General features: G+C 34.3%; 47 protein-coding genes and 1 other RNA gene (1 of these 48 running past the window's edge). 29 read left to right on the top strand and 19 right to left on the bottom strand.

What is annotated here, in order from left to right:
• Nucleotides 1–185, bottom strand: partial view of an MJ1255/VC2487 family glycosyltransferase gene (locus tag A9G11_RS11285; RefSeq protein ID WP_065619714.1) — the start only. It extends 880 nt beyond the left edge of the window; 185 of the gene's 1,065 nt are visible here — the first part of the coding sequence; its start codon is at nucleotides 183–185; the stop codon falls past the left edge of the window.
• Nucleotides 186–658: 473 nt separating this feature from the next.
• Here A9G11_RS11285 and A9G11_RS11280 point away from each other — a divergent pair, with 473 nt between their 5' ends.
• From A9G11_RS11280 to mutT, 6 genes are all read left to right on the top strand, one after another.
• The gene (locus A9G11_RS11280; protein ID WP_065619713.1) at nucleotides 659–1,906 is read left to right on the top strand and encodes a type VI immunity family protein; all 1,248 of its coding nucleotides are present in this window, start codon (nucleotides 659–661) and stop codon (nucleotides 1,904–1,906) included.
• A 275-nt stretch (nucleotides 1,907–2,181) separates the two neighbouring features.
• Nucleotides 2,182–2,697 carry a hypothetical protein gene (locus tag A9G11_RS11275; RefSeq protein WP_065619712.1) on the top strand — a complete coding sequence of 172 codons (516 nt, stop codon included), beginning with the start codon at nucleotides 2,182–2,184 and terminating at the stop codon, nucleotides 2,695–2,697.
• A gap of 717 nt (nucleotides 2,698–3,414) precedes the next feature.
• The gene (locus tag A9G11_RS11270; protein ID WP_065619711.1) at nucleotides 3,415–4,959 is read left to right on the top strand and encodes a multicopper oxidase family protein; all 1,545 of its coding nucleotides are present in this window, start codon (nucleotides 3,415–3,417) and stop codon (nucleotides 4,957–4,959) included.
• Nucleotides 4,960–5,102: 143 nt separating this feature from the next.
• Nucleotides 5,103–5,447, top strand: coding sequence for a hypothetical protein (locus tag A9G11_RS11265; protein ID WP_065619710.1), 345 nt, complete (start codon nucleotides 5,103–5,105; stop codon nucleotides 5,445–5,447).
• A gap of 82 nt (nucleotides 5,448–5,529) precedes the next feature.
• Nucleotides 5,530–8,259, top strand: a complete 2,730-nt coding sequence (gene secA, locus A9G11_RS11260; RefSeq protein WP_065619709.1) for a preprotein translocase subunit SecA — start codon at nucleotides 5,530–5,532, stop codon at nucleotides 8,257–8,259.
• A gap of 115 nt (nucleotides 8,260–8,374) precedes the next feature.
• On the top strand, nucleotides 8,375–8,779 hold the full coding sequence (gene mutT, locus A9G11_RS11255; RefSeq protein WP_065619708.1) for an 8-oxo-dGTP diphosphatase MutT: 405 nt from the start codon (nucleotides 8,375–8,377) through the stop codon (nucleotides 8,777–8,779).
• Between the two features lie 34 nt (nucleotides 8,780–8,813).
• Here mutT and A9G11_RS11250 read toward each other — a convergent pair whose 3' ends face one another.
• Genes A9G11_RS11250 through A9G11_RS11230 form a run of 5 tightly spaced genes read right to left on the bottom strand, consistent with a single transcriptional unit; the run spans nucleotide 8,814 to nucleotide 10,716 of the window.
• A complete protein-coding gene (locus A9G11_RS11250) occupies nucleotides 8,814–9,212 on the bottom strand; it encodes a DMT family transporter (RefSeq protein WP_065619707.1) in 399 nt (132 codons plus the stop codon).
• Entirely contained in the window at nucleotides 9,212–9,568 is a 357-nt protein-coding gene (locus tag A9G11_RS14260) for an EamA family transporter (protein ID WP_065619706.1), read from the bottom strand. Before A9G11_RS14260 ends, A9G11_RS11250 begins: the two co-directional genes overlap by 1 nt.
• Nucleotides 9,556–9,990: a zinc uptake transcriptional repressor Zur gene (gene zur, locus A9G11_RS14255; protein ID WP_065619705.1), complete on the bottom strand. Its 435-nt coding sequence runs from the start codon at nucleotides 9,988–9,990 to the stop codon at nucleotides 9,556–9,558. The genes A9G11_RS14260 and zur overlap by 13 nt, the downstream gene beginning before the upstream one ends.
• Before the next feature lie 23 nt (nucleotides 9,991–10,013).
• The gene (locus A9G11_RS11235; protein ID WP_081298546.1) at nucleotides 10,014–10,286 is read right to left on the bottom strand and encodes an RnfH family protein; all 273 of its coding nucleotides are present in this window, start codon (nucleotides 10,284–10,286) and stop codon (nucleotides 10,014–10,016) included.
• Nucleotide 10,287: 1 nt separating this feature from the next.
• Nucleotides 10,288–10,716, bottom strand: a complete 429-nt coding sequence (locus tag A9G11_RS11230; protein ID WP_065619703.1) for a type II toxin-antitoxin system RatA family toxin — start codon at nucleotides 10,714–10,716, stop codon at nucleotides 10,288–10,290.
• Between the two features lie 67 nt (nucleotides 10,717–10,783).
• On the opposite strand from A9G11_RS11230, the gene smpB reads away from it, so the two are divergent.
• Nucleotides 10,784–11,269: an SsrA-binding protein SmpB gene (gene smpB, locus A9G11_RS11225; RefSeq protein ID WP_065619702.1), complete on the top strand. Its 486-nt coding sequence runs from the start codon at nucleotides 10,784–10,786 to the stop codon at nucleotides 11,267–11,269.
• A gap of 24 nt (nucleotides 11,270–11,293) precedes the next feature.
• Here smpB and A9G11_RS11220 read toward each other — a convergent pair whose 3' ends face one another.
• The 8 genes from A9G11_RS11220 to uxaC form a co-directional block, all read right to left on the bottom strand.
• Entirely contained in the window at nucleotides 11,294–12,292 is a 999-nt protein-coding gene (locus tag A9G11_RS11220; protein WP_065619701.1) for a LacI family DNA-binding transcriptional regulator, read from the bottom strand.
• 15 nt (nucleotides 12,293–12,307) lie between these two features.
• On the bottom strand, nucleotides 12,308–13,426 hold the full coding sequence (locus tag A9G11_RS11215; protein ID WP_065619700.1) for a glycoside hydrolase family 172 protein: 1,119 nt from the start codon (nucleotides 13,424–13,426) through the stop codon (nucleotides 12,308–12,310).
• A 29-nt stretch (nucleotides 13,427–13,455) separates the two neighbouring features.
• On the bottom strand, nucleotides 13,456–14,712 hold the full coding sequence (locus A9G11_RS11210) for an oligosaccharide MFS transporter (protein WP_065619699.1): 1,257 nt from the start codon (nucleotides 14,710–14,712) through the stop codon (nucleotides 13,456–13,458).
• Nucleotides 14,713–15,420: 708 nt separating this feature from the next.
• On the bottom strand, nucleotides 15,421–16,746 hold the full coding sequence (locus tag A9G11_RS11205; RefSeq protein ID WP_065619698.1) for a glycoside hydrolase family 28 protein: 1,326 nt from the start codon (nucleotides 16,744–16,746) through the stop codon (nucleotides 15,421–15,423).
• Between the two features lie 111 nt (nucleotides 16,747–16,857).
• A complete protein-coding gene (locus A9G11_RS11200) occupies nucleotides 16,858–18,378 on the bottom strand; it encodes an MFS transporter (RefSeq protein WP_065619697.1) in 1,521 nt (506 codons plus the stop codon).
• 97 nt (nucleotides 18,379–18,475) lie between these two features.
• Nucleotides 18,476–19,975: a UxaA family hydrolase gene (locus A9G11_RS11195; RefSeq protein WP_065619696.1), complete on the bottom strand. Its 1,500-nt coding sequence runs from the start codon at nucleotides 19,973–19,975 to the stop codon at nucleotides 18,476–18,478.
• A gap of 13 nt (nucleotides 19,976–19,988) precedes the next feature.
• Entirely contained in the window at nucleotides 19,989–21,452 is a 1,464-nt protein-coding gene (locus A9G11_RS11190) for a tagaturonate reductase (protein ID WP_065619695.1), read from the bottom strand.
• A gap of 50 nt (nucleotides 21,453–21,502) precedes the next feature.
• Nucleotides 21,503–22,915 carry a glucuronate isomerase gene (gene uxaC / locus A9G11_RS11185; protein WP_065619694.1) on the bottom strand — a complete coding sequence of 471 codons (1,413 nt, stop codon included), beginning with the start codon at nucleotides 22,913–22,915 and terminating at the stop codon, nucleotides 21,503–21,505.
• A gap of 274 nt (nucleotides 22,916–23,189) precedes the next feature.
• Between uxaC and exuR the strand changes: the two genes are divergently transcribed.
• From exuR to A9G11_RS11140, 9 genes are all read left to right on the top strand, one after another.
• Nucleotides 23,190–23,990: a transcriptional regulator ExuR gene (gene exuR / locus A9G11_RS11180; protein WP_218056134.1), complete on the top strand. Its 801-nt coding sequence runs from the start codon at nucleotides 23,190–23,192 to the stop codon at nucleotides 23,988–23,990.
• Between the two features lie 541 nt (nucleotides 23,991–24,531).
• A complete protein-coding gene (locus tag A9G11_RS11175; RefSeq protein WP_065619693.1) occupies nucleotides 24,532–25,566 on the top strand; it encodes a substrate-binding domain-containing protein in 1,035 nt (344 codons plus the stop codon).
• A gap of 553 nt (nucleotides 25,567–26,119) precedes the next feature.
• Complete coding sequence (locus tag A9G11_RS11170; protein WP_065619692.1) at nucleotides 26,120–27,073, top strand: phosphoglycerate dehydrogenase; 954 nt, start codon at nucleotides 26,120–26,122, stop codon at nucleotides 27,071–27,073.
• An 87-nt stretch (nucleotides 27,074–27,160) separates the two neighbouring features.
• Nucleotides 27,161–27,808, top strand: a complete 648-nt coding sequence (locus A9G11_RS11165) for a bifunctional 4-hydroxy-2-oxoglutarate aldolase/2-dehydro-3-deoxy-phosphogluconate aldolase (RefSeq protein ID WP_065619691.1) — start codon at nucleotides 27,161–27,163, stop codon at nucleotides 27,806–27,808.
• 100 nt (nucleotides 27,809–27,908) lie between these two features.
• Nucleotides 27,909–28,742 (top strand): PTS mannose/fructose/sorbose/N-acetylgalactosamine transporter subunit IIC, encoded by an 834-nt coding sequence (locus tag A9G11_RS11160; RefSeq protein WP_065619690.1) that lies wholly within the window; start codon nucleotides 27,909–27,911, stop codon nucleotides 28,740–28,742.
• A 41-nt stretch (nucleotides 28,743–28,783) separates the two neighbouring features.
• Nucleotides 28,784–29,644, top strand: coding sequence for a PTS system mannose/fructose/sorbose family transporter subunit IID (locus A9G11_RS11155; protein ID WP_065619689.1), 861 nt, complete (start codon nucleotides 28,784–28,786; stop codon nucleotides 29,642–29,644).
• A gap of 33 nt (nucleotides 29,645–29,677) precedes the next feature.
• Nucleotides 29,678–30,175, top strand: coding sequence for a PTS system mannose/fructose/N-acetylgalactosamine-transporter subunit IIB (locus A9G11_RS11150; protein ID WP_065619688.1), 498 nt, complete (start codon nucleotides 29,678–29,680; stop codon nucleotides 30,173–30,175).
• Nucleotides 30,176–30,191: 16 nt separating this feature from the next.
• Nucleotides 30,192–30,635 (top strand): PTS sugar transporter subunit IIA, encoded by a 444-nt coding sequence (locus A9G11_RS11145; protein ID WP_065619687.1) that lies wholly within the window; start codon nucleotides 30,192–30,194, stop codon nucleotides 30,633–30,635.
• 114 nt (nucleotides 30,636–30,749) lie between these two features.
• On the top strand, nucleotides 30,750–31,706 hold the full coding sequence (locus A9G11_RS11140) for a hypothetical protein (protein ID WP_065619686.1): 957 nt from the start codon (nucleotides 30,750–30,752) through the stop codon (nucleotides 31,704–31,706).
• Nucleotides 31,707–31,762: 56 nt separating this feature from the next.
• On the opposite strand, the gene lolA is transcribed toward A9G11_RS11140, so the two are convergent.
• Nucleotides 31,763–32,356 carry an outer membrane lipoprotein chaperone LolA gene (gene lolA / locus A9G11_RS11135; protein WP_065619685.1) on the bottom strand — a complete coding sequence of 198 codons (594 nt, stop codon included), beginning with the start codon at nucleotides 32,354–32,356 and terminating at the stop codon, nucleotides 31,763–31,765.
• 180 nt (nucleotides 32,357–32,536) lie between these two features.
• On the opposite strand from lolA, the gene A9G11_RS11130 reads away from it, so the two are divergent.
• The 6 genes from A9G11_RS11130 (at nucleotide 32,537) to A9G11_RS11105 (ending at nucleotide 43,556) form a co-directional block, all read left to right on the top strand.
• Nucleotides 32,537–33,874: a replication-associated recombination protein A gene (locus A9G11_RS11130; protein ID WP_065619684.1), complete on the top strand. Its 1,338-nt coding sequence runs from the start codon at nucleotides 32,537–32,539 to the stop codon at nucleotides 33,872–33,874.
• A gap of 659 nt (nucleotides 33,875–34,533) precedes the next feature.
• The gene (locus A9G11_RS11125; protein WP_065619683.1) at nucleotides 34,534–35,922 is read left to right on the top strand and encodes a hypothetical protein; all 1,389 of its coding nucleotides are present in this window, start codon (nucleotides 34,534–34,536) and stop codon (nucleotides 35,920–35,922) included.
• A 290-nt stretch (nucleotides 35,923–36,212) separates the two neighbouring features.
• Nucleotides 36,213–38,498, top strand: a complete 2,286-nt coding sequence (gene nrdA, locus A9G11_RS11120; protein WP_065619682.1) for a class 1a ribonucleoside-diphosphate reductase subunit alpha — start codon at nucleotides 36,213–36,215, stop codon at nucleotides 38,496–38,498.
• Between the two features lie 147 nt (nucleotides 38,499–38,645).
• A complete protein-coding gene (nrdB, locus tag A9G11_RS11115) occupies nucleotides 38,646–39,776 on the top strand; it encodes a class Ia ribonucleoside-diphosphate reductase subunit beta (RefSeq protein ID WP_065619731.1) in 1,131 nt (376 codons plus the stop codon).
• A 177-nt stretch (nucleotides 39,777–39,953) separates the two neighbouring features.
• Nucleotides 39,954–42,608, top strand: coding sequence for a bifunctional uridylyltransferase/uridylyl-removing protein GlnD (gene glnD, locus A9G11_RS11110; RefSeq protein ID WP_065619681.1), 2,655 nt, complete (start codon nucleotides 39,954–39,956; stop codon nucleotides 42,606–42,608).
• 24 nt (nucleotides 42,609–42,632) lie between these two features.
• Entirely contained in the window at nucleotides 42,633–43,556 is a 924-nt protein-coding gene (locus tag A9G11_RS11105; protein ID WP_065619680.1) for an AEC family transporter, read from the top strand.
• Between the two features lie 43 nt (nucleotides 43,557–43,599).
• On the opposite strand, the gene A9G11_RS11100 is transcribed toward A9G11_RS11105, so the two are convergent.
• Nucleotides 43,600–44,442, bottom strand: coding sequence for an aldo/keto reductase (locus tag A9G11_RS11100; RefSeq protein ID WP_065619679.1), 843 nt, complete (start codon nucleotides 44,440–44,442; stop codon nucleotides 43,600–43,602).
• A 72-nt stretch (nucleotides 44,443–44,514) separates the two neighbouring features.
• Complete coding sequence (locus tag A9G11_RS11095; protein WP_081298545.1) at nucleotides 44,515–45,201, bottom strand: HD domain-containing protein; 687 nt, start codon at nucleotides 45,199–45,201, stop codon at nucleotides 44,515–44,517.
• A 441-nt stretch (nucleotides 45,202–45,642) separates the two neighbouring features.
• On the opposite strand from A9G11_RS11095, the gene mprF reads away from it, so the two are divergent.
• Together mprF and A9G11_RS11085 are read left to right on the top strand one after the other, a co-directional pair.
• Complete coding sequence (gene mprF / locus A9G11_RS11090) at nucleotides 45,643–48,246, top strand: bifunctional lysylphosphatidylglycerol flippase/synthetase MprF (RefSeq protein WP_065619678.1); 2,604 nt, start codon at nucleotides 45,643–45,645, stop codon at nucleotides 48,244–48,246.
• A 1-nt stretch (nucleotide 48,247) separates the two neighbouring features.
• Entirely contained in the window at nucleotides 48,248–49,525 is a 1,278-nt protein-coding gene (locus A9G11_RS11085) for a virulence factor family protein (protein WP_065619677.1), read from the top strand.
• A 79-nt stretch (nucleotides 49,526–49,604) separates the two neighbouring features.
• Here the strand turns inward: A9G11_RS11085 and A9G11_RS11080 are convergent, their stop codons facing one another.
• Nucleotides 49,605–50,501: a DMT family transporter gene (locus tag A9G11_RS11080; RefSeq protein ID WP_065619676.1), complete on the bottom strand. Its 897-nt coding sequence runs from the start codon at nucleotides 50,499–50,501 to the stop codon at nucleotides 49,605–49,607.
• Nucleotides 50,502–51,486: 985 nt separating this feature from the next.
• Between A9G11_RS11080 and A9G11_RS11075 the strand changes: the two genes are divergently transcribed.
• Both A9G11_RS11075 and ssrA read left to right on the top strand, forming a co-directional pair.
• Nucleotides 51,487–52,467, top strand: a complete 981-nt coding sequence (locus A9G11_RS11075) for a 2-hydroxyacid dehydrogenase (protein WP_065619675.1) — start codon at nucleotides 51,487–51,489, stop codon at nucleotides 52,465–52,467.
• Nucleotides 52,468–52,531: 64 nt separating this feature from the next.
• Nucleotides 52,532–52,896: a transfer-messenger RNA gene (gene ssrA, locus A9G11_RS11070) on the top strand.
• A gap of 294 nt (nucleotides 52,897–53,190) precedes the next feature.
• Here ssrA and A9G11_RS11065 read toward each other — a convergent pair.
• A complete protein-coding gene (locus A9G11_RS11065) occupies nucleotides 53,191–54,087 on the bottom strand; it encodes a LysR family transcriptional regulator (protein ID WP_065619674.1) in 897 nt (298 codons plus the stop codon).
• A gap of 131 nt (nucleotides 54,088–54,218) precedes the next feature.
• Here A9G11_RS11065 and A9G11_RS11060 point away from each other — a divergent pair, with 131 nt between their 5' ends.
• The 3 genes from A9G11_RS11060 (at nucleotide 54,219) to A9G11_RS11050 (ending at nucleotide 56,996) form a co-directional block, all read left to right on the top strand.
• A complete protein-coding gene (locus A9G11_RS11060; protein WP_065619673.1) occupies nucleotides 54,219–55,427 on the top strand; it encodes an MFS transporter in 1,209 nt (402 codons plus the stop codon).
• Between the two features lie 75 nt (nucleotides 55,428–55,502).
• Nucleotides 55,503–56,525 (top strand): alpha/beta hydrolase, encoded by a 1,023-nt coding sequence (locus A9G11_RS11055; protein ID WP_065619729.1) that lies wholly within the window; start codon nucleotides 55,503–55,505, stop codon nucleotides 56,523–56,525.
• Between the two features lie 81 nt (nucleotides 56,526–56,606).
• The gene (locus tag A9G11_RS11050) at nucleotides 56,607–56,996 is read left to right on the top strand and encodes a cyclophilin-like fold protein (RefSeq protein WP_081298542.1); all 390 of its coding nucleotides are present in this window, start codon (nucleotides 56,607–56,609) and stop codon (nucleotides 56,994–56,996) included.
• Nucleotides 56,997–57,671 lie beyond the last annotated feature (675 nt).

Here is a 57,671-nt window from a genome sequence, read left to right as displayed (position 1 = left end):
GCAAATGTTACACCACGATAGGTCTTATAATTCCCAAAAGCTTCCATATCAAAATAGTCTTTAGGATCACGACCACTTAAAATATAATCGACATCAGCTCCAGCCTTTTTCAACGCTTTGGCTAATGTTCTACAACGACTGACATGACCATTTCCGGTACCTTGCACGCCAAAAAGAATTTTCATATCGTTATTATTCGCAAATTTAATTATGTAAATATCATACCAGAAGCATTGATAATTATCTTAACTATTTTAAGTAGATAAAATAAAAAATCACCTTAACTTGTTATCAAGTCAAATTTACAGCTTTTTATAATTGTTCACTATTCTTACTTATTTAAGCTTATATAACATATAAAAAAACCTCCTTAAAATTTTTGTTTATTCACCTTTAAAAGGTAAAATAAAAATTTTTAAAATATTGCAACATGATTAAAAAACAATTATTTTACATACACTATTTAATGAAATTTTCTTCAATACTTACATAAAATCAATAATAATTTGGAAGTAAGGAACTATTTATGGCCTCAATGGATAAAGTTGTTAATAGTATATCTTCAATAATTGGCAATATTAAGTTTAGTGATGAGCCAACCAAATAAAAAACATAACATCGTTATTAACCGTGTACGGTAATTAATAAAGGGTAAATTATGAACGAAAAACTACAGCAGCTTTTAGATGAATATGAGGAAAATTATAACGAATTTACTTATTTACACTATTTAGATAAAGATAATCAATTTGCCTTGAAAACAGGCTTGGTTGGCTGTTTTTATCTAAATCAAGCCTACCTACCGGAAAAACGTCAAGCGCTTGGAAAAGTATTAGCGTTATATGATAAATATTGGGGAAATAAATTACATTACGGATTTTCAGATGGAGATCCTAATCAGATAATTCCATATGAAAAAATGAATATTGTTGAAAAACAAAATGAAATTATCTCAAATGGTTATGATTCTTTAAATTTTTATTGGAGTAATGTTAATAATTTAGATTTTACTCCTGCTTATATGATAAAAACGATGTCATTTGCTGATTGGCATGAAGAAGTACACAGAGGTATAAGTTATTTACAGTTTTATTTACCAATAAGTGAGCTGGCAACGCTAGGGTGTAAGAAGATGATTGAACTGATTAAAGAGATGAGTCAACTCTTACAACCAATGCATGGATTTTTTGGTTTAGGCGTGCAGCATAGCCATGAATTCTATGGTTATCAACATTTGGAATATGAAATAGCACATAAGTATTTCGGATTAGATATTTCAAATACTGAAAGTGATTTACGCTTTCGGAAAGGCTTTAAATGCATTAACTGGTTAACGATATTAGGTGATGAGTTGATAAACGCTAAACTTGGTAGTATTACTGAATTAAAAAACAACAATCATGATGAAGCAATTGAGTTTTATCCTTATCATGGAGGTATAATTGTTCGGGCAGGAGAAGTACCAGAATTGGCAAAAGTCGAACATAAACCCTATCCAAAGCATTATGTAAATGTAAATGCGCTGTTAAAACCGGCACGAGCACCTGATATTGGTTCATTAGGTTTTGGCTCTATAAATGGTGTAATACGTTTTAATAATCGAACCTCTAAAATCTGGCAGGCTCGATTTGATGATATAATACCCAGTGATATTCCGGCTGAATCTGTCAACAATATTGATGCAACCACTGAAAAACAACGTGTCCGTATTCAAGTAAAAAGTGGAGAATTATGCCGCTATAGTGGTCTTTATTCCGCTTCTATCGACGGTAAAATTGAGCATAGAGAGCTTTCATTAGGTCATATAGTTGCCCCATTTAGAAATAGTGAAACTGGGAAAATTTATGATGATGTTATCTGGCATCTACTTCGTCGAGATGATGGTGGAGAAGTGTATTTAAAATAAGCTTTGAACAAAAAGTTTAACTTGTGACTAAACTCAATTTAAAACATTAATCTAAGCCAAAAACCATTTAAAACTGGTTTTGGCATATTCTATATAATTATAAATATTTCACTGATATTTCTTAATCAGTATTGTTTCAAGTAGCAAACGAAAAATACTTTAATATATTAATTGTATTGTGAATAATCAGTGATAGTTGCTATTTAACATGTATTCATGCTTTAAATAGTAATTGGACATCACACTTAAAGATAAGGATATTAACGGGAAATGGAATGATTAGTAAAAAACTCTATTATTATGCGGTAATGATTTTTTTTATTAGTTTCACTGTTAAAGCTGAAATAATGGACAGAAAACATATAGCTACTATTTATCTAAATAAATTGGTATATGACCCTTTTTTTGAAACAACAGTACTTAAAATCACACCTAATTCAATTATAAAATATCCTGATTATCCTGAATGGATTTGTAGTCAAGAAGAACTGAAAGCAACTTATTGTTTAAATAATAGGGAAGAAGCTGAATATGAAGGACATCATGATTTTTTTGATTTGGTTCCAACAACTTTTTTATCAGGTTCTTCTTTTTTTGATCCAAGGAAACATGATGGTTCTGGATATAAAATAGCAATCTGTTTTACTGAAGGTCATTGCAATTTATGGAACTTTGATTCATCTGATAGCGAAGATAAAGAGGTTATGATATTTGAGGATAAACTCTTTCAAATATTAGCAGGTAAAAGTGAATACGAATTTAAGCCGATACTTGCCAATAAGACTCAATAAAAAGGTAATAATATAAAGTTATATATTTCTGGTAACACTTTACACTGTTATCTAGTTAATGATAGATTGGAAAAAATTCACATTTAGCTATAAACAACTTAATTACAAATAATTTCAGTTATCAAAAGAATATTGATTCGTTTAAATATAATTAAGATAGCATAATCATTTATACTTTATTTTTTATATATTTGTAACAAATATATCATTCAATGATACTTTTCTCGGTGAATAGGTTTAAAAAATATATTATTTTTCTCTTTTTTTCAGTAGAATGGAGCAACTATTTGTCGGATTGATAATGATTTATCAATATGGCATCTATCCGAACTAATTACTTCGCTTTTTGAGTTGCGATTTAGTACATCGCTTCATCTAAAGGCTTTTAAACTAGCACTCATAGTCTCAAAATCGATTTATTTTCATTTAAATCAACTACCGTATCAATTTGTGTTCCAATTAATCAATGTGTTGGATTTAGAACAAAGAGTATCAAATAAAAAGGTGAATGTTTTTGTGCAATTCACCACAAACTGTATCTACCTATAGAATTTATTCCTGCGTTAAAACAACTAGAATTGCTTTATTAATTAGTCTAAACAATAGAAATAAGTAAGAACAGTCAATAACACAATAATGATTATCTTTCGTTATTGGTTTTATCATTCATGATTAAAACAGTTATTGTTTAACTTAATAATTGATTATAGGAATATTATGAAACGTCGAACTTTTTTGATGAATATTACCGCTGCATTAGGGGGCATTGTAACAACTAAAGCTATCGCTAAAATGAATCACTCAACTATGTCAGGCATGGTTTGTGATGTTAATTCCAACAATTGTGAAACAGGAGATATGGAAAATATGAATAATATGCACATGAAAATGGGTAACGAAAAATCGCAAAAATTGTTACCAACTTCAGCTCTACCACAAGGCCATGAATTACCAACATTAAACCTATTAAAAAATACCAGTCATCAACAAGATGTTTTTGAAGCTACGATTGAGGCAAAACCCGTCAAAATTAGTTTGACACCCGAAATTACCACCGAATTTTGGGCGTATAACAATACAATACCCGGCCCTGTTATTGAAGTATTTGAGGGCGACAAAGTTAAAATCAACGTTAAAAATAGCCTTTCTCAACCAACTACAGTGCATTGGCATGGCTTGCTTGTGCCTTCAAATCAAGATGGTAATCCTCAAGATGAGATCCCTGCTAATAGTAGCCGTCTCTATGAGTTTACTATTCCAGAAGGTACGGCTGGTACATATTGGTATCATCCCCACGGACATAATACAGTAGCCGAACAAGTAGCTAAAGGATTAGCTGGATTATTTATTGTGCGTAGTAAACACGATCCCCTATCCTCGTTGCCCGAATTAAATTGGTTTTTCTCTGATTTAAAGTTAACTGAAAAAGGTGAAATTGCCGATAATTCAATGGTAGATTGGATGAATGGTCGTGAAGGACAATTTGTGTTAATAAATGGCGCTTACCGTCCGAAAATAAATATCCAAACGGCTACCCGAGTAAGAGTATGGAATGCTTGTTCTGGTCGTTATTTAAATTTATCAGTACCAAACTGCGATGTCTATTTAGTTGCCACTGATGGTGGATTAATTGCTCAACCTTATTTACTAGATAAACCATTACTACTTACACCAGCAGAACGCGCAGAAATAGTAATAATTCCAAAAAAATCAGGCTCTACTTTTTTGCAATCATTAGCTTATGATCGAAGTAAAATGGGAAATGTACCAGCAGATCATGATATGATACTGGCTGAACTGGAACTTCATAAAACAGATTCAATCAACTTTCCTGAAAAGTTACGCCAATTACCAACATTAGGACAACCAGTTGCATACAAATCACTTGAATATACCGAAGTAATGGATATGAAAGAGCCTCGCGGTGGAATGTTGTTTTTAATAAATGGCAAGCGTCATGATATGGATAGAATCGATCTAGAAAGTAAAATTCATGACGTTGAAGAATGGACAATTTTTAACAACTCACACATGGATCATAATTTTCATATACACGGCACACAATTTATGGTGATATCTCACGAATTAAACGGAGTTAAAAAATCGCCTGAATATAAAGCGTTAAAAGATACGATTAATTTGCGACCTAAAGAAAAAATCACCGTGAGACTACAACAGAATCTACCCGGTATTCGTATGTATCACTGCCATATAATTGAACATGAAACACTCGGTATGATGGGGCAACTTCTAGTCAAATAATGTCTCAACTTCATATTTATCCTATCAATCTTACTATTTGATAGGATAGATTTTTATAATATCAACAATTTCTTCGACATAATATTTAGCCAGAAGCAATAATTGTTTTTCATTTTGGCAAAAAATGCTAACATAACGCTATTATGACTGTTATTGATTATTGGCAAAAACTCAGCAAACGCTTGATTATTAAAACTGCATTATCGCACTTATTATTAGGTGTGATTGCTACTGGGTTTAGTTTATGTCAGCAAAACGCGCTACCCTCTGAATCTTCTGTATCACAGGTCGGTATCATTGCCATTACAGCAATTGTTCAAGAAAATCAAACTGCAACCAAAACTGAATCGCCAACATTAGCCTATTCACAAAAACAGCACTCTGCAGTTGAAATTATTTCATTAAATTATGGTGAAACAACACCAAGCAAAGTCGTCCGCTTATCACCCAATAATGGCATAAGAGCCGGCCCTAAAGTCACTGCCTAAAGAGTTTATTACTCTGTTAAATTAATTTGTTATATAAGGCATTGGCCTTGCAATCCCTATTGAAAAAAATAAGAGAAAAACTATGTTATTAAAACTATTAACTAAAGTATTTGGTAGCCGTAATGAACGCGTTTTAAAAATGATGCGCAAACGTGTAGAAAAAATCAATGCACTTGAACCAGCAATGGAAGCGTTGACCGATGACCAATTAAAAGCCAAAACAGTAGAATTTAAAGAAAAATTAGCATCAGGTACTAAATTAGACAATATCTTAGAAGAAGCTTTTGCTGTTGTACGTGAAGCAAGTAAACGTGTATTTGGCATGCGCCATTTTGATGTGCAATTAATCGGTGGTATGGTATTAAATGAACGCTGTATTGCAGAAATGCGTACTGGTGAAGGTAAAACATTAACTGCAACATTACCTGCCTATTTAAATGCTTTAACAGGTAAAGGCGTTCACGTGGTTACTGTTAATGATTACTTAGCACAACGTGACGCTGAAAATAACCGTCCATTATTCGAATTTCTTGGGCTATCTGTTGGTGTAAATTTACCGAATATGCCACCAGAAATGAAACGTGATGCTTATAATGCCGATATAACTTATGGTACAAATAATGAATATGGCTTTGATTATTTGCGTGATAATATGGTCTTTAATAAAGAATCTCGCGTACAACGCCCCCTTCACTATGCCTTAGTCGATGAAGTTGACTCTATCTTAATTGATGAAGCTAGAACACCTTTGATTATATCCGGACAAGCAGAAGATAGTTCAGACCGTTATATTAGTGTCGATAAAATTATCCCATATTTAGTACGTCAAGAAAAAGAAGATTCAGACCAATTTCAAGGAGACGGCGACTTCTCTGTGGATGAAAAATCACGTCAAGTCAACCTAACTGAACGTGGCTTAGTTAAAGTGGAAGAGTTGCTAATAAAACAAGGTATTATGAAAGGTGACGAATCACTCTATGCCCCGAGTAATATTGTATTAATGCATCATGTTAATGCTGCATTGCGCGCTCATCACCTATTCCATAAAGACGTTGACTATATCGTTAAAGATAACGAAGTTATCATTGTTGATGAACATACCGGACGAACTATGGAAGGGCGTCGTTGGTCAGACGGTTTACACCAAGCGGTTGAAGCGAAAGAACATGTTAAGATTCAAAATGAGAATCAAACATTAGCATCAATTACTTTCCAAAACTATTTCCGCTTATATGAAAAATTAGCAGGTATGACTGGTACTGCTGATACTGAAGCATTCGAATTTAACCAAATTTATAGTTTAGATACTATTGTTATCCCAACTAATCGTCCAATGATTCGTAAAGATAATGCAGATCTGGTCTATATGACAGAGAAAGAAAAAATTAATGCCATTGTTGCTGATGTACAAGAATGTTTAAAACGAGGTCAACCAGTATTAGTCGGTACGGCTTCTATTGAAAAATCAGAACTGGTTTCAAATGCATTTAAAAAAGTCGGTATAAAACATAATGTATTGAATGCTAAATTCCATGCGCAAGAAGCAGAAATAATTGCTAATGCCGGTAGTAAAGGTGCCGTAACTATCGCCACCAATATGGCTGGTCGTGGTACGGATATTATGCTTGGTGGTAACTGGCAAAGTGATATTGCAAAACTGGAAAATCCAACTCCGGAAGATATCGAAAAGGCTAAGCAAGCATGGCAAGTTAAACATGAAGAAGTGATTGCTCTTGGTGGACTTTATATTTTAGGTACAGAGCGACACGAATCACGCCGTATTGATAACCAGTTACGTGGCCGTGCAGGACGCCAAGGTGACCCAGGCGCATCGCGTTTTTATCTATCACTGGAAGATCCTCTGATGCGAATTTTTGCATCAGAACGTGTCGGTGTCATGATGCGTAAATTAGGTATGAAAGAAGGTGAAGCGATTGAACATCCATGGGTATCAAGAGCAATTGCTAATGCCCAAAAGAAAGTAGAGAGTCGAAACTTTGATATTCGTAAACAATTACTTGAATTTGACGATGTCGCCAACGACCAACGTAAAGCCATTTATCGTCAAAGAAATGAGCTGTTAGATAATTCCGATATTAAAGAAACGATTGATTCTATCCGCGGTGATGTCTTTAATGCGTTAATAGATCAATATATTCCACCACAGTCAATTGAAGAAATGTGGGATGTTCCGGGATTAGAGACAGCGTTAAAAACTGATTTTGATTTAGACTTACCAATAGCCAAATGGTTAGATGAAGAACAAAACCTACATGAAGAAACGCTGCGTGAACGTATTTTACAAATTGCGCAAGACAGCTATCAAGAAAAAGAAAATACCGCCGGATCAGAGGCATTTAGGCACTTTGAAAAAACGGTAATGCTACAAACACTTGATAGTTTATGGAAAGAGCATTTAGCTGCTATGGATTATTTACGTCAAGGCATTCACTTACGTGGCTACGCCCAAAAAGATCCAAAACAGGAATATAAACGTGAATCATTTGATATGTTTGCTCGCATGTTAGAATCACTAAAATATGATGTAATTGGTATTCTTAGTCGAGTCAGAATTCGTTCACAAGAAGAGGTAGATGAAGCTGAACGTCAACGTAAAGCCGAAATGGAGAAATTATTAGCTAAACAACAAACTAATCATGAATCTATGGCAGGTATGAATGGAGAAAGCAATGAACAAGCTTCAGGACCAGCACAACCGATAGTTAGAACCCAAGCTAAAGTCGGACGTAATGATCCATGCCCATGTGGTTCTGGTAAAAAGTACAAACATTGTCATGGTGCTGTTCACTAAACAAAAAATTTAGTATCATCAATAGTGTTGATAGACAACAACGCCGACTAAATCGTCGGCGTAAAAAATGTAAGGGAAAATAACTATTTTTTAAGTAAAACAAACAGACAGGATCATGAAAAAACATACTGAAATTGCTGTAGGTATTATTCGTTCACAAGATTGTAAAATCTTTATCACCCAACGAGGAGAGGATTCTCATCTTGCTGGTTTTTGGGAGTTCCCTGGTGGGAAAATCGAAGCGGGAGAAACTCCTTTTCAAACGTTACAAAGAGAAATTGCTGAAGAAGTCGATATTCACATCCATGAAGCCCAATTTTTAAAAATAGTTAAACATAGTTACGATGATCGCGATATCACTATCCATGCTTATTTAGTGGAAGAATGGGATGGCGTTCCTTTTGCAAAAGAAGGACAACCGAGTCGCTGGGTAGATCAAGAAGATCTTAACGCTGACGAATTTCCTGATGCTAATCGTCCGATTATTGAAATGCTAAAAAATCTGGATAAACAAATTTAATCATCAATTATTGTCAAGATGTTTCAGGTTAACACTATGTCTTAGTATAAAGATTTTTTTTATGCAATCTTTGTTCAGCTAATGCGAGGAAAATAATTCCAATAATAATAAATAGCGCCCCAAATATACGTGTCCATGTTAAGTGTTCATTAAAAACAATAACTGAAACTAACATTACCGTCACTACTTGTAAATGAGAAGCGGCAAAAGCTGGGCCAATTGGCGCGTTCTTGAGTAAAACCATCCAAGTTATAAATGCACCTGAGTAGCCAAGGATCACCACATAAGCCCAATAATGGCTAAATATACGAATTATCCAATCAATATTAAATTCAAATGGTAATGCAGATAAAGCGGTTAATTTAAAACTTGTCTGACCAAAGGTATCAAAAAACAGTAAAAAGATAAAACCAAGTAAATAATATTTTTTCATTACGCAAGCCCTACCAAAACAACACCTGTAGTAATAAATAAAATGCCAATAAGACGAAACGGGGTGATCTGTTCTTTAAAAAGAATTCGTCCAGCAAGCATGACCGTTATCATATTAAAAGAGCCTAATAAAATACCCTGCGATAAAGGTACCTGACTTAAAAAAGCTAACCAAAAAATAAACCCTAAAACATAGGTTCCAAAACCCAACCATAGCCAAAGATTACCAAACAACTTACGCCAATAATGCATACCTTGGTTATGTTTAGAAGTAATCGCAGCATACTTAAAGGCAATCTGCCCTACCGTATCGCAAGCAAGATTAATTATCCAAAGTATAATAATTAAGGCTGACACTGCTGACAAAATCCATGAATTTCAAGCACACTATGCTTTATTGAAAACACATTTTGCTGTGCTAATTGTTTTAGTTGCTTTTCAATATCTTCTGAATGTTTTTCAATAATCTGTTGACACTTATCACAAATAAACAGGATTGAAATATGTTCAGGATTATGAAAATGAGGACAAATAATATAACTATTGGAAGATTCAACTTTATGAATAAAACCTTGTTCAAGTAAAAATTCAAGCGCACGATAAATTGTAGGGGGCTTAGCTTGAGGTTCGCTAATTTTTAACAGATCCAAAAGATCATATGCACTCATTGCTTTGTTTGCTTTCAACATAATATCCAAGACAGTTCGACGCTGAGTTGTTAATTTGATATTCCGTTTTTTGCATAGAGTTTCAATCTTTTCAATTAGCAGAGTGTGCATTCTATTTCCTTTGCTTTTAGTCGTTATGTTTTTCGAGCTGCTTTTCTTCGTCTAATCTCTTTAGGATCATTAATTAAAGGTCGATAAAGTTCAATACGATCACCGTTTTTAACCAAATCATTTAGATCACAACGTTTACCATATATACCGACCAAATGATTATCTAACTTGATCTGACATATTGATAAGATATTGGATTTTGTAATTGCTTGCAAGACATTAGTTTGCTCATCAACTTCACAACTAATTATCGTTGGATTATTAGGTAATGCATAAACAACTTGAATATTTATCATTTTAGTATATCTGCCTTGCTCGCTGTGAAAATGCATTAACCATATTTGCCATTACTTCCTTAAATACAGGCGTAAAAGCGAGATCTAACAACTTATTTTTAAATTCAAAATCTAAACTTAAGCTAATTTTACTCTTGTTTTCATCCAGAGCAATAAAGCACCATTTACCCGACAAATGTTTAAATGGACCTTCGAGTAACTTCATATCAATAGAATTTGGCTGATTAATTTGATTTAGCGTGGTGAAAGATTTCTTAAATCCTAATTTTTCAACTTCAATAAAAGCAGCAACAATATTATCTTGTTTGCTAATAATGCCAGTTGCGATACAATCAGGAACGAATTCGGGGTAACGAGCAATATCATTCACCAACTCAAACATTTGTTGGATAGAATAAGGTTCAATCACTTCGTGAAAAACATGCGCCATAACAATATAAATTAAAAAATAAAATTAGTAGCATATAGTATCACGTAACTCTATAATAACGCACATTATGACTAAGAAAAAATCACACAAGCCGGGTTCGGCAACAATTGCATTAAATAAACGCGCACGCCATGAGTACTTTATTGAAGAGGAAATTGAGGCGGGATTATCCCTGCAAGGCTGGGAAGTTAAATCACTGCGCGCAGGCAAAGCTAATATTAGTGACAGCTATGTATTACTTAAAAATGGTGAGGCATGGCTTTTTGGTGCCACAATTACACCTCTCAATGTAGCCTCAACACATGTAGTATGTGAACCTATGCGCACGCGTAAATTACTTTTAAGTCAGCGCGAATTGAACTCATTATTTGGACAGATCAATCGTCAAGGTTATACCGTAGTTGCACTTTCATTATATTGGAAAAATGCATGGGCAAAAGTTAAAATCGGCGTTGCTAAAGGTAAAAAAGAGTTTGACAAACGTACTGACATTAAAGAACGTCAATGGCAAGTCGATAAAGCTCGTATCATGAAAAATGCTAATCGTGGCTAATTTTACCGCTTACCGGTAATTTATTTACCGGTGACGTATTATCTGTGGTTCAATTAAAAATGCATTACTTTTTAATTCTTTGAAATTCAGTAAATTATTAATCACTTCGACACACGTATGCGCCATACTTTGATGATCTTGAGCGATTGCATCAATGGGATAATACGAATAATCAAGGTAAATATTATAATCATAAGAACATAAACAAATAGATTTTGGATCGACTTTAACTTCAACTAAATAACAAAGTACTTCTTGTAATAAATTACCTGAAGGGGTAAAAATGGCTTTGGGTAATCGACCTAATTTTTCGTGTAGATCTTTAAGCAAATAATAGCCTTTATTTGGACTATAATCATCTGTGACTAACCATTCAGGTTTAAAGGTCATACCAACATTAGCTAAACCCTGTTTAAAACCTTCTAACCTAGCTCCAATCGATGTTAATTGAAGATCACAACCAATAAAATAAAACTCATCTAACTGCTTGGCATAAGGTTTAATTAAGTTTGCGACAGAACTTGTAGATTCACTGGTTATAAATGGTAATACTGTATCTTTTAAATAACGATCAAAAAATAGAACTGGTGTATGTTGATTAATGCCAACATAAAACTGATCACTATCTAAAGAAGTAACAACTATCATCGCATCAACTTTACGCTCTACAAGATTTTGCGCGACTTTAATTTCCACCTCTTTATTATAATGACTACAGGTAATTAAAAGTTGGATATTTTTTTGTCGAAACGAAGCTTCTAAATGATGTAAGAATATTGAAAAAAACGTATTTGACATATCCGGTACAATCACACCAATAGTGTTAGTACTGTTTGCCTTGATAATATATTGACGGACATGGGGTTGATCACTGTATTGTTGAGCAATTGCCAACACTCTTTGTCGGGTTTGAGGTGAAATCCGATATTTTTTATCACGTTTATTAAAGATATGACTGACGGTCGTTGCCGACACGCCAGCCAAACGAGCAATATCATTAATTTTCAGTTTATTACTCGCCATAAATAATACCTTTTGTTAACGCGGAGTTCGTTGTTGTTTATTAGGAAACGGTGGATAATGATTTACTGTTGGATTCTGATACCAATATGCAACACTCGCAATATCATCACAACGTTCATATAATCTTATATCATCATTACCAATTTGTTGAAATGCAAGTTTAATATTTTGATGAAATGCAATCGGATCAGGCAAATGCCAACGATATAAACCATGCATCGGTAACGCATCATCACCAAAACCATGAACAGGGTTAGCATCCCCAGTTTGGAAAAAGTCACGTGTATGATCTCGTTTAGTTTGATAAGGATATCCCATAAATAAAGTCTGGAAACATTTAGCAGACGGACGTCCTTGACTATCACGATTATGAAAAGCCCATGCGCCACCAAAATAGTCTTCAGATCCTGTCGAATGTTGGGTTGGATAATCACTATCGCCATCAAGATAGAACTTAAATTCACCTTCTCCCCACCAATAACGCTCTAATGCAGTAAGAGCCAGGTAAGTACCGACATAATAACCAAAACCTTCAACGTTATCTAACAACACATAATCTTGCGCAATATTAGTAACCCGTTGTCTACGCCATTGTGCATGGAAATAGAGCGGATTAGCAAATGGCTTAGGCATTAAAGCATAATTAATAGTAAAGAAGAAATGTTGTAAATCGGCTTCATGCTCATTGGTGATCTCAATTCTCGCTTTCTTATTGAATGGCATTTTAAAATAACAGTTAAACCCACCTGTTGGATTAACTACAATCGGCATTGAATTAATATCGCATCTTGCACCAAAACCATTACAAAAAAAGTCACCAATCGGGCTTTCAACTGACGGGGTTTCTTCATCATCCCAATAGATACGTAACACAACATCCCTCAACACAAAGCTACCTCGATGCGTTCTATCAGTTAATGTAAACCACATATGACGAATTTCAGCAGGACCTGTAATTTCAGCTATTGTTACCTTTTCCCCTGCAGGTATAGAAATAAACCCCTGCCCTTTTCTACTTGGACCTAGTACACTTGCCTTCATACAAGATTTACCTTTTTCACCAGTCATATTTTCTGGTGAAATAGTCCTTGTTTGTTCAAAATGAAACTCAGTAACAGAATTAAAAATACTCATACTCAATCCTTAATATTAATTGTTTAAACTTAATTTGTTATCTCTTGCTTAATTTCAACTTGTTTTGTAGATTTCCTATCACGACTTAAGAAAATAATCGCAAAAATCATAAATCCTAATACGACAAGACCTAAGTTATTAAATGTTGTCGCCGGACCGTCGGTATCGTAAATCTGACCTACATATGTTGAGAACAAAATAACACCAACAGAACCCGCCACTTGATAACCAATTAAAAATACAGTTGCTGATAAACGTGCATTGAAATTAATATCGATATATTTAAAGACAGACACCAAAATAGTGGAGATCTCCAAGCAGTGCATTAATTTAATAACAGAAATAATTGCAATACTATTAACATGTCCGGTTAAGAAAATACGTGAAGCAGAAATAAAGGCGGCAAAAATCAACGCATTTTTAGCACCCACGCGATTAACTACGAATGGGACACAAAACATGACTGCTGCTTCTAAAAATACTTGAAATGAATTTAAAATACCGTATAGACGATAACCATCATTAACGTCTGCAAATTGTTGAGTGAAATAAACTGGGAATAACTGCTGATCATAAATATTGTAAAGACTATAAGTACCTAATACATAAATAACAAAAATCCAAAACTTTTTGAGTGTAAACACCATCAAAATCTCATTAAAACTAAGTTTATCTTTTTTCTGAAAAATAACATCTGATGATTGACTTAAATCGGGTTTGAAATTCAGATTGAGGATCATAAAACAGATACCAACAATCGACGCGGCCCAAAAGTTAAGATGCGGGTTAAGACTGATCAGAATACCGGCAATAAAGGTACCAACCGCATAAGCAATACATCCCCAAGTCCGACATTGTCCAAACTCAAAACCAAAAGCTCGACTAATTTTTTCACAATAAGAATCAATTAAGCCCATTCCAGCAACCCAACCAAAACCTAAAAAGAAACTACCAAAAATCACACCAAAATAGAAATTATGTCGCAATAATGGTTCATAAACATAAATCAAAGCTGGTGCAGCTAACGTAATGATAATACTTTGAAACCAAATAAGATGCTTTTTAAGAACCAACTTGTCTTGATAAACACCATAAATGATCATAATGATAAGTGAGATAAAATAATTGAAAGAATAAATAATACCTGTCTGTTTTGCGGTTAAACCAATCTCCTTACTAAGCCAAATTGCATAAAAAGAAAAAACAAAACTACCTGCTGCATAATACATAAAACTATAACAGGAAGCGAACCAGTAAGTTGGTTTTTTATAAAATGTTGTAGTCATAATTTATCCTATATAGAGTGAAGCACAAAACGAGTATGAATAGCTAAAAATTTAGCTTTAAAAGGTTTATTGGATAAATGTGATCAACATCAAAATTATTTTTTACCAAGAAGCGGTAACACACCTTTAAATATGTAAAACTTATAAAAAAGACAGAAAAATTATCCCTACCACAACTAAACAGACCATTACTTATTTAAATAGCTTTTTCTCCATCATCAATGTGGCCTTATTAGCAAAATGGAAATGACTTATTCTTTAGCAACTTTTTGTTAACAACAAGTAAGATAATAAGAAACCACAGCTCGGTAGAATTACTGTGAAATGGTTTTCGAATAAAAAAAAGATGAGTAACAACACAATGAGATAATAGCTATGATTTGAAATTGTGCTAGCAATGCCTATTTATGGCATGGATTAGCGCTTTTCATGGGAAAAGTATGTTGTATTGTTTATTTATGGTGTATTACTTGTTTGGGAGGGTAATAAATTGCGCAATTGAATTATCTTTAATAGGGTGTAGCAGAATAACTTTTTTGATAAAAGCGGTATAAATTACTTTAACCTATAGCAACACTAGACCAATAAAACTAATTACCCATTTAATCTAAAACCAATTATTGAAAATAAACACTAGTTAGGATAAAGCGCTTTTAAATTGAAACGATACAAAAAATAACCGCTCAATAGCGGTTATTTCTAGCATAATTAATCAACCATAAGACTGAATAACTTACCATTTTGTTTTACAAATGACTGAGTAACATGCACATCCGTACTATTTTTAATACACAATGGATCACTCACTACATTATCCACAATCACATTATTAAATAAAATGCTGTTTGCATTCTCGATAAAAAATCCTTTACCTGCTTCTGGCTCGACACCTTTAAACATGTCTACTTCACCAGCTTGTGCATTAAGTTGCATTGATACACGAATATTATCAAAAGTAATATTGGAAATAGGTGATTCAGGTAATCCATATAAAAAGCCTGCATAAGCACGAACATTTTTAGCAATAATATTTGAGAAACTAATATTATGACATGCTGGCGTTGCATCATTTACCGGTAATGGATCTTTATTCCAAACAATTGGATCGTTACCTTTAGGGCCACAGTAATAGTAATAGTTCATAACAAATGCAGATAGCACTTCATCCATGACGATATTACTAAAAGTAATATCAGAAATGGTTCCCCCCCTTCCGCGACGAGTTTTGAATCTAACGCCTCGATCGGTTTTTTGGAAAACACAGTTAGTAATAGTTACATTGCGAATACAACCGCTCATTTCACTACCCAGAACCACCGCGCCATGACCATGAATCATATTACAATTAGTAATTAGGATATTTTCACATGGACTTTTTTCAGCGGTTTCTTCTGTACCAGCTTTTATCGCAATACAATCATCACCTACATCGATATAACAATTTGAGATCCGCACATTACGGCATGATTCTGGATTAATGCCGTCGGTATTAGGTGAATCAGCAGGATTAAGAATTGACACATTATCAACAACAACATTATTAGATTCCATTGGGTGAACCGTCCAACTCGGTGACTGAGTTAAAAATACCCGTTCAATCGTCACACGTTCACAAAAATCAAAACCAATAAGATAAGGTCTTGGGTACTTAAGATTACTACGATCATTACGGAATATATGCCACCATTTTTGACCGTTACCATCAATTTTACCACCACCTGTAATGGTTACATTTTCAATGTTCTGCCCGTAAAGACATGGCATATACACATCTTGCTTTACCCCTTCCCAACGAGAATTTACAATTGGATAATCTTTGGCATCGTCAGAAAATAATAATGTCGCGCCTGACTCAATAATCATGGTTAAATGGCTACATAATTTAATTGCACCGGTATAATAAGTACCAACTGGAACAACAACGGTTCCGCCACCTAATTTTTCAATATGTTGTATCGCTTTTTCAAATGCTAATGTATTAATAGATTTTCCGTCACCTATTGCGCCAAAATCTACTACTGATACAGTATTCATTATTCTGTCCTTCAAATTTAATTACGCGAACTATATCGTATTTGATATAGCTCGCTACTTACTTTACTAATAACAGGATTTAGTTTTTACTTATCCTGATAAATAACTCAATTATTTTGGTTCTGTTGCAGAACTTTTTGCTTTGAAACCTATATTGTTATTACCGAAACATTTTTCATAAGCAATACCGGATAGCTCTTCCACAATTTTTTTCGTTTCAGGTGTGACATCTTCCATTTTCCCACCTTCACGAATTCGTGCGACTTCATTAATAATCACAGAATGCGTAGAATGATCGAGTTTCATTCGCCATGCAAAGAAAGCGCCAATAAGAGCCATACCAACAACACCATAAAGAATAATGCCATTTATTGCATTTACCGCACTTTGTGGTTGAACATGGGATTTTGACTCAAAACCGTAAGCACTTAGAATCATACCAAGAACAAACACAATAGAAGCTCGAACTAATTTACCTGCCATAGTCATTGCTCCGGCATAAACACCTTCACGACGCCTGTTGGTAACAACTTCATCCACATCAGCAAGGAAAACGTAGACACTCCATGGAATATAATAAACACCACCTGTTCCTAAACCGAACCAGATAGTTATACCAATGACAATCCAAGTAATATGAGGAAGATTTAAGTAGTAAATACCAACATAACCAATCATCGAAGAGATAACGATTAACAGTGCAATAATAAATGGCTTTTTGAAGCCTTTTTTCGCACAGTACATCATGAAAAAGGCTGTTGAAACTAACTGACAAATACTGCTAAGTGAATTCATTTCAGCAACGAAAGATCGTGGTTCACCCAAACTAAATACTATGAAATAAGTGAAAACAGCCGTAAATAACCATTCCGCACCAAAACCAAATAGATACATGCCTAAATGGGTTCTGAACGTTTTAATACGAAATGTTGATAAAATATCAATAAACAGTTTTTGCAAAGCTTCCCAAAAGCTATGCACAGATTCATCTTTAACTTCTTCTCTTGGTTTTTCCCAGCTATTACAATAAAGTAAAATTAACGCTAACATCATAATAGATGCGTAAGTAATACCGGTTAACAGGAATGGAGTAGCTGATTCTTTACTATAAAAATAGAAGAACAAACCAGGAATGGCCGCACCTAAAAAATTAGCAACTTTACCAAACATTGCTTTTGAACCAGTCAAATAAGTACGTTGTGAAAAGTTAGAGGTCATCTCGACAGGTAACGTATTAAAAGGGATCATAATACTGGTATAGATGATTTCAAATAAAATATATGTGATCAGGTAGTACCAAAATCCCATGCCATTAATCCAAAGCATCGGATAAATAATCATTAATGGAATACCTATAAGAATGAAAAATCGGCGTCTCCCAAAACGTCTACCTATCTTAGTTTGATAGAAATTATCAGTAATAAATCCCATTAATGGATTAAGAATCACATCTAAATATGTAGCGATTGAAAAAATTAACGCTGCTTGTACAACCGACAACCCACAAAAAGTAGTATAAAAATAGAGTAACCATGCACCACTAATTGCTAATGCACCACTACCAATTAAATTACCACTCCCATATGAGAATCTTACTAACCATGTAATTTTTCTCTCTTTATTTTCGTTCATAAATATTACCTATATTATTTGTAAAAAAAACGATCCCCTATGCATTAAGCCCAAAGGACTTAATGACATGATTAACTAATGAATAATTAATTTATTCTTAGAGGGTTACGCCACTTTTTAAAATGGCTAAATTCTTGAAATTATTTTTTTCATTGCATGTTTTCATTCCGTTAGCAATAAGAACAATTTGGGAAATAAATTCGGTCAATAATGATTGCATTGACACACCTTGGATAAGTTTGCCAGCATTAAAATCAATCCAATTAATTTTTTTCTCGGCTAATTGCGTATTGGTCGCAATTTTAACTGTAGGAACAATACCACCATACGGCGTCCCTCTTCCTGTTGTAAATAACACCATATGGCAACCGGCAGCGGATAAAGCGCCGGTTGCAACTGCATCATTACCTGGTGCGCTCAGTAGATTAAGCCCAGGAGTAGTTAACCTTTGACCGTACTTAAGTACATCGACAACTTCGCTTCCACCTGCTTTTTGAGTACAACCCAATGACTTTTCTTCTAGTGTAGTAATACCACCCGCTTTATTACCCGGTGAGGGATTTTCATAAATTGGTTGATTATTTGAAATGAAGTATTGTTTAAAATCATTAATCATATGCACCGTTTTATCGAAAGTTGATTCATCAACACAGTGCGACATTAAAATATTCTCTGCGCCAAACATTTCGGGTACTTCAGTTAAAACACTGGTACCACCATGTGAAATAACATAATCGGAAAATAGCCCTAACATTGGGTTAGCGGTTATGCCAGAAAAACCGTCAGAACCACCACACTCAAGACCAAATTTCAATTCACTTAAGTGACCAAGTTCGCGTTTATCTTGTTTCATAATAGCGTAGAGTTCTCTTAAATGAACTAACGCTGATTCAACCTCATCGGTTTCTTGTTGAGCGACAATAAATCTAACTCTGGATTCGTCATATTCACCTAAGTCTTCTTTAAATTCTGAAACTTGGTTATTTTCGCAACCTAGACCAATAACTAGCACAGCACCTGCATTAGGATGTTTAACTAAATCTTGTAGTATCACTTTAGTATTTTTATGATCTTGTCCTAATTGAGAACACCCATAAGGATGTTCTAATACGGTAATGCCATCAATATCTAATTGATTATTCAGTTCCTGACAAAACTGCTTAACAATCTGCTGAGCAATACCATTTATACAAGTAACGGTAGGTATTATCCAAAGCTCATTACGAATCCCTACTTCACCATTTTTTCGACGATAAATTTGTACTTCTTTATCGGCTATTTCATGTAGTAACGTATTTTGGGACAAATCAGGTTGATATTTATAATCATCAATATCATTTAAATTGGTTTTTAAATTTTGTGAATGGATATGTTCACCCGCTTTTATCAGACAAGTAGCATGTCCGATTGGTAAACCATATTTAATAACATTTTCATTTTGATTAATATCAGTAAGGGCAAATTTATGACCTTGCTTGATAGGTTGTTGTAAATCAATGGTTTTTCCATCGATCACAATATCTGCTTCATGTGCTTCTAAGTCAGATAATGCCACGCCGACATTATCTTTATTATTTATTTTTATAAATTTTACCATTGTATTGCTCATTTTATTTACTATTGGTCACACATTGTTTCATTGCCTGTCGCATACCTTTTTCGGTGATAACAGATAGATATTGAGTTAATGTTTCTGCTAGTTGAGGAATACTTAATAAATCATGCTCCCAATGTTTCTCATCACTCAATACACTATGGACTAACGCTGATAGTGTTTCTTTACCTTCAGCAATATTTGCCCAACTCGTATTGAAACGTGTTAACCAAATAGCGTCGTCTTGTAATGGATAGTTCTGACCCTCTCTGACACCGCGATAAAAAGCGATTAATGCAGCAAAAGAGAATACGAGATGTTGTGGTAAAACCCCCTGCTCTTTTTGATAAGCAATCAATTGAGGCAAAATACGAGTTTTAAATTTTGTCATGCTATTTAAAGCAATCGACAATAATTGATGTTCAATAAATGGATTTTTAAAACGGCTAATCACTGATTCTGCAAAATCAACTAATTCTTGATGAGGTAAATCTAAAACAGGGATAATCTCATCAAAAATAGTTGTTTTGATATAAGATAAAATTTGCGGATCTTTCATTGATTCGCCAACAGTATCAATACCTGATAGATAAGCTACTGGAACTAAAGCAGTATGAGCGCCATTTAAGATCGCTACTTTACGCTCTTTATATGGCTTAATATCATCAACTATCTTGATGTTCATATTGCACTTATCTAAACAAAGTTTTTCAGCTAACCATTGTGGTCCTTGAATAACAAATAAATAGAAATACTCAGCTGAATCAATAAAACTATCTTTATAACCAAGTTCTGCCTGTAACTCTTCAATTTGTGCTTTCGGATAACCTGGTACGATTCTATCGACTAATGTTGAACAGAATAAATTATCATTTTCAAGCCAATCAATAAACTTGTCCGACAAGTTCCACTGATGAGCATATTTAAGTACTAATTTTTTAAGTGCATCACCATTATAATCAATCAACTCACATGGAATAATAATCAAACCACTTTCTTTACTACCGGCAAAATGAACAAATCTTTCATATAAAAAAGCAGTTAACTTAGCAGGATAGCTTGTTGCTGGACGGTCTGTTAATTGATCGCTTTCAACATAGCTGATACCTGCTTCGGTAGTATTTGAAAAGATAAACTGAATATTAGGATCTTTAGCTAATTGCATATATTCATCATATTGAGTGTAAACATTTATCTCGTTATTTACCGAACGAATCATCCTAAATTCTTTTACTGCTTCATTACTTTCATTCAATCCACGAATGAGGGTGGTATAAAGGCCATCTTGGGTACTTAAAGGTGGTGGAAAATCAGTATTTAAAGGACGAACCACAACCACGCCAGCATCAAGATTAGTCTTCTCATTTAAGATATCTAACTGCCAATCTAAAAAAGCGCGTAAAAAATTACCCTCGCCAAACTGAACAACACGTGTAGTATATTTTGCACCGGGGAAATCAACTCTATTTAATGTCTTCATTTATATAACTCTTTTTGTAAATTAATCTATTTATGACTAAGGTAATTTTTTTAGTTTAGTTCGATACCAAAATAGTTTTTTGCATTATCAAAACAGATATTTTTAACCATTTGACCCAATAATTGGATATCGCGTGGCGCTTCACCGTCCTCAACCCAACGTCCAATCATACGACATAAAATACGTCTAAAATATTCATGGCGAGTATAAGAAAGGAAACTGCGACTATCAGTTAACATACCGATAAAACGACTTAATAATCCAAGTTGTGCCAGTTGATTCATCTGACGGATCATGCCGTCTTTCTGATCATTGAACCACCAACCTGAGCCAAACTGCATTTTGCCTTCAATACCTTCACCTTGGAAATTACCAATCATGGTTGCAAGAATTTCATTATCAGAAGGGTTGAGACAATAAAGTACCGTTTTAGGTAAAGCATTTTGTTTAGCTTGAGCATCTAATAATCGTGACAGAGGTTGAGCTATAGGTGAGTCATTAATTGAATCGAATCCGATATCAGGTCCCATTAAATTAAACATTCTTGAATTATTGTTGCGTAATGCACCAATATGATATTGTTGTACCCAAGCACGTTTGTTATATTCACTACCAAGGAAAATAAGCACAGCAGTTTTAAATTGAGCTTCTTCTTGTGCGCTTAATACTGTACCGGTCAAACGTTTAGTTAAAATTACATCTAACTCTTTTTCAGTCGCTTCTGCATAAACAACAGTATCTAAAGCATGGTCAGAAACTTTACAGCCATGTTGAGCAAAATAATCCATTCGTTTTGATAAAGCCTGACAAAGCGCATGGAAAGAAGAAATGGTAATATCGGCAACTGTTGATAATTTTTCAATATAAGCAACGAAAAATTCGGAATTAATATTAACAGCTTTATCTGGGCGCCAACTTGGTAACACTTTTATGTCAAATGAGTTATCTTGTGCAATAGCTTTATGATGCACTAAGTCATCTACTGGATCATCAGTAGTACCAGCCATTTTTACATTCATTTTTTTCATAATACCACGGGCTGAAAATTCTTTTGTTTCCAGCATTTCATTACAAGTATTCCAAATAGTTTCCGCAGTTGTTGGAGAAAGTAAAATATTATCAATACCAAAAGGTCGACGAAGTTCTAAATGAGTCCAGTGATAAAGTGGATTACCAATGGTATAAGGTACAGTTTCAGCCCACGCTTTAAATTTCTCATAATCACTCACTTCATGACCTGTACAGAATTTTTCAGCTACACCGTTAGTTCGCATTGCACGCCACTTATAATGATCGCCTTTCAACCAAATGTCATACAAGTTTTTGAATTGGTAATCTTGAGCAATTTGTTCTGGTGGCAAATGGCAGTGATAATCAAAAATTGGTTGCTCCGCAGCATAATCATGATAAAGCTGACGAGCAAATTCAGTATCTAGTAAAAAATCTTTAGTCAAAAAACTCATTTTTTTCTCCACAAACATTGGAATCTATCTTACAACTACAAAATCTAAAAATGGTTTTGTATGTCGCTATTATTGAGGTGGAACATTAAAATCAATAATAACATGTCAGTCAACTAAAAAAGTTGACCTACATCACATTATTTGAATATAACCACATTATATGTCTGGTTATTGATTAACAATAATCATGGATTATTAATAGATTTGTAAAAAATTAGAGTAATGTTATTTAACTAAAGGCAATTAGATGTTATTTTAAATTTATAAATAATTTATGACTTACACAAAATCAATTATGACCCAAGAACAAAATGAACATCAACGACTGTATCAAGTTATCGCTACAGAATTAAAAAACCGTATTATTAATGGAATTTATCCGATAGGTGATAAATTACCGTCGGAAAGATTAATTTGTGAAGAGCTTAAAGTAAGCCGTTCAGTGGTAAGAGAAGCAATTATTATGCTCGAAGTTGAAGGCTTCGTTGAAGCACGAAAAGGGTCAGGTATTCATGTTATAGGCAATAGCCTACAAACGAATATTCTAGCTACTTCACAAGGTTTGAATTTTGCAACCACTGGACCATTTGAATTACTACAAGCACGTCAACTTATTGAAAGTAATATTGCTGAGTTTGCAGCAACCCAAATCACCAAAGATGATATTGTTAAGTTACTGGAAATTCAACATAAAGCTCAGAAAGAGGATCATTTTCGCGATTCTGATTGGGATTTAAAATTCCATACACAAATTGCCATGATTACACGTAATACCGCATTAACAACCATTGTCCAAGAAACGTGGCAACAACGAACACTTAATCCCCTATGGAAAAAATTGCATGAACATGTACCAGAACAAGATATTGATAGCTGGTGGGATGAACATGAAAAAATCCTTGAAGCATTAATTAATCGAGATCCCAAAGCAGCTAAACTTGCAATGTGGCAACATCTGGAAAATACCAAAAAAATGCTATTTGATGCAACCAGTAAGGATTTTGAAACTAAACGTGATCACTATCTATTTTCTGATAATCCGGTTATCAGTATCAATGAAAATGAATTGGAGTAAATATTTTACTCAAAGGTCCCAAGGATCCTAACCTCATGTTTGGGGTTAGGTCTACACAAAATCGTAATAATTCATGTGTTAAATAATCAACAATTTTTGCTTATGAAAGTTGCATTGATGCTGTGACATAATTCACTGATTATTATTTAATATTCATTGCTATCTTTTTTAACCATGACAATTTTTATTTAACTGCTATTTATGCTATAACTGCGCCAACAACTTATTTTTGATAAAGGATCTGATATTTTCTTAAAGTTGTCAGTCAAAAATAGTTCACGTTTTACATAAAAAGATCTGAAATGTTGTCATTGAATTATTGTATTAGCCTATTTTAAAAAATTCTTTAGCACCGTTAACCTGAATCAACAAAAGAACAAATAGAAATATACAAATTATAAACAACGAGTTAATAAAAAATCAAAAATGAATGATAGTAGATAAGAGAAAAAATGATGATAAAATATGCTTATTTGAATCTGAAAGCCATTCACTTACGAGAAATGGTAGCACTTATATTGCACAATAATGAGTATTTATAATGGTAAAGCGAAGAACTGGGCTATTAGATATTGCAAAACAAGTCGGTGTAAGTAAAGCGACAGTAAGTCGTTATTTAAATACACCTGATCTTGTATCTCCTTCATTACAAAAACGAATTTCTACAGTTATTGAAACACTTGGATATCTACCTAATAAAGTTCCCAATATGTTATCCAATGCTAAAAGTCATGCAATTGGTGTTTTTTTGCCTTCCGTAACGAGTCAAATCTTCACTGATGTGTTACAAGGTATCGAAACAATAACAGACCAAAATGGTTACCAAGTCATGATAGCCCATACAGGGCGTTACAAAGATAAAGAAGAGATGAGATTACGCTCACTACTCTCTTATAATATTGATGGTTTGATACTGACTGAACGTAATCATTCACCGGCATCCATAAAAATGATCCAATTAGCTAACATTCCTATTGTCGAAATAATGGACAGTGTTACACCATTTATAGATATGGCGGTCGGTTATGATAATTTTCAAGCATCAAAAAATATGGTTGATCGCATGATCAAAGCTAATAAAAAGCATATTGTCTATTTGAGTACCCAACTAAATGAAAGAGGTGTGTTACGTAATAAAGGGTATGAAGCGGCAATGGCTGAACATCACCTAGAAACGTTCGCTATCTTATCTAAAGAATTACCTTCGTATGCATTAGGCGAACAACTATTACATCAAGTATTAAAGGAATACCCTCAAGTCGACGGAATTTTTTGTTGTAACGATAGCCTTGCTCTAGGGGTGCTTTTTGAGTGTCAACGCCTTAATATTGCTGTTCCTCAGCAAATAGCTATCGCAGGATTTCATGGATATGATATTGGACAATCTGTAAATCCAAAATTAGCTTCAGTACTAACACCAAGATTTGAAATGGGCAAAATCGCTGCTGAAATGCTACTTAAGCGTTTAAACGGAAAGATAATACCGTCTAATGTAGTTGAACTACCCGTTAAATATATTGAAGGAGAAAGTATAACCACTTCCCCTATTACTGTTAATGAATCCTTACGATTATAATTCAATCAGAACAATAAAATCCCTTTGATATTATTAAAAATAATATCTAATGTACAAATAAATAATAACAAAGCTGATGACTATAAGGTAGAAAGATACTCAAACAATATTTCATTATTTATCGGCTTTGTTAAACATAAATTATGTACATCTGTTTTCTCTGATATACCACATTTACAGTCACAATAGCTTCACGTTAAAAATTGATGCACATATAAACTTAAGAGAGTTTATAAAAATGTTGCTTAAAAAGCATTGCATCGTAATCATATTGATCTAATAATATGTTCAGCAAGGATAGGGATATTAAAATTAATAGGATTTTTTCGATATTTTTAAACTTTTTTTAAAAAATGTGATCTTACCTACAGATATTCACCATCTAATTTAATATACTCCCTCAACTTATATACATCAATGAAACCGGTTTCTTTGGAAAAGAAACCGGTTTCATTGAAAATTTCTATACAATTCTATTGGTTATATTTTTTACAAATAATCCCGAATAGATAAATAGAGTGAATAAAATAAATAGATGATAGGAGCTGTACCAATGGCAGTAGTTTTAACAACCGCTAGAGCTTTTGCAACTTGTGAAGCGGCAAAAAAAGTTTTAAATGATGCAGGACATGAAATTCGAATTATCACCCCAGATAAACCATTAAAAGCTGAAGAATTAATTCCACTAGTAAAAGATGTTGATGCAGTTATTGCTGGTTTAGATTTTATAACCCCCGATGTAATTAACGCCGCCCCAAAGTTAAAAATTATTGCGCGTAATGGCGTTGGTTATGATCGTGTAGATGTAACAACCGCCAAAAAAAATAATATCGAAGTGACAATCACCCCAGGAACAAACAGTTTATCTGTTTGTGAACTTGCGTTCTCATTTATTACTGGATTAGCTCGTAAAATCCATGTCATGGATACAAGCGTTTGTGCAGGTTCATGGAAAAGAGAAAATGGAATTGAGTTAAATGGTAAAACCATTGCTATTTTTGGTACAGGGGCAATAGGCCGAAATCTTGCAATACGCTGCACTGCATTTGGTATGAAAGTTCTGGCATATGATTTATATCAAAACGAAGAACTTAAAGAAAAATATGGTGTTAAATATTATGATTCAATGACACCACTGTTTGAATCAGCAGATTTTATTTCATTACACCTACCAGCAACCGAACAAACGCGCAATATGATTAATAAAGAAAGCATCAGTAAAATGAAAAAAGGTGTTTATATCATCAATACAGCTCGCGGAGATTTAATTAATAATGACGATCTCTACGAAGCATTAACCAGTGGTTATATTGGTGGTGTAGGACTCGATGCATTTACTGAAGAACCTTTTACTGATTCACGCTTTTTTAATCATAAAAATGTCATTTTAACGCCTCATACAGGCGCATTTACCCAAGATGCAATAGTAAAAACACTTGTCATGGCCGCCCAAGATGTAGTCAGAGTACTTGACGGCAATAAGCCATTACATTCAGTAAGTCAGTAAAAATAAGAATCAAAAAATCCATATTAAATGTGGGTTATTTTTGTATAAGGTCAAATAGAGTTTTATTCATTATTAGAGGTTACTAACATGAAAAATTGGAAAAGATCAGCAGAAGAAGTTTTATCTTTAGGGTCGGTAGTTCCAGTAATTGTAATAGAAGATATCAAAGATGCCGTACCTTTAGCAAAAGCATTAATTGCTGGTGGAGTAAAAGTATTAGAAGTCACTTTACGTACCGCATGTGGACTTGAAGCAATTAAAAAAATAATGGCAGAAGTTCCAGAAGCAGTTGTAGGGGCAGGAACGGTCACCTCAGTTGAACAACTGAAAGAAGTCACAAAAGCAGGTGTTGAATTTATTATTACCCCAGGATTAACACCATCTATTTTAAAAGCTGCTGTTGAAGGTTCAGTGCCAGTAATTCCGGGCGTTGCAACAATCAGCGAATTAATGACAGCTAAAGAAGCAGGGTTAACGGCATTTAAATTCTTCCCTGCGGAGATAAACGGCGGTACTGCTGCACTTAAAGCATTCTCAGGTCCAATTCCTGATGCAAAATTCTGCCCAACTGGTGGCATTAATCTTAAAAATTATCGCGATTACCTTGCGCTGAAAAATGTAATTTGTGTTGGTGGTTCTTGGTTTGTTCCAACTGATTTCATTCGCGAAGGCAATTTTTCAGGAATAACTAAATTAGCTAAAGAAGCAGTAGAAGGCGCAAAGAGTTTTGCCTAACTATCTGAATGTCAGCATTAATAATTTTAGTTAAGAAACGCTGTTAAGTGATCTTTAATTGACTTATCAGTAATAAATACTTAAACAATGGAGTTAACATATGCATGTAACTTTTCTTCAAGCATTACTAGTTGCTATTTGGATTGCATTAGTTATGTCAAGAGCCTTTCTTGGTGGTGCAACAACAACACTAAGATTTTCCCCGATGATGACTGGTTTAGTAGTCGGTATTGTATTTAATGATGTTCATAATGCAATGATAGCCACAGCTGCTATTCAGTTAATTTATATGGGTGTATTTTCACCCGGTGGACAAATGCCGTCAGAGCCTGCCATTGCAACAGCAATAGCGGTGCCTGTTACACTACTTGGTAATATGTCACCAGAAACGGCAGTCGGTGTTGCTGTACCTGTCGGTCTTTTAGGTTCTTATTTATATCAATTAAGATTTTTTGTTAATACCTTTGCTATGCAAAGATTTACTGATCATTATGCCGCTAAAGGTAGTAGCACCGGATTAACCTTCTCCATTATTGGTATACCTATCATCATTGCCTTTATCATCTTTATACCATTTATGTTTACTGCTTTATATTATGGCGCGCCATTTATTGCCGACCTAATTAAAACCAATTCAAGTAGTTTCATATTCCACATTCTTAATGTTATTGGTGGTGGATTGGCTGCGGTTGGTATCGCTGTGACAGTTTATGTCATCGGTAAACGCAGTTATATCATCTTTTTCTTATTAGCATATTTTGTTGCTGTTGTTGCAAAACCATTAGGTGTCACTATGGTAACTTATGCGATTCTTGGTGCAATCATTGCTTTCATCTTTGTGCTAGCAAAATCTGAAACATTCAATTCTATTAAAGATAATTTTGGCTCAGGCGGTATGGGGTCAGGTATTAGTCAAGATGAAGATGATTATTAATAGCATTAGGTAAATAAGCAAATTTTTAGAAGGTATATACAATGACAGAAATTCAACAAAGAAGTATAGATTTAAAACCGGAAGAAATTACCAAAAAAGATGTAGTGATTGCATGGTTAAGATTTTATTATGCTAACGAAATTCCGCACGCATTTGACCGTTATATTGCCGCATCATTATTATGGGCATTAATTCCAATTCTTAAAAAACTTTATAAAGATAAAAATGATCTTATCGCTGCTTATCAAAGACATTTGTTATTTTTTAACACACAACTAGCATGGGGTGGAGGCACAATCACTGGGATTATGGCCTCTCTTGAGTCAGTTCGCGCCAATGATACTTATGAAGGTAAACCACTAAGTATAGACGATAACTTGTTATATAACACAAAAGCAGGTTTGATGGGCGCATTGGCCGGTATTGGTGACTCCATAGACTCAGGTACTATGCAATATATCTTCATTGCCATTGCATTACCATGGGCGCAAGAAGGTATGGCAATTGGTGCATTATTTCCATTCGTTGCATTCTCACTTTATCAAATATTGATTGGTTACTACTTTAGCCAATTAGGTTTCAAATTAGGTAGAAATGCAGCAACTGAAGTTGTTGGTAACACCATGCAAATGCTTATCGAAGGTTTGTCTATATTGGGGTTATTCATGATGGGCATCTTGGCTGCTAATTATATTAAAGTAACTTCAAGCCTTTCATTTGAACTTTCAGGTAAAAACTTCGTTATACAAGATACCTTAGATAAGATTTTACCGGGAATATTACCATTAGTGGTTGTGAGCGGATTATATTTCTATTTTGCTAAAAAAGGCCTAAAAGTTACCAATGCTTTAATTGGTTTAACAGTAATTTTAGGTGTTTTAGCCGCCGTAGGAATTTTGTAATTTACATTATTATAAAAAGAAAGGAAATGAATTATGGGTAAAGTTGTTTTAGCACGTGTAGATAGTCGCCTCATTCATGGGCAAGTTGCTACCAATGTATCAAAATCAGTTGGTGCAAATGCTCTTTTTGTTGCCGATGATGTATCTGCACATGATGAATTTACAAAAAATATTATTTTAGGTGCTGCATCACGTACAGGATACAAAATCCGCGTACTCAAAGAAGATGGCGCAGTAAGATATTGGAATGATAGAAAATATGATGATTACAATGTGATGTTAATTACTAAAAGCATTGAAATAATGCATAAAATCATTAAAGGTGGAGTACCTGTTGAAAATCTTAATCTTGGTGGCATACCGCAATCTCCGGGTACAACACCGGTGATTAGTCAAGTTGCAATAACTAAGGCGCAATTAGATCTATTAGTGGATTTGCAAACCAGTTACCCAAATATGAATATCTTTTTCCAAGCAACGCCGTCACTTAAAAAAGTGACTTTAGCAGAAGCCGTTAAATTATTTTCATAAATACTAGGATGTGACCATGATTGGAGTTTTATTAGTTAGCCACGGAAAAATGGCTGAAGGCATCAAAGACAGTGTTGAAATGATTGTTGGCGAAGCTAAACAGTTTGAAACATTAGCTTTAATTCCTGGACAAGATATTGAAGAGTTAAAAGCTAATATCCTTAATAAATCTAAGCAACTAAACTCTGGTGACGGTGTGCTAATTTTAGTAGATTTGTATGGAGCTTCTCCATACAATGCTTCTATGGCGTGCGTTCCTGAGTGGCAAAAACAAGGTATCGATGTGCGGGTGATCTCGGGTATGAATTTACCGATGACAATTACCGCAGTTTGTAATCGTGAATTTTCGTCGTTGGTGGATTTAACCAACGAGTCAATTGAAGCCGGGCAACAAAATATTAAGGATGTCATTTCTGAACTTAAATCGTCAGAAAAAGCAGCAGATAGTGACGATTATTAATAAATAAAACAATTCAAATTGGGTTATTACTAATAATGACTGATAGTACCAAAAAGACTATCAGTCATTTTAATATTTTTACTGGATTTTGTAATTGAGTGGTTATGAGTAAATATGGATAGCTTAAAAGATTTAATATTTCGTTATTGTGTTCTATTTGGTAAACGTTTTTCTTATAAAGAAAAAATAGGTTTCTTAAGGGTTATTTCTAAAGAGTTGATTCAATTAGGTTATTACGTTGATGCCAAAATAGCAAAATTACAATTAGCGAAAAAAAAGTACGAAAATTACTACAATGCTTATATTGGTGATCTGGATAACGCTGATGTCATTGTATGTACTTATTATGATACTGGGGTTAATTACTTTAATTTGGCAAAAATTTTTGCATTTGAACAACGCTTTAGTAAACCACGTTACTTTCTGGGACTGATCCCCGTTTTTATCTTATTAGCTATCGCTATTGCACTCAACCTCTTTGTTTTTCTCCCTGATATTCAACTATCTGGCATGTACAGTCTGTCAGGTGCGTTAGCAATTATCTCTACACTATTGCTCTTTTATCTTATCTTAAAATGTAAAAAAGGCGTTGCTAACAAAAAGAATTTTGTCAGTAACACGTCAAGCATTCTGGTTATGTTAAATACTATCAATAAGATGGATAAATATCAGAAAAAGAGAGTTGCTTTTGTATTATATGATGGAGGTTGTTCTAATCAATACGGCATTAAAATGCTTGAAAATTACTCTGATAAGATTAACAAAAAGAAAGTTATTTTTCTTGATAGTTTAGGAAATAGCGAATCACTACTATTTTTTAAACCTAAATCTTTCGATTTTGACGCTGAACAGATTGAATTTCATGAAGGGAAAGTTGAAACAACATTTAAAAACTACTTAATGATCACATCAGGTAAATTAAATGAAAACAATCAAGTTCAAATCAATAATGCTCATTCACGTAATGATAAGGGTTTATCCGATACCATTATTGAACAGCATTCAAAATCATTACATTCATTACTCGCCTTGTTAATAACACCTAAGAAAAGTAAAAACACAACAAACTAAATCAAATTGGAGATGATAGTAAAACTATACATCTCCTGATTTATTTCTATAACCAACTAACGCTGATCATCAATAATCACACCGGCTGGTGGTGTAAATTTAAATTTGCTAAGCGCGATCTTACCAAGCTCTTGATGAGATAAATCGTAAAAACTACGTTGTCCATCTTCTTCAATAATAGTGAAATTTGAGATCATCCCTGTAGGTAGAACCGAAATCACAAAATTTTGAGTCGAACCATCGGTTGGTGTCAGAGTGAATGAATCTTGTTTACGTTTGACATTATAAACATCCCAAATAGGATTATGACTATCGGTAATAAGTAACATCAGACGATTATCAACAGCTTTTTTTAAGTCTAATACGCTTACTTGTTCAACCGCAGGCGTATAAACCCACATATTTTCACCATCTGAAATGATAGCGGTTTCATCCGGTTCATTCATTGTCCAATTAAAATAGTAGGGTCTTGTTACCCAAAGATCCCCCTTTCCTTCTTGTACAGGTTGATTATCCGCGGTTTTTACATTTTGAGAAAAACGTGCATAAAATCCGTCAATTTTATCTAAACGTTGTTGCAATACTTCTTTATCACCAGCCCATACAGACACGCTAGCAAGTAATCCTATTAGTAATAAAAACTTTTTCATGACGAATCCTTATATTTTTCGTACTGTTAAATAACGATATTTTAATCATTTAATTAGGTATAAGTGGTTTAAATATTACCGTTTTTCGCTTGGTGGGAAAAGATATTTTCTTTTCTTTTTCACTTATCATTGAAGCAGTATATAATAGATCCATTTTTGTAATAGTGGATATTATCTAACATGCCGAGTATGTCTTTTGAATTTACGACAGATGAATTTAAGCCTTTAGCAGCGAGAATGCGTCCCCGTACTTTATCTGAATATATTGGGCAATCGCATTTACTGGCAAAAGGTAAACCATTACCTAGAGCCATTGAAGCGGGTAATTTACACTCTATGATCCTTTGGGGACCACCCGGTACTGGTAAAACAACCCTAGCAGAAATCATCGCTCACCATGCTAATGCTAAAGTTGAACGACTATCTGCCGTTACATCTGGCATTAAAGATATTCGCGAAGCCATTGAACGAGCAAAAATCAACCAACAAGCCAACACGCGAACCATTTTATTTGTCGATGAAGTTCATCGTTTTAATAAAAGTCAGCAAGATGCCTTTCTACCTTATGTAGAGAATGGCACCGTTACTTTTATTGGTGCAACCACTGAAAACCCCTCTTTTGAATTAAACTCGGCATTATTGTCAAGAGCCAGAGTATACTTGCTTAAATCTCTGACCAATCAAGATATTGAAAATATATTACAGCAAGCAATGGACGATACCGAACGTGGCTATGGTAAGCGACAAATCGTCTTACTTGAAGAAACTAAAAAACAAATCGCAGAATTTGTTGGTGGTGATGCAAGGCGAGCGCTTAATACTCTTGAACTTTTAGTTGATATGGCTGACGGAAAAGAACTGACACCAACATTGTTAAAAGAAGTCATGGGTGAACGCAGTGCTAGATTTGATAATCAAGGTGATCGCTTTTATGATTTAATTTCTGCGGTACATAAGTCAATTCGAGGTTCAGCGCCTGATGCCGCTCTTTACTGGTATGCAAGAATTATTTCAGCAGGTGGCGATCCGCTCTATGTGGCTCGTCGGTTATTGGCTATTGCTTCAGAAGATGTGGGTAATGCCGATCCCAGAGCAATGCAAGTAGCATTAGCTGCATGGGATTGTTTCACCCGAGTCGGCCCGGCTGAAGGGGAAAGAGCCATTGCACAAGCAATTGTCTATTTAGCATGTGCGCCAAAAAGTAATGCTGTTTATTTAGCTTTTAAACAAGCAATGAATGATGCACAATCCAAACCTGACTACGATGTTCCCGAACATTTACGTAATGCACCAACCCAATTAATGAAAAACTTAGGATATGGTGCTGAATATCGCTATGCCCATGATGAACCAAATGCTTTTGCTGCTGGTGAAAATTACTTTCCGCCAGAAATGGCCGATACTCACTATTATCTTCCAACCAATCGCGGTGCTGAAAAAGTTTATACCGATAAACTGGCATGGTTAGAAGAACAAAATCGCAGCAGCCCTATTCAACGCTACAAAACTAAAAAATAGTGTTCAGTTAGTCTGTGTAAATCTTATTTTCGCTACAAGATCGGTTTTATAGCTAATTTTCTACTTATATTCCTCGCTTCATCGATCTAATAATATGACAAAAGTGCGCTAAATACTGCTTGTAAGTCACGTCAATCTCATCTCTTTTACTAATAACTTACTGAATTATCAATTGAAAATATCAAACACACTTTATGCTGTCATTGTCATCAAAGTAATAGCAATGAACGAAACTATAATTTATACATTTTATCCATAGATTTTAATTAGAATGCTACTAACTTACCTGCTTAATTCAATCTCTACTGATAGAAAAAACCGAACAGTGTATAAGTGATAAAAATAACAGTTTGTTTAAATTTAATTTTTATCTGAATTCCTACGATTCAAACCGCCAAAAAAACCGCTAATTTATCTTCCTGATCATTTTTTATCTCTTTTTCGATCACTTAATGATCAAGAGATTAAAACGATCGGTATCTAATTATTGATAGTTAATATCTATCATTTTGACGATGATTGATCGAATTAAACAATTTGTTTGTACTACATAAAACCATTAACTTATTAGACATCAACTTGAATTTCATTTGGAACATGTAAGTGAAATAACAAAGTTGATATTAAATATAAAAATATAAGGAACAAAGGTACCACTAATGAAGAGTCTAGTTACAAAAAAACTCTTTAAAAACATAACGTATGGAATATTTTTTTTACACATACCCATCATAGCTTATGCTCTTTTACCGATCAAAACAGTCACTACCATTGTGGGTAGTAAACCTAAATTAGCAGAAACACTTGAAAAGAGTTTGGATGATTTTTCACTTTTTGGTTTAACTGTAAATAATAAAAATTATTATGGTGACGAAATAAAACAGATACCAATTTCTGTTAGCTACCCATTTAGGGATAATTTTAAAGTAGCTCCCATAAAACAACCCGATACTAACCAATATGTCGATATCGATGGCGACGAATTAAACATACTTGATTTTAAAGATACCTCGCAAATGGTCTGGTATTATACCAATGCTAACAATGAGTTAGTTGAATTTAAACCAAAAGCATCAGATACCTTTTGTTCATTAACTAAAGCAGGAAAATCAGCTCCTTATAAAATTACCGTTTCGGGTGATATAGTTTTATCTTCCAAGTATGGTACTCCTAATAATAACGAGTATCCCAATGATGATATCCTCACCCATCCAACTAAAACTTATACTATATTAGAAGATGTAGGTATTTGTTATGCAAAACCAGAACTTGAACCAATAGAAGCTGCAAATAGTGAATTAAATCATTGGGACAAAAATCAAGGCTTCTTGATTCAATCGAATATTGATGCTAGCAAAAATTTCCCAACAACTGCGTTTTATGGTGCCAAATTCGATCTAATGCTATCAAGAAAAGGACTTTCTGATAATTATGATTGGAAAATTGTTAAGGGCGCAGAACTTATCACCATTACACCCGATCAGAGCCAAAACGGTAATAGAGATTTTGTCACTGTTGCTTTTAATACTGAAAATGCAAAAAATACCCAAATTGCCTGGGATTATGTTATTGGTTCAGGTAGTGGATTCCCTGTCGTTATTCAGGGCGAAAATAAAGTAACAAAAAAGATAATTGAATATTCGTTCATTATTACCAAATGGTTTTCTGACTGGGATAAAAGCATTATCGGTCAACCACTTGCTCATATAGGAAGCGCAACTGATATCGCTAACGGATGCCTTTCATTAGATGGTAACTATCGCGTAAGTCACGCCGATGAGGTGAGCAATGCTCCAATGGGAAACAACCCCGGGGATGCCAAATTTACCCGAGAAATTGGTACAGTATTAGGAGAATGGGGGAATGCAAATCAAATCGCCTATCCTAATTCATGGGCAGCAAGTAAATCCCAAAACAATCAACACAAAAGGATCTGGTTACGAGATACTGTAGAAAACAAATATTGTGATTTACATATGTATAACGCTAAATATCACTGTAGAGACGAGGGGGAACCAAAAAACGGTCTTTGTACCGCTGTTAAATAAAACTTAAACTTAAACTTAAACTATTCTTATTTTCTTATTCATGACCAAGATCTACCTATTCATAGGTAGATCTTTATATTTACCTCTCTGTATATCATCTTTATTTGTTCTGTGTTACGTATCTTTACCTTTATAAACATTCAAGTTTTAGTTGCTAGTAAATGCGCAATGATTAATAAATACACCATATATTGTATTAAATTGATTAATAGGCACTATATATTGTATATTTTGATAAATATCAATTATCATGATTGGCACAAAATATAAGGAAACTCACTGGAAAAAAAATGAATAAATCAATACTAGTCACAAAACGTGATGGTAACAAAGAAGCAATCAATCTGGATAAAATACATCGTGTTATTAATTGGGCTGCCGAAGGATTAGAAAATGTTTCCGTTTCTCAAGTTGAATTACGTTCACATATTCAATTTTATGATGGTATTAGAACATCTGATATTCATGAAACAATAATTCGAGCTGCCGCCGACCTTATTTCACAAGATGCACCTGATTATCAATATTTAGCAGCTCGTTTAGCTATTTTTCATTTACGTAAAAAAGCCTATAACCAATTTACACCACCTCCACTTTATGAACATGTCAAAAAATTAGTTGATGCTAAACGCTACGATCCACATTTACTTGAAGATTATACTCAAGAAGAGTTTGAACAAATGGACAAAATCATCGATCATTGGCGAGATATGACTTTTTCCTACGCAGCAGTAAAACAACTTGAAGGTAAATATTTAGTACAAAATCGTGTCACTGGTGAGATTTATGAAAGCGCACAATTTTTATATATTCTTGTTGCTGCCTGTTTATTTGCTCATTATCCTAAACAAACTCGTCTTAGCTTTATTAAGCGATTTTATGATGCTGTCTCAACATTTAAAATTTCATTACCTACTCCAATTATGTCCGGTGTTAGAACTCCTACTCGCCAATTTAGTTCATGTGTGTTAATTGAGTGTGATGATAGTTTAGACTCTATCAATGCAACCGCGAGCGCTATAGTTAAATATGTATCACAACGCGCAGGAATAGGTGTAAATGCTGGTCGTATTCGTGCATTAGGTAGTTCTATTCGAGGTGGAGAAGCCTTTCATACTGGCTGTATACCGTTTTATAAATATTTTCAAACTGCGGTTAAATCATGTTCACAAGGTGGCGTACGTGGTGGTGCTGCAACGGTCTTCTATCCAATTTGGCATTTGGAAGTCGAAAGCTTACTGGTATTACGTAACAATCGTGGTGTTGAAGAAAACCGTGTGCGTCACCTTGATTACGGTGTACAAATTAATAAATTGATGTATCAACGCCTAATTAAAAATGAAAATATTACTTTATTTAGTCCATCAGATGTACCCGGTCTTTATGATGCGTTTTTTGCCGATCAAGCTAAGTTTGATGAGCTATACCAAAAATATGAACAAGATGTCAATATTCGTAAACGCGTAGTCAAAGCAGTTGAACTCTTTGCGTTATTAATGCAAGAGAGAGCTTCTACTGGACGTATTTATATCCAAAATGTTGATCACTGTAATACACATAGTCCATTTAATGCACAACTCGCACCTGTTCATCAATCCAATTTATGTATGGAAATTGCACTACCGACAAAACCGCTTAACAATATTAATGATGAAAATGGCGAAATTGCACTTTGTACATTATCAGCATTTAACCTTGGGAAAATTGAATCTTTAGATGATTTTGAAGAGCTTGCAGATTTGACCGTTCGCGCCCTTGATTCACTACTGGACTATCAAGACTACCCTGTTCCAGCTGCTAAAAACTCCTCTGTGAATCGTCGTACATTAGGAATTGGTGTAATTAACTATGCTTATTATCTCGCTAAACATGGCGTTAAATATTCTGACGGCAGTGCCAATAATTTAACACACCGTACTTTTGAAGCAATGCAATACTATTTGCTAAAAGCATCAAATAATCTGGCAAAAGAAAAAGGGGCTTGTACATTATTCAATCAAACCACTTATTCGCAAGGTATTTTACCTATCGATACTTATAAGAAGGATTTAGATACACTTACCAAAGAACCACTACATTATGATTGGGAATCACTGCGTGAATCGATAAAAAAACATGGATTACGTAACTCAACACTTTCAGCGTTAATGCCTTCAGAAACCTCTTCGCAAATTTCAAATGCGACCAATGGTATTGAACCCCCTCGAGGATTTGTCAGTGTTAAAGCATCAAAAGATGGTATTTTACGACAAGTCGTGCCTGATTATAAAGATCTGAAAAATTTCTATGAACTACTTTGGCAAATTCCTAATAATACAGGGTATCTACATTTAGTCGGCATCATGCAAAAATTTGTTGATCAGTCAATTTCAGCTAATACCAATTATGACCCAACTAAATTCCCAAATGATAAAGTACCAATGAAACAGCTTCTAGCCGATCTATTGACTGCTTACAAATTTGGGGTAAAAACCCTTTATTATCATAATACTCGTGACGGTGCTGAAGATGTTCAAGGTGATATTGCACTCACTCACAGCGATGATGGTTGTGAAGGTGGTGCTTGTAAAATTTAAGTATCTTTATAGGTAACAGCAAGTATTACGTTAAAAAGCAGTTTTAAAAAGGGGAACGGGCAGCTTCCCCTTGCATTCCACCCTTTTCCACTGTCGAAAGGTGGCGGTAAAAGTAACTAAAAATCAGTTAGGAGTTCTTTTATGAGTATGAATTACAGTACCTTTTCGCATGTGCATAACGACCAACTTAAAGAGCCAATGTTTCTTGGTCAATCGGTAAACGTCGCACGTTATGACCAACAAAAATATGAGATGTTTGAAAAATTAATTGAAAAACAACTCTCTTTCTTCTGGCGTCCAGAAGAAGTTGATATTTCACAAGATCGCATTGATTACGCCAGTCTTCCTGAACATGAAAAACACATTTTCATCAGTAATTTAAAATATCAAACTTTACTCGATTCGATTCAAGGTCGTAGCCCAAATGTAGCGCTATTACCATTGATTTCAATCCCGGAACTCGAAACTTGGGTAGAAACTTGGTCATTTTCTGAAACAATTCATTCTCGTTCTTATACCCACATTATCCGTAATATCGTTAACGATCCGTCAGTTGTTTTTGATGATATAGTCACCAATAAAGAGATTCAAAAACGCGCAGGTGATATTGCTGGCTACTATGATGATCTTATCAGTTATGCAAGCTACTATAATTTGCTTGGTGAAGGTAAACACACAATCAATAACAGAACCAAAACGATTGATTTACGCGAACTCAAAAAGAAACTCTATCTTTGTTTGATGAGTGTTAATGCCCTAGAAGCTATTCGTTTCTATGTCAGCTTTGCTTGCTCATTTGCCTTTGCGGAACGAGAACTTATGGAAGGTAATGCTAAAATCATCAAGCTTATCGCTCGTGATGAAGCCTTACATTTAACCGGCACCCAATTTATGATTAATACGTTGCGTAGCGGTGAAGATGATCCTGAAATGGCTGAAATTGCAAAGGAGTGTGAACAAGAGTGCTATGACCTATTTTTACAAGCCGCTAACCAAGAAAAAGATTGGGCTGAATATCTGTTTGTTGGTGGATCAATGATAGGGCTAAATAAAGATATTTTATGTCAATATGTTGAATATATTACTAATATTCGTATGCAAGCCGTTGGACTTAAATTACCATTTACAGTCAAATCTAACCCTATCCCATGGATCAACAACTGGTTAGTATCCGATAACGTACAAGTTGCACCACAAGAAGCAGAAATGAGTTCTTATCTGGTTGGACAAATTGACTCAGAAATTAATGAGGAAGATTTGAGCGATTTTAAATTGTGATTTATACTAAAACGTATAGTTAACCTGAAACTTCTTTACAAAGGAACAATTTATTGTTCCTTTGTTATGAGACACGTTCTTATCATTTCATCTAAATTAGTATCGCGTTAACTTGACAGTAATTTAAAATCGCGTAACGATATAACGATTGAATGATAATAATTTGATATTATTACTATGAATGAACCTCATTTGTACTACTCTGTCTCTCCAATGGATTTTAGTGACGAGCAGATTAATCTGACTTATTTAAAGCAACAACTTGATGAATTCCAACAATGGTCAGTTGCACAATTTAAATTAGGAGCAGATATTGATGCATTAGTGCATTTACGGAGTTTATTCATAGATCGGTTACTAAAACGTTTATGGCGTTATCATCAAATTCCAAAGCAAATTTCTTCGCTATTTAAACACAATCGTATTGCTTTAATTGCTGTCGGTGGGTATGGACGTGCTGAACTGCATCCCTTATCAGATATTGATATTCTCATTTTAAGTGATTACCCGCTCACACAAGATCTTGAAAAACAGATCAGCGACCTAGTTCGTTTACTTTGGGATCTACATTTAGATATTGGTCACAGTGTCAGGACTCTAAAAACTTGTCTGCAAGAGGCTAAAAATGATATCACTATAATGACCAACCTGATTGAATCCAGAATTATTTGTGGTAATGAGCTATTATTAAATGAGCTTCGAAAGCAGATCTTTAGCGACAAAATTTGGCCATCTCCGATTTTTTATCAAGCCAAAATTAAAGAACAACAAGAGCGACATAAACAGTATCACAGTACCAGTTATAATCTTGAACCTGATTTAAAAAATAGTCCTGGCGGTTTACGGGATATGCAGATCATCCAATGGATTGCCATTCGTCATTTTGGTGGCGAATTTTTACAGAAAATCGCAAATTTCAATTACCTCACACCTGAAGATATTGATGAATTTAAGACCTGCCGCAAGTTTTTATGGCGAATACGTTTTGCGCTTCACAGTGTGATTAGCCGCTATGATAACCGATTGTTATTTGATCGCCAGCTTAGTATTGCTAATATGTTAGGTTATAGTGGTAAAGGTAACGCACCTGTTGAAAAGATGATGCATGATTATTATCGCGTTGCACACAATATTACTGAACTCAATCAAATGTTATTACAGCTGTTTGATGAATCTATACTTGAACTTAATCCACAAAATAAACCTTACGATATTGATGAATATTTTCAGATAAGAGAAAAATTGATTGATGTAAAAGATGACACTATTTTCAAAAAAGATCCTGTCATGATTATGCAGCTTTTTTACACCATTTTACTCAATCCACAAGTGATAGGTCTTTATTCTAATACCATAAGGCAATTACGCTCAGCGAGAAGAACATTGACAAAATTATTGTGTGAAGAGCCAAAAGCCAGACAACTTTTCATGCAAATTATTAGGCATCCGGATGCAATAAAAAAAGCCATATTACCTATGCACCAATATGGAATACTTACAGCCTATATACCAGGTTGGAAACATATTGCTGGTATGATGCAATTCGATCTATTTCACGTATATACTGTTGATGAGCATACTATTCGCCTACTACTTGAATTAGATAATCTCAAAAGCGAAAATGGTATACAAAAACATCCAAATAGTTCAAAAGTATTTGCCAAATTATCCAAACCCGAATTATTAATTATTACCGGTTTATTTCACGATATTGGCAAAGGTCGTCATGGTGATCACTCTGAAATAGGTGCGCAATTAGTTAAAGAGTTTTGTCAATTACACCAAATCGATACGAAAGATACCGAGTTAATTATTTGGTTAGTTCGCTATCACTTATATATGTCAGTGACGGCACAAAGTCGCGATTTACAAGATCCGTCCGTTATACGTGAATTTATACAACAAGTAAAAAGTAAACGCCGTTTACAATATTTGCTCTGCTTAACCATTGCTGATGTGTGTGCGACCAACGAAACACTTTGGAACAGTTGGAAACAAAGCTTAATGCGTGAGCTATATTACATCGCTGAACGTTCATTGGATTCTGGAATACATCAAATCCCAGAACAAAGAAGTATTGCCCGTGAACATAAACAAGAAGCGTTAGCAATCTTACTGGAACAAAATTATGACGAGGCAACAATTAAAAACCTTTGGCAAGATTACCGTGTTGATTACTTCTTCCGTTATACAACAGAACAAATTGTCTGGCATGCACAAAATTTGATACACCATGATTTAACGCAGACATTAGTCCTTATCAATCCAAACCCTTCTCATGGTGGTAGTGAAATCTTTATCTATTCACCAGATAAACCTTATCTATTTGCTACCACATGTAATATTTTAAATATGCATAATTTAACCATTCACGATGCACTTATCATTACTAATAAAAAAGGATTTGCGCTTGATACCTTTATTGTCCTTGAGCCAAGCGGGCAAACAGTACAAGAAGATCGACATCAAGGCTTGATAAAGTCGCTTGAAAAAGCACTACAACATCCAGTCTACAAAGGTGTTACAATTAAACCACCTAAGCAACGGTTACGCTCATTTTCAGTACCGACACAAGTTAACTTCTTATCGGCCTTGAATCAAACTCAAACTTATATGGAACTCATCGCGCTTGATAGACCCGGTTTGCTTGCTTGTGTTGGTGAAGTATTTGCCGATTTAGACTTATCATTGAGTAGTGCTAAAATTGCCACGATTGGAGAACATATTGAAGATCTGTTTATTTTAACAGATAAACATAACAAAGCGCTCAATGAAAATATGTGTCATAAACTACGAGAATCAATAGTCAATGCTATTGACTCAATGAATTAATTTAATTAACTAAAGATAAAAATCATGCAATTTTTTATTATTCTTTTTCCTATTTTTTGTATTTTTATTGTAGGATTTATCGCCCAAAAGGCATTGAAATTTGATGTGGCAAATCTGTCCAAAATGTCCCTATATGTCCTTTCTCCCTTTTTGGCATTTAAAACATTCTATACCCATACCCTAACTATTGATTATCTATACTATATTTTTTACATTTTTGGACTCTGTTTTGCCTTAGTTGCGATCATCTCCATTTGGTCGATTATCATGAAATACTCAAGCCGAGAACGGTGTGCCATGATATTAAGTTCCTGTTTCATGAATAACGGTAATTACGGAACGCCAGTACTGCTAGTCTTTTTTGGTTCAGTGGGATTTAATTTGGGCGTAATTATGATGGTATTACAACAGTTTGTCATGAGTACTGTTGGCATTTATTACGCTGCCAAAGGCAGCTCGCATAGCGATATTGTTTCGCAAAAAGATGTGATAAATAAAGTTATACGTATGCCAGTTGCTTATGGCGCGTTTTTGGGGATCTTCTTCCAGCTTTGCCATATCCCATTATCAAAATCAATTATGACATCTATTGGCATGATTGGCGATGCATCAATTGTGATTATTATGATTATTCTGGGAATGCAATTGGCAAAAATAAAAATTAAACAACTTGATTACCCAAAAGTCTCCATTGCACTATTAACCCGTATGGTTCTTTCACCAATAGTGGCTATGACAATGGTTTATTTTATGCCGATTGAACCTATTTATAAGCAAGTTCTTATTGTGCTTGCTGCCATGCCAACCGCGGCCAATACTACCTTAATGTCAGTTCAATTTGATACTTACCCAGAACTAGTTTCCAGTGCCACACTAATTAGTACCATATTGAGTTTAATAACATTACCGATTGTTTTATGGCTAGTCGGCGCACCGATACCATTTTAATGTCAAGATTCTCTCTCTAACCACGGGAGAGAAAAGATGATAGCTAAAATCCGTTATTTTTAAAAATCTCATCTGGATTGTCTCCAGTACGTAAGTTTTTATTTAATCCATTTATCTGTTTCATCTCTTTCGGCGTAAGTTCAAAATCAAATAGATTGGCATTTTCTGCGATACGATCCGGATGTCCCGATTTAGGAATAACAATATAACCATTTTGTAAATGCCAACGAAGTGTTATTTGCGAAGAAGATTTATGGTATTTATCACCAATTTCAACTAATAAAGGATCACTGATAACTTTATTTCGTCCAAGAGGTGACCATGCTTCAATGGCAATATTGTGTTTGCGTAAATATTTAACTAAATCAACTTGTGTTAAATAGGGATGAATCTCAATTTGGTTAATCATCGGTTGAATATTGGCTTTCTTGGCAAGTAACTCAAAATGTGAAATATGAAAGTTACAAACACCAATAGCGCGTACAAGTTTTTGTTCATATAGCGTCTCAAATGCTCGCCATGTATCAAAAAATGTATCAATCAAAGGCCAATGAACTAAAAAGAGATCGAGATAATCAAGTTGCAAATCGTTTAATGTATTTTCAAAGCTAATTAAAGTCTTGTCATAACCTTGATTGCTATTATCAATCTTACTGGTTATAAACAGCTTTTCGCGTTGAACTCCACACTGTTTCAGTGCTTGTCCGAGAGGTTTTTCATTATGGTAAAACTGTGCTGTGTCAAAGGCTCGATATCCCACTTTTATAGCGGCATTAATAGCGCGAGATAACTGATCAAATTCTGTTAATGTATAAGTACCAAAACCAAACTGCTCCATAGCTACATCATTACTTAAAACAATCTTATTATTAATAGAAAAAGTCATCATTCGCCTCCTTACTTCTTATTTTAAATGATAAATAAATCATTAATATTTATTGATATCCATAAACTAAGGTTAAAAGTCGTTTTCACCATACCACTCATCTTCAAAAATTTTAACAAAATCGACTAAAAATTTATGTCTTTTTAAAGCTATTTTTTTAGCTGTATCTGTATTCATCATACTCTTAAGCAAAAAAAGTTTCTCATAAAAATGATTGATAACTGTACTAGGTTGCTTATAACTATTTTCATCTAGTAAAGTTCGCGGTGGAATATTAGGATCATACATTATATTATGTTTATTCCCACCATAATAGAAAGTACGCCCTATCCCAATTGCACCAAGGGCATCAAGACGATCTGCATCTTGTACAATTTGTCCCTCTAAAGATAATACCTTTTTTTCAGTAAGATTTTTTCGATATGACATGTTATCAATAATATCAAAAATGGTTTTAATTTCATCATCATTGATTTTTTGTGATTTTAAATAAGTCAGTAACTCTCTCACAGCTTGATCTACATCAGCTACCACCTTTTCGTCTATAACATCATGTAAATAGGCACTTACCACAACAATAAAATAATTTGCATTGGGTTCATGTTTTAAAATTCGCTGAGCCAATTTTACAACACGCTCAATATGCGCCATATCATGCCCTGAAAAATCATCTGCCAGTTTTTGTCTTACAAATGACTGAATATTTAAAATGATGCACTGCTGCGTTGGTGTTAATTGACTATTGATTCGATTATTCATCACTTTTACCAATATTATTATAATAAAAGTTAATATTATAGATACACAAAAATTAATTTGCAGGTTATCCTAAGCGTTTACAAAATATATCTCAAGGATTAAATAACCATTAACGAATAAAAAAGCTGTCTGGTTATACATCTTCTCATTTTTATAAAAATTTACGACAAAGTAATGCCTTTAAATAAGATCTATTGTTTTAAAAGCAAAATAGCACCAATAAACACCCTTTAATCAAGTATAAAAATAAGCGTCCAATACCCGTTTAACTTGAGTAGTAATAAATAAACAAAGTTTGTTAAAGATTAATACAAAGAATTAATATTTTTTTTTAAATTTTTTTATTTTCTATCGATTGTTTTCACTAATTTGGGGATGTAGAATGCGCAAATCTAAAATATTAACTAAAATATTAAGCAAGCAAGTATTGGAGTTGTTTAAATGAAAATATCAGCGCGTAAAGTTTTACCGTGGCAACTCATAGAATACTTCACTCGCTATCGCCAATTATTAGCTTTATTATTGGGTCTATCGATATTTTTTATTGCTTTAATTGTTTGTTGGCATCTATTAAAAGAAATTAATCTCCATGATCTAAAACATTCACTTCATAGACTTTCTATCCACGCAATATTACTCGCATGTCTGTCTGCAGTAGCAAGTTATATAATGTTAATCTGTTATGAATGGTCAGCTGCACGTTATGCCGGCGTAAAATTAAAGTCTTCGATTATCATCCTTGGTGGGATTTGTGCTTCTGCTATTGGTAATGCCATTGGATTATCAGCTTTATCTGGTGGTGCAGTGCGATGTCGTCTCTATTTCAAATATGGATTAACCACAATTGATGTAGCGAGAATGTCCATCTTTATTACGCTCTCTTTAGGATTTACCCTTCCCTTATTGGCAGCTATCACCGCGCTAATCCATACTAAAAATACCATGCTAGCCTTGCATGTATCAGCAACTACGGTTCGATTCACCGTTAGCCTGGTATTTTGTCTTTATATTGCGCTTATTATCTCTTTATATCGCCATAGACTAACTGAACGACCAAACAAAGACACCAGACTATTTCAACTGTCCCGTTGGACTATTCGCTTACCTAATTTACGTTTAGCATCCTGTCAATTTCTTATCACTTTATTTGATGCTATTTTTGCCGGTGCAATTCTCTATTTCTTATTACCAGTGCAACCTAATTTTATTACATTTATCATGATCTACATTCTTGCTCTGGTCGCTGGCGTACTTAGCCATGTACCTGGTGGTGTGGGTGTTTTTGAAGCTATTATACTGGCAGCATTCTCTTCAGAAATTGGTGCTGCCTCATTAACCGTTGCGCTACTTATTTACCGAATTATTTATATTTTAATTCCGCTTATTCCTGCCGGAATTTTATTACTTGCTCATGAAGGTAAGCACTATTTAACCGCCCCACAAATGAAAGAAACAGAAACCGGGATCGCTGCTTCTGTCATGGCGGCACTTGTATTTACTGCGGGTGTTATCATGATGTTTTCAAGCCTTATACCCGGATTTAATCCACATCTAGTCACTACCTTCATCCCTAAAAAAATCATTAATATTGCGCATTTAACCGCGAGTTTAATAGGTGTTTTATGTTTACTGCTCGCTTTGGGATTACGTCGCCGACTTTTTTCAGCGTGGGGCGTTTCAGTCTGCTTATTGCTTATGGGTAGTGTCTGTTCATTATTACGCGGGCTACATTGGATTGAGGCGCTTACATTACTAGGTATTGCGATCTTATTAATTAATTTCAGACAAGCGTTTTACCGCAAAAGCCGACTTAGAGTACTCCCTTTTTCCTTCAAGTTTTTTGCTATCTGTTTTTGCATGCTTGCCCTATTTGTTTGGCTCATCTTATTTATTTATCAAGATGTTCCTTACAGTCACACATTATGGTGGCAATTTGAATTAGATAGTCGGGTACCAAGAGCGTTACGGGCAGCATTAGGTAGTTTTATTCTATTAAGCTGTATCATGCTTTTTTGGATCTTCCGTCCCGCTCTACCTATTTTAACTAAGCCTAATAAAGAGCAACTTTCTAAAGCTTTGCAAATTATCTTAAACTCTAAACAGCCCGAAGGTGGACTGGCAATGAGTGGAGATAAGGCATTACTTTTCAATGAAGAAAATACAGCCTTTATTATGTACGCAAGACGAGGACGAAGTATGGTAGCCCTTTACGATCCAATTGGAGACAATCCAGAACGAGCAGATTTAATTTGGGTTTTTCGTGATTTATGCGATCAACATCACCTGCGTCCTGTTTTCTACCAAGTCAAAGCGGCTAACTTACCCTTTTATATGGACATCGGGTTACGCACAGTAAAACTTGGTGAAGAAGCTTTAGTTAATTTGAGAAAATTTGATTTAACCTCAAAAGGTTATAAAGATCTTCGTTATACTTGGAACCGTGGACAACGCGATGGTTTATCTTTAGTATTTTATCCGCCCGGCACCGCACCACTTGATGAATTAAAAGTTGTTTCTGACACATGGCTTAAAAATAAACATTCTAAAGAGAAAAAATTCTCGTTAGGATCATTTTCTAAAGAGTATTTAGATAATTTCACCATTGCGGTCATTAAATATGAAGGGCGTATTATTGCTTTTGTCAATCTACTGGAAACTCAACAAAATTATTCCGCTAGCATCGACTTAATGCGCGTTATGCAAGATATACCTAAATTAACGATGGAATTTTTAATGGTAGGCTTAATTCTCCATTACCAAGAAAAAGGATTTAAATATTTTAGTTTAGGTATGGTTCCACTTTCTGGTATGCAAAGACGACGAGGCGCACCTATGATTCAAAGACTTGGCGCCTTAGTCTTTCGACGAGGTGGTCGTTTTTATAATTTCCAAGGATTACGTCGTTTTAAAGAAAAATTCGCCACGCAATGGGAACCTCGCTATATGGCCGTACCGGCAGGACTTGATCCACTAGTGGCATTAATTGATACAACCATGTTAATTTCGGGTGGTATTACCGGACTAAAAAAGAGCAAGAATCCATAAAATGAAAAAATTTTTACGCTGTGTGCTAATACTATTTATCACTCTACTTATAATAATATTGGCATTTTTTGGCTGGTACTTGATAAAAAATTTAGCCAGTGCATCTGTTAAAACCATTCAAATAACCAATGATTTTTCGCTTATAAAAGCAACACCAAAAAAATCCGCTGAAGCGGCAGCAATTATTGTTGCAACCAAAAAAAATCACTTCACTGCCGAACAACTACTAGATTTATCCGAAAAAATGGGCGCAAAGTTAGTACAATTTGAATTGAAACCACAAGCGAGTTGTAGTGAGCAACAAAATCGTTTCAATCAGGCTACCAAAATCTTAGATGAAACTCATTTTGCTGTTGCCGGTATGGAAGAAGGTGCGGCTTTTGCCTACCGCTGGTTAACAAAACAACAAAATGATACAGCTAAAGCATTATCGGTAGAGTTTACTTTAGATCATAAAGACTGTGATGAACCATTACCAACCCAAGCAACACATGGCGAATGGCAAGTTATTTGGAATAATCCACCGGATGAAAATGTTGCGGTGTTTCCTCGAGAACAAAAAAACATTACCGTCAACACCTCAATAGGTGAATATGAAGCATCACCAACCAAACTATTAAGTTTACATCTATCATCTATTCTCTTTGGTGAACATGAACAACTCCCCGTTATTGAATTACCTGCAACAAGTAATGAAATTCACCCTAAAACAGTTACCTTCTATTATTCCGGCGACGGTGGCTGGCGTGATTTAGACAAAATCTCTGCCCAATATATGGCCTCGCATGGTTATGCTGTAGTTGGCGTCGATGCATTAAAGCTATTTTGGCAACACCGCTCCGTTGAACGAAGCGCTAAAGATCTTACTCACTTAATGCAACAATATCGCGATAAATGGGGAACCACTCGCTTTATCTTAGCAGGTTACTCATTTGGAGGGGATATATTACCAGCACTTTATAATCGTTTATCAACTGAAGATAAACAAAGTGTCAAGGCACTGGTTTTAATTGCTTTCTCAAAGGATGCTAATTTTGAAATTGAAGTCAGCGGTTGGTTAGGTCAGTCTGGTGACGAAATGAAAACTGCACCGGAAGTAAATCCTATTCCCGCCAATAAACTATTTTGTATTTATGGTGAAGAGGAAAAAGAGGAAACAGGATGCTTACAACCAGAAATGCACGGTGAAGCATTTAAATTGCCTGGCGGGCATCATTTTGATGAAAATTACCAACACCTTGGACAAATTATTATGCAAGCCATTGATAAACGCATGTAATAACCAATAGACTCAACTCAATCATAAAAACAAAAGGGGCAATGCCCCTTTTTATAAATAATCAAATCGCAATGATTTACTATTTTTTGCGAACTCTTACTTTCCCTTCAGATAACAACACACCACAAAGTGTAAATAATGTGCCTATGGCAGCGATCCAAGTAAAAGGCTCATTTATAACAATCATTGCGGTAACAATCGTAATGATTGGCACTAAATAGATATAAATACTGATCTTAACAGCTCCCACCAATTTCACTGCATAATTCCAAGAAGCAAAACAGATAGCCGATGCTCCAACACCTAAAAAGATAATATTAAATATATTCACTGGGTTGGAAAAACGATCTAAATCCAATTCAAAATTGAAAATATAAAGCGCGGGTAACATGAGCATTAAGCCATAAAAAAAGAATCGACGCGTTAATAAAATAATATTGTAACCATAATTACTACTTTTTTTGGTTAAAATTGAATAACCAGCCCAAAAAATACATGCAAAAACAGCGAGTAAATCGCCTAATGGATTCACAGAAAGCACAAATTTACCATTAAAGGTAATTAAAGCAATTCCGATAATGGCAAATATACAACCAATATAAAAACTTTTAGCTGGTTTTTCGGCTTTCAAAAAGAATATAGCTAAAATCGCAGTAAATACAGGAGCTAAAGTCGTAATAACACCAACATTTGAGGCTGTTGTATAAGTTAATGCTATATTTTCACATAAAAAATAACAGGTTACACCACAAAACCCAGCACACATAAATAGCAACTCTTGTCTAAAACCTTGCCAGACAAAAAAACGTGGCGATAAAATCCAAAGAGTAATATAACCTAAGGTAAATCGAAAAAAGAGGATCTCAATTGGTTTAAATTCTGTTAATAAAACTTTAGTGGCGATATAGGTTGTACCCCAAATAAATACTGTCATTAGCGCAATAAGATGCCCTTGTGACCTTTTTGATAATAACATGGAAATTCTCTCTGCTCACATAAGATATAACGCCACCACAGCATAGATTATTGTTCTAAATGCCCTACTCGTCCGAATAAAACAACTCAAACTAGATTAGAATAATTTTGTTGAAAGGACTTGATAACGTATTAAAAAACTCTATTTTAATTAAAAGATATACTATTGGGTCAATACTAACTTCCTGTTTAGCTTTGTGCAAATATTTTTTATTTACATCAAAAAGCCAAAATTCAGATGCCATACTAACACTATTTCATTAGCCTTGTTGTAATGTCAAAATGGTAAACGCTAGACAAAAAAAAACCACTCACAAAAAGTGAGTGGAGGGCAAAAAATGAAAAAACGTAATCTGAAAATATAGACAGACCAAATAAAGAAAAGTTCAATTTAATTTCACCTATTTTTTAAATATTTAACCAAATACATCTTATTGTATTGATTTTATTGGAAATAATTTTTTATTTTTTTTCAAAAAAAATAAATACCAACAAAAAAGTGAACAATTATCAGTGATATCTTTGTTAAGATCTAATCACATCGATAAAATATAGTACCTTAGTAACAAATTTAAACATCACTCAATAACATCATTCTCTTTTAACCATTCACCTATAACCTAAATTCAACATCAAATCATAAACAAAATTAATAAAAAGCATCATGGGCTATTTCATACCTGAACAGTTTTCTTAAATAAAGAATCAGCCGATTTTAACTAACTTATTTTCTTTATCACCGATGTTATCAAATGCCATTTTTTTAAAAAGCATTACCTAATTAATCTATTTAAATTCAATTTTAATCAAAAATTATACTGAAACGTATAGTTAACCTGAAACTTCTTTACAACATACAGTTACATATCAATCAACACAGCTACATTTTTAACAATTTATAAAGCAATTCGATTAAATTGCGTATTAAATAGTATTAGCGATATACTGTTAACATTAGTTTAAACGCCAGTTGCTAAGGACAAATTATGAAAAAGAATGTTGTTTTATTTAGTAAAATCCCTGCAGATCAACAAGCTCGATTAGAACAGACTTTCAATTTGACACTATTTGATCGTAATCCTGATACCGAACCCAAAGCTTTCATCCAAGCATTAACCAATGCAGACGGAATGATTGGAGCCAACATGCCAACCCGTATAGATGACAACTTTCTTAGCCAAACTCCAAAATTAAAAGCGGCATCAACAATTTCGGTTGGATTTGATAATTATGATCTACCGGCATTAAAAAAACATGGTGTACGCTTAATGAATACTCCTAAAGTATTAACTGAAAGTACTGCTGATCTAATTTTCACCTTACTTATGGCGACGGCACGCCGAACTGTTGAATTATCGAACCTTATTCATAACGGCAAATGGAAAAAAAGCATAACTCCAGAATATTATGGTTGTGATATTCATGGTAAAACAATTGGTATCTTAGGTATGGGACGAATTGGCAAAGCCATTGCGAAAAGAGCCTATCACGGATTTGATATGAACGTAATTTACTACAACCGCTCGGCACAACCTGATGCTGAACAAGCATTCAATGCCAAACGACTTGAACTTGATGATGTATTAAGCAAAGCAGATTTTCTTGTCATCATACTCCCACTTACACCTGAAACGGATCGACTAATCACCAAAGAAAAACTAGCCTTAATGAAACCGTCAGCCATATTAATTAATGGTGCCAGAGGACGTATTATTGACGAACAAGCACTAGCAGAGGCACTAAAAAATAAAACAATTAAAGCAGCTGGTCTTGATGTATTTGAAGTTGAACCGCTACCGACAAACTCACCACTTCTACAGCTTGAAAATGTACTATTATCGCCTCATGTAGGATCGGCAACAGTAGAAACGCGTTATGCAATGGCAAAATGTGCAGTCGATAATATTATTGCCGCATTAAAAGACGAAAAACCAACCGAGAATTGGGTGAATCCAGAAGTAGGTTAACTTGTATTCCCACTTGAATTCACCTATAATGCCCCAACATTGTACTAAGTTACAATTCACAATTGGGGCTGATTCTGGATTCGACGGGATTTGCGAAACCCAAGGTGCATGCCGAGGTGCGGTAGGCCTCGTAAATAAACCGCAAAAAAATAGTCGCAAACGACGAAAACTACGCACTAGCAGCTTAATAACCTGCATAGAGCCTTCTCTCCCTAGCCTCCGCTCGTAGGACGGGGATCAAGAGGAGTCAAACCTAAACGAGATCGTGTGGATGCCTTGCTTGGGGCTGAAGCATTAAACATAATCAAGCTAGTCTATCAGTAGCGTGTTTGTCCGCAGCGGGTAGATGAAATCTAAAGACAAACTACGCATGTAGTACCGAGGATGTAGAGATTTCGGACGCGGGTTCAACTCCCGCCAGCTCCACCAATTCGCTATTTCGTAAGATTCTTTTAAACCCACTAAAGCACACCAAACCCTGTAATAACAAGCTTTAAAGGCTGTTTTAGTATTCCGTAAGTATCAGTAAGATACTTTTACAACCACAATTTTTAGGTATATGTTTAGTTATACGGATAACATATAACTAAAAATCGTATAACAATGGCACGTATAACTACCCCCCTTTTTGAACATTAAATAAAAATGTTACTTCATAAATATATATAAATTCTTTTTATGTTAATTTAACTCACACTATAGCCAAAGGCGTTTGAGTGTTTGTTAACTAAACTCACAAACCTCTTTTATTTTTTCTAAAAATAACTTACTGGCATTTGATAAAACTTGATCTTTTTTCCAGATAATATTTAAACCAGACTCAAGTTTTGGTGCAAATGGTCTAAAACATATTGGACTTTCATCACTAGTATTTGCTAGTTTATCAAGTGTGATTGCATAACCAACCCCTTCACGTACCAAAATAGAAGCATTAAAAATCAAGTTATAGGTGGCTACAATATTAAGTTTGGTAGCCATATCTCCAAGCCAATTAATGACATTATTTTTAGATAATGATTCTATTAATAATTGTCTAGAACAAATAAGTGGTAGATTGGCTAAATGGGAAACGGTTATCATATTAAATGTGGCTAAAGGGCTATCTTTTCGCATCAATAAACCCCACGTATCATTGTTTGGCATATTTAAGTAATAGTAATTAGAAACATTAACAGGTTCAATTACTATTCCAAAATCGAACAATCCTTTATCTAGTTTTTCCATTACATATTCAGCATTGCCACTATAAAAATGAAAATGAATATGTGGATACTGTTCTTGTATCTCTTTCGTTATCTGGGCTATATATCTAAAGACTTCTGTTTCACCGCAGCCAATGTGAATATTGCCAGTAATATTTTCCTTTATATCCACAAACTCTGCTTTGGTTTTATTGACCAAATCTAAAATCTCATTTGCACGTTTACGTAATAAAACACCTTCTTCCGTTAAACTAATACGATGATTACTACGATGAAATAGCTTTTTTCCCAGTTCATCTTCTAACTCTTTTAATTGGCGTGAAAGTGTAGGTTGAGTCAAATATAAAGCATTAGCTGCTGCAGTAATACTACCTTCATTGGCAACAGCTAAAAAATACCTTAATACTCTAATATCCATTTATTTATTCTCTTAAAAAATCATATTTATGCCTAAAAAGCATTATACATCATAAATTATAGGTATTTGTTATGAATAAGTAATGCAATTAAAATTTAAATAAACATACATTACTAGATAAATTATGTACCGTGAGAGAGCAAGAACTATTTGAAAATAGATTTGTTTCACCTAAACATACCTACTGGTTAGCTATTCTGTCCCTATTTATGGGGGTCTCTAGCCTTATTACCTCAGAATTTATACCTATTAGCCTATTAACACCTATTGCACATGACTTAAGTATTAGTGAAGGTTTAGCTGGACAGAGTATAACTATGGTTGGTATTTTTGCTGTAATTGCAAGTTTATTGTTATCTCCCGTAGCTAAACATATTAACCGTAAAATTATTTTACTCGGCTTTTCAGTTATTGTGATTGTATCCAATCTCATCGTAGCTTTTTCCTTAAACTATACAATTTTGTTAATTGGTCGTGGTTTATTGGGTATTTGTGTGGGCGGTTTTTGGTCAATGACCTCGGCAGTAACACTACAACTTGCAACATCTAAAGATATATCTCGCGCACTAAGTATTATCTATGCTGGTGTTTCGGTTGCCACTATTATTGCTTTACCACTCTCAAGTTATATAGGGAATATTATGGGGTGGCGTAATGTCTTTATTATCGCTGCATTAATGGGATTAGTCTCTTTAATATGGCAACTTCTTACCTTACCTTCACTACCCGCCCAAAAGGGTAATAGCTTTAGTTCAATGTTCAATTTATTAAAACAACAATGGATCTCTATTGGCATACTGGCAATTATATCGAGTTATGGAGGTTATCATATTGTTTTTAGTTATTTACGACCTTGGTTGCAAAATGACCTTCAATTGGCATCAAACATAGTCACTCTTACACTTCTTTTATTTGGTATTGCCAATTGTGCAGGAACAGTTATTGCTGGTTACTTCTTAGGACAATTCTTTAAAATCACCATGTTTGTGGTTCATTTGTTATTTTTTGTTATAGCAATAACACTCTTTTTTAGCAAAGACCTTATTTCTGAAAACCTAATAATGATTATTGTTTGGGGGCTTTTATTCGGTTTTATTCCAGTTGGATGGACTACTTGGATAACTCGCACATTATCAAATAAAGCTGAATTAATGGGTGGTCTTTCAGTAGCGGCTATTCAACTTTCTATTGGTATGGCCACAGCCATTGGCGGGAATTTATATGATTACTTTGGAAGAAGTGGACTTTTTATTGCATCAGCAGGCGTTATGTTATTAGCCATTTTATTCATACATTATAGTTTTTCAATTTATTTAAAGATGATGAAAAAACCGGTGTAACCGTACTTTTAAAAAAGTACATTGACTAGTGAGGTGTATATGAAAAAGCAATTTATTTTGTTAAAACAATCTGTAATGGTAATTGCCATAACCATTTTTGGAATTATTCTATCTTTTAATGCAAGGGGGCAAGATATGTTAAATGATGCCAATAATTTTTATCAAAGTAATCTTGTAACTGTTCAAAAAGTTACCTTTAAAAATCAATATAACATGCAGGTTGTGGGTAATTTATTTATGCCTAAAGAAATGGGTGAAACTACCTATCCTGCCATTATTGTTGGTCATCCAATGGGAGCGGTAAAAGAACAAAGCGCTAATTTGTATGCAAGCAAAATGGCTGAACAAGGTTTTGTTACTCTGGCTATTGATCTATCTTTTTGGGGAGAAAGTGAAGGTACTCCGCGTAATCTAGTATCGCCTGATATTTATGCAGAAGACTTTAGTGCTGCTGTTGATTTTCTAGGCACAAGGCCTTTTGTGAATAAAGAACGTATTGGTGTGATTGGTATCTGTGGTAGTGGAAGTTTTGCCATTAGTGCAGCTAAAATTGATTCTCGTCTAAAAGCGATTGCAACAGTAAGTATGTATGACATGGGTGCAGCTAATCGCCAAGCACTTAGACACACTCTCACACTTGAACAAAGAAAACAAATTATTGAACAAGCTTCAGAACAACGTTATGTTGAATTCAATGGTGGTGAAACCAAATACACTAGTGGTACCGTCAATCAATTAACCGATCAATCAACACCAATTGAACGTGAGTTTTACGATTTTTATCGGACCCCTAGAGGTGAGTTTACACCTAAAGGACAATTGCCAATGCTAACAACACATCCTACTCTTACAAGTAATGTTAAATTCATGAATTTTTATCCATTTAATGACATAGAAATGATTTCTCCAAGACCACTTTTATTTATCACTGGTGACAAAGCACACTCTAAAGAGTTTAGTGAAGATGCTTACCAGCGAGCTGTAGAGCCTAAAGAGCTTTACTATGTTAAAGGAGCTGGACATGTTGATCTCTATGATCGTGTCGATCTTATTCCATTTGATAAATTAACAGATTTTTTTAACAAATACTTAAAGTAAAATTTATTGTACAAGACAGAGGAAGCTATGATTAAACTATGCTACAACCTACTAATTATTAATATACTCATGGTGTTTTTTATGCAAGTCTACGCTAATAATAACTCAACCAAAATAATCGCTCACATCAAATTAACCCTTGATAACCAACCTATTATTATTGAATTATTTGATAACTCAGCTAGCAGACAGTTATTAAAACAGCTTCCTCTTTCTTTAACATTATCTGATTTTGCAGGAGAAGAAAAAATTGCCTATCTCCCTAATAAACTAATCTTACAAGATACACCCAAAGCAAGCACAATACCGAGTGATTTTACTTACTATGCTCCATGGGGTAATTTAGCCATATTTTATAAAGGCTATGGACAAGCTGAAGGTGTCTACGCATTAGGTAGAATTAAAGATGGAAAAGAACTACTTGCACAACTCAAGCAAAACACTACAGTTACATTAGAGTATATTGATTAAACATATAATTAGTAAATATAGCTATCAAATACCATTTAACAAGATATCTTATTTCACAAAAATCTATTTTTTCTTCAAAAAATAAGGGGGATTTAATTTAACTATTCCAATTAGGAAGGAATATAGTAATATCAATGGATAAGAGTTCTAATTCAACTCCCATTGGCAAATTATTGTTGATTGATATTCTAATTAATAGACATTAAATAAAAAATCTCATTTCATAAAAATATACAAACTGTGTTTTTATATTAATTTAACGTTCACTATAATTAAATACTTATAGGAACCAAATTAATGCATTCTATTGGATAAGTTACACTAATTAATACCACTTTTATAAAGTCACTGTTATGATAAACCAAACCTAAATAAAGTAATAACAATGACCATAAATTCCCCTCAGTCAGCGTTTAAAAATAAGAAGAAATCGTTCCTATTATCAGATTTATGGTTTAAGGAAGCTACAGCCAGTGCTTAGAAAACAAGGAATGAGGTTATCACGAAGACGAATTGGTTTGATAATGTATGAAAATTGTGGGGCTAAAAAATACACCTGCAAAAATATCGAGTCCATATTAAAAAAAGCAATAAATTGACGATGAAGAATATACTTAATCATGAGTTTACAATAGGTCAACTGAAAAATATCTGTAACCAATTTAAATTATATTC

Origin of the sequence: Gilliamella sp. wkB108 (assembly GCF_001690195.1) — a bacterium.
Classification (GTDB): domain Bacteria; phylum Pseudomonadota; class Gammaproteobacteria; order Enterobacterales; family Orbaceae; genus Gilliamella; species Gilliamella apicola_L.
The sequence above is the reverse complement of the archived record's forward strand: the minus strand, read 5'-3'. Positions and strand labels throughout refer to the sequence as shown.

What these genes read in the sequence shown, in the direction of transcription:
- A9G11_RS11280 (WP_065619713.1), top strand. Translation starts at nt 659, where the DNA reads ATGAACGAAAAACTACAGCAGCTTTTAGATGAATATGAGGAAAATTAT.
- A9G11_RS11275 (WP_065619712.1), top strand. Translation starts at nt 2,182, where the DNA reads ATGATTAGTAAAAAACTCTATTATTATGCGGTAATGATTTTTTTTATT.
- A9G11_RS11270 (WP_065619711.1), top strand. Translation starts at nt 3,415, where the DNA reads ATGAAACGTCGAACTTTTTTGATGAATATTACCGCTGCATTAGGGGGC.
- A9G11_RS11265 (WP_065619710.1), top strand. Translation starts at nt 5,103, where the DNA reads ATGACTGTTATTGATTATTGGCAAAAACTCAGCAAACGCTTGATTATT.
- secA (WP_065619709.1), top strand. Translation starts at nt 5,530, where the DNA reads ATGTTATTAAAACTATTAACTAAAGTATTTGGTAGCCGTAATGAACGC.
- mutT (WP_065619708.1), top strand. Translation starts at nt 8,375, where the DNA reads ATGAAAAAACATACTGAAATTGCTGTAGGTATTATTCGTTCACAAGAT.
- A9G11_RS11250 (WP_065619707.1), bottom strand. Translation starts at nt 9,212, where the DNA reads ATGAAAAAATATTATTTACTTGGTTTTATCTTTTTACTGTTTTTTGAT.
- zur (WP_065619705.1), bottom strand. Translation starts at nt 9,990, where the DNA reads ATGCACACTCTGCTAATTGAAAAGATTGAAACTCTATGCAAAAAACGG.
- A9G11_RS11235 (WP_081298546.1), bottom strand. Translation starts at nt 10,286, where the DNA reads ATGATAAATATTCAAGTTGTTTATGCATTACCTAATAATCCAACGATA.
- A9G11_RS11230 (WP_065619703.1), bottom strand. Translation starts at nt 10,716, where the DNA reads ATGGCGCATGTTTTTCACGAAGTGATTGAACCTTATTCTATCCAACAA.
- smpB (WP_065619702.1), top strand. Translation starts at nt 10,784, where the DNA reads ATGACTAAGAAAAAATCACACAAGCCGGGTTCGGCAACAATTGCATTA.
- A9G11_RS11220 (WP_065619701.1), bottom strand. Translation starts at nt 12,292, where the DNA reads ATGGCGAGTAATAAACTGAAAATTAATGATATTGCTCGTTTGGCTGGC.
- A9G11_RS11215 (WP_065619700.1), bottom strand. Translation starts at nt 13,426, where the DNA reads ATGAGTATTTTTAATTCTGTTACTGAGTTTCATTTTGAACAAACAAGG.
- A9G11_RS11210 (WP_065619699.1), bottom strand. Translation starts at nt 14,712, where the DNA reads ATGACTACAACATTTTATAAAAAACCAACTTACTGGTTCGCTTCCTGT.
- A9G11_RS11205 (WP_065619698.1), bottom strand. Translation starts at nt 16,746, where the DNA reads ATGAATACTGTATCAGTAGTAGATTTTGGCGCAATAGGTGACGGAAAA.
- A9G11_RS11200 (WP_065619697.1), bottom strand. Translation starts at nt 18,378, where the DNA reads ATGAACGAAAATAAAGAGAGAAAAATTACATGGTTAGTAAGATTCTCA.
- A9G11_RS11195 (WP_065619696.1), bottom strand. Translation starts at nt 19,975, where the DNA reads ATGGTAAAATTTATAAAAATAAATAATAAAGATAATGTCGGCGTGGCA.
- A9G11_RS11190 (WP_065619695.1), bottom strand. Translation starts at nt 21,452, where the DNA reads ATGAAGACATTAAATAGAGTTGATTTCCCCGGTGCAAAATATACTACA.
- uxaC (WP_065619694.1), bottom strand. Translation starts at nt 22,915, where the DNA reads ATGAGTTTTTTGACTAAAGATTTTTTACTAGATACTGAATTTGCTCGT.
- exuR (WP_218056134.1), top strand. Translation starts at nt 23,190, where the DNA reads ATGACTTACACAAAATCAATTATGACCCAAGAACAAAATGAACATCAA.
- A9G11_RS11175 (WP_065619693.1), top strand. Translation starts at nt 24,532, where the DNA reads ATGGTAAAGCGAAGAACTGGGCTATTAGATATTGCAAAACAAGTCGGT.
- A9G11_RS11170 (WP_065619692.1), top strand. Translation starts at nt 26,120, where the DNA reads ATGGCAGTAGTTTTAACAACCGCTAGAGCTTTTGCAACTTGTGAAGCG.
- A9G11_RS11165 (WP_065619691.1), top strand. Translation starts at nt 27,161, where the DNA reads ATGAAAAATTGGAAAAGATCAGCAGAAGAAGTTTTATCTTTAGGGTCG.
- A9G11_RS11160 (WP_065619690.1), top strand. Translation starts at nt 27,909, where the DNA reads ATGCATGTAACTTTTCTTCAAGCATTACTAGTTGCTATTTGGATTGCA.
- A9G11_RS11155 (WP_065619689.1), top strand. Translation starts at nt 28,784, where the DNA reads ATGACAGAAATTCAACAAAGAAGTATAGATTTAAAACCGGAAGAAATT.
- A9G11_RS11150 (WP_065619688.1), top strand. Translation starts at nt 29,678, where the DNA reads ATGGGTAAAGTTGTTTTAGCACGTGTAGATAGTCGCCTCATTCATGGG.
- A9G11_RS11145 (WP_065619687.1), top strand. Translation starts at nt 30,192, where the DNA reads ATGATTGGAGTTTTATTAGTTAGCCACGGAAAAATGGCTGAAGGCATC.
- A9G11_RS11140 (WP_065619686.1), top strand. Translation starts at nt 30,750, where the DNA reads ATGGATAGCTTAAAAGATTTAATATTTCGTTATTGTGTTCTATTTGGT.
- lolA (WP_065619685.1), bottom strand. Translation starts at nt 32,356, where the DNA reads ATGAAAAAGTTTTTATTACTAATAGGATTACTTGCTAGCGTGTCTGTA.
- A9G11_RS11130 (WP_065619684.1), top strand. Translation starts at nt 32,537, where the DNA reads ATGCCGAGTATGTCTTTTGAATTTACGACAGATGAATTTAAGCCTTTA.
- A9G11_RS11125 (WP_065619683.1), top strand. Translation starts at nt 34,534, where the DNA reads ATGAAGAGTCTAGTTACAAAAAAACTCTTTAAAAACATAACGTATGGA.
- nrdA (WP_065619682.1), top strand. Translation starts at nt 36,213, where the DNA reads ATGAATAAATCAATACTAGTCACAAAACGTGATGGTAACAAAGAAGCA.
- nrdB (WP_065619731.1), top strand. Translation starts at nt 38,646, where the DNA reads ATGAATTACAGTACCTTTTCGCATGTGCATAACGACCAACTTAAAGAG.
- glnD (WP_065619681.1), top strand. Translation starts at nt 39,954, where the DNA reads ATGAATGAACCTCATTTGTACTACTCTGTCTCTCCAATGGATTTTAGT.
- A9G11_RS11105 (WP_065619680.1), top strand. Translation starts at nt 42,633, where the DNA reads ATGCAATTTTTTATTATTCTTTTTCCTATTTTTTGTATTTTTATTGTA.
- A9G11_RS11100 (WP_065619679.1), bottom strand. Translation starts at nt 44,442, where the DNA reads ATGACTTTTTCTATTAATAATAAGATTGTTTTAAGTAATGATGTAGCT.
- A9G11_RS11095 (WP_081298545.1), bottom strand. Translation starts at nt 45,201, where the DNA reads ATGAATAATCGAATCAATAGTCAATTAACACCAACGCAGCAGTGCATC.
- mprF (WP_065619678.1), top strand. Translation starts at nt 45,643, where the DNA reads ATGAAAATATCAGCGCGTAAAGTTTTACCGTGGCAACTCATAGAATAC.
- A9G11_RS11085 (WP_065619677.1), top strand. Translation starts at nt 48,248, where the DNA reads ATGAAAAAATTTTTACGCTGTGTGCTAATACTATTTATCACTCTACTT.
- A9G11_RS11080 (WP_065619676.1), bottom strand. Translation starts at nt 50,501, where the DNA reads ATGTTATTATCAAAAAGGTCACAAGGGCATCTTATTGCGCTAATGACA.
- A9G11_RS11075 (WP_065619675.1), top strand. Translation starts at nt 51,487, where the DNA reads ATGAAAAAGAATGTTGTTTTATTTAGTAAAATCCCTGCAGATCAACAA.
- A9G11_RS11065 (WP_065619674.1), bottom strand. Translation starts at nt 54,087, where the DNA reads ATGGATATTAGAGTATTAAGGTATTTTTTAGCTGTTGCCAATGAAGGT.
- A9G11_RS11055 (WP_065619729.1), top strand. Translation starts at nt 55,503, where the DNA reads ATGGTAATTGCCATAACCATTTTTGGAATTATTCTATCTTTTAATGCA.
- A9G11_RS11050 (WP_081298542.1), top strand. Translation starts at nt 56,607, where the DNA reads ATGCAAGTCTACGCTAATAATAACTCAACCAAAATAATCGCTCACATC.